Consider the following 57,671-nt stretch of genomic DNA (forward strand, 5'->3'; position numbering starts at 1 on the left):
GTAATGGCCAGAGTGAGAATGCCTAGGATATAAATAATCACTGGAATTTTCAAATCACCTAAATTCTCATGTAAAATTACATAAAGGGTAGTGCCATAAACAAGGAGCAATCCAGAAACTATAAGTAATTCCTTAATAATTAATTCTTTACATTGCGTATAGAAGGCAAAGGCATAAGCGATATGCGCCAAAAGAAATGCTATTAAACCTAGTATGAAATACAAGGCAGAAAGATGATCATATAGTAAAAAAATATCTCCCAATAAGGAAAAACAGAGCGCCAATAGTGTATAGTGATAAATCTTTTTGGAAAAGCCTTTTCCTTTAATCCCAAAAAAGAATATTAAAGATATTAGTATAAGCGGTTTGGTAAACTGTCTCAATTCCTGAAAGTGCATAGATCCCGTGACCAGATCCAAGAGCACCAAAAGAATAAATAAGCCTAAAAATGTATTTGACTTCAATATCATTTTAATTAATAATGAGGGAGTTAAGTTTGGGAAGGATATATTTTTCTTTTTCTAATCACAATAAAGCAAAGGAGCAATTGTATTACTACGGCAATGGCATTGGTTAGCCAAAGGGCTACTGTATTAAACCGAATTCCGTAGAAGCACCAAAAAAGATAAATAAATACCCAGCCAAAAATAAAGCCGTTGGAGAGGCTACTTGGACCTTTGTAACGGAATTCCTTATATACCTGTATAGCAATTACCAAACAGGCGCTAAGACCAGCGGCAATTCCAATGCTTTCAAAAATGTTTTCTGGGATACTGTGTATAATATTCATGTATTTAGAGCTTAATTCCAATTTATATCAATGTTGGAGATGCTACCTTATTACAAGGTTATTCCGTTCTATATTTGATCATAATATCTTTGAACAATTCACTTGTAGATGGTGGGGTATAAGAAATAGCGTTGGCACCCGCTTCTATTGTTTTCAAAATATCCTCCTCCTTATGACCACCAGTAGCCAATATGGCAATGTCAGGGTCTATATCCCTGATGCGCTTAACGATATCGGCAGTTTTGCCGGCCCCTGAAACATTAAAAATGTCCACTCCTGCGGCAATCCGGCCTTTAATATCATCTTTTTCGGAGACAATGGTAATGGTAACAGGGATATCAATTTTAGCTTTAAGTCGAACTATTAATTCATTGGGTGTGGGCTTGTTCAGGACAACGCCCAATGCGCCTTGAAATTCGGCATGTAATGCCAGTTCCACCGATCTTTTTCCAGTGGTAATTCCACCACCAACCCCGCAAAATATAGGTTTGTCAGCGGCCAGAATTAATGAATGGGAAATTAAGGGTTGGGGTGTAAATGGATATACGGCAATGATGGCATTGGCATTGGTATTTCTTATAATGGCAACATCCGTACTAAACAAAAATGATTTTAATAATTGGCCAAAAACTCTTATGCCAGAACAACTGTTGATTATTTCCGGTACCTCCACGATATTCTTTCTCAGCTTACTACCAAAAGAGGGTACCTTTATCATAACGCATCATAGAATTTGGTTCAACAGAAATAGCAAGGAAGATGGATAATATTCCTTTGTTTTGCCCAAATTAAAGATAGTCTTTTTTTCAATCGGTTAGGAGGGGAGAAGTATGCCCCCTGTAAATTAATTCGTGCCAATTGACACTACAATTTTATTCCTCTTGTTGTAAAGGAGATTCCTTGTTGTCCCGTAGTTGATATCATAACGGCTTCAAAAATAGGCTCGTGATTGTCGGCTTTTACTGCCCAATCGAAAACAAAGTTCGCTCCCGTGCCACCATATTTGTCATCTTGATCTATAACTATCTCTATAGTTTCCAAAGGCTTTAGAAAAATAGGTTTGTTAAAATAGGTGCGTATAAGGTCGCCTTTGGTATTGTAATATTCAGCTTTAAGTATATAAATAGTATCCGTATTGCTTACATTCCTCATACTTGCCGTTGCCGTTAAATGATGTAAGGTTTTTTCGGTGCCATCATAAATGGAAGAATATATGGAAAGATACGAACTACCTTTAATAAGGCTCTCATTGGACGGGAGTGCCATGAATTTCCTTTCCCAATTAATGGGGTCCAAATGACTTAATTTCTTTTCTTCGGTACAACTAAGAACCAACACAAGGGCAAACAAAGCAATGCCTATTTTATTTACTGTAAAAAGTAAACTGTAGCGAAATATATTAGTCATTTTTATGCTTCTTTTTGCACATTACTTTTTTAAAAATGGAACATTTGTCCTTTATTGTTGATGGAGAATTCCATAGCTCCGCATAAATATACTCTATAAATAGCTAATCATACATTTAAATGAAGTCACTAACTAAACTTTTTAACTTTCGTTGTTCATGTAAAATGTTAGCGCCCCAGACGGGCATTTTAATATCTGGGATTTCAATTCTTCAGTGGAGGCGTTTTCTGGCTTTATCCATGGTTTTCCTTTGGGGTCATAAACTTGTGGTAAGGTTTTGACACAAACACCGGAATGAACACATTTTGAAGGCTTCCAGACTACCGTAATTTCACCATTGGTGTATTCCTTAAAATTATCTTTTCGTTCCATAATTATACAATATTAATTCCTTTTAATACTAATTTTTTCCACTCTGGATGCCGTTTAATGTAAGCAGCGACAAAGGGACACATTGGGACTAGGGTCAATCCCTTCGTTTCTACATCCTCCAAGACCCGCTTTACCAAGGAGGAGGCGACACCCTTGCCTTCCAACTTCTTGGGAACCTCGGTATGTGTGAGATAAATTTTATCTTTTGCCTTTATATATTCAATTTTTGCAATAACCCCATCAATATGATATTCATATTGCTTGGCCTCCGTATTATCTATCAATTTGTAGTCCATTAGTATCTTGATTAATGGTTAGGTATATTTTAATAATTCTACTTCCAATATAAACATTACTCCTCCAAATAGCCAAATTTGCCCAGGTTGTAATCTTTGATGGCTTGTGCTATTTCTTCACGCGTATTCATTACAAATGGACCTTGAGCGGCAATGGGTTCGTTAAGGGGTTCTCCACTTAAAATCAGTATTGTTGATTTTTTTGAGGCTTCAATGATAAAATCCTCACCTTTATTTTCGAAGAGTACAAAATGATTTTCTGCCACGGTCTGTGACCCATTTACATTAATTTCCCCATCTACCACCAATAATGCAGTATTGTAGGTACTTGGAAAAGAAAATTCCGCTTTGGAATCTGCTTCAAGCCTAGCATTAAACATGTTTACCGGTGAAAAAGTAGATGCTGCGCCTTTAACACCTTTATAGTTCCCTGCTATGACCTCAACAACACTTTTTCTATCGGCCAATTGATATTTATTTATTTGAGAATTTGTAATTCCCTGATATTTTGGGGCAGTCATTTTGTCCTTGGCCGGAAGGTTTACCCAAAGTTGCGCCATTTGAAAATAGCCACCTTCCTTGCTAAAATTTTCTTCATGGTACTCTTTATGAAGTATCCCTGAGGCGGCAGTCATCCATTGTACATCACCAACACCAATAACACCACTGTTGCCAGAACTGTCGTGATGGGCCACCTTTCCTTGGTACGCTATTGTAACCGTTTCAAAACCCCTGTGAGGATGAACACTTACCCCCCTTGGTTTATCGGTGGGTGGAAAGTAAAAAGGGGAATTGTAATCCAATAGAATAAAGGGGTCCATTCTTTCCATATCCAACCTATATCCGCTTGGGATAAAATTATGCACTCTAAATCCGTCACCAACGTAGTGGGGCTCTCTTGGAGCTACCACTATTTCTATATTTTTTGTTTTCATTTATATCTATACATTAATTTCTTTACAATTATACAAGAACCTTGGTTCCTGTACATTGATGTATGATAAGAACGGAGTTAATTTGGCTTAAAATTTTTATGCGCCAATTCTTTACGTACCCTGCTTAAACTTTCAGGGGTAATGCCCAAATAGGAAGCTATCATCCATTGGGGGACCCTTAGGGTTAGATCGGGGTATAAGGTTATAAAACTCATATATCTGATTTCGGCACTGGCACTTAATAAAAGGTTGATTCTTTTTTGTTGATGTCGAATATGGTTCTGAAGAGCAATTTGATTAAAGCTTCTAAAGGAGGAACTTATTTCGCTGGCTTCATTTATAAATTTTGAACTTATTAAAACTACCTGGGTATCCTCAATGGCCTCTATGAACAAATCTGAAGGTTCATTAAAAAAGGCGCTACTCCGGTCAGAAACAATCCAATTTTCGGAACCAAATTGTATAATATGCTCTTTGCCGGAATTGTCCACCGTATAGGAACGCAAGAGACCCTTTTCAACAAAAAACGAATGGCGACATACTTCTCCCGGACGTAGTAAAATTTCTCCTTTTTCGATAGTTTTTGTTTCTACTTTCTTAATTAACAGTTGAAATTCCGGTTCCGCTATGTTCGCCTTGGCCTTTAAATACTTGGTGAAATTTTGCATGTATAAATCTATTGAGAATTTTTATTCTTATAATGTAAGTAAGATGATTTTATCAATTGGGATAGAATATCCATATCAATTTCTTTCAATCTCTTTATGTACAGACAGGACTTACCTATTTTATGTGGCCCTAATTGTTCCAAAAGTTGTTGTTGTTTGGAGAAGCCCGACATGATATAAATTGAAAAATTGAGTTTTCTAGGGGAAAAACCGGTCATGGGCATATCTCCCTCCCTACCTGAATCATATTTATAATGATAATTACCGAAGCCAATAATACTATCGCCCCACATCACTGCTGCTTCCTTGGTTATTTTTTTGAATAATTCCAATAAAGTGTGTGCGTCTTCGCGTTTTTCCTCACTTCCAATGGAGTTTAAATAAGAATTAACGGATTTGTTATTAGGCACGGTTTTGTTTTCTGACATCTCCTTGGAATTAACGCTTTTTAAATTTACTAAAAAAAGAAGTAAATCTAGGTTGGGTACCCTTCATTATTTATTTCTCGGATTTTATGATTTACTTGTACCAATATAGATATATGACTTCCAGATTAGTCTTTTAATATGTAAATTAGCATTTAAATAATAAACACGTATTAACATGAAAAAAATAACATTTTTAGTATTAATGATTGCTGTTTCTTTTGGGATACAGGCACAGATCAACACACCGCAACCGAGTCCGTCATCGACATTGATTCAAAAGGTTGGATTAACCGATGTTACCGTTGAATATTCACGGCCATCAATGCGGGGAAGAACTATATTTGGTAATTTGGTTCCTTATGATAAATTATGGAGAACAGGGGCAAATGCAAGAACCAAAATAACCTTTAGTGAAAATGTAATGATAGGCAACCAGGAACTTAAAGCTGGTTCATATGCCATTTTCACAAAGCCGGGAGCAACCTCCTGGGAAGTTATCTTTTATGATGAAGCCAATGCCGGCGGAATACCAGCTAATTTGGACGAGAGCAAAGTTGCTGCTAAAGCAATGGCTCAAGTGCAAAATCTACCATTTCAGGTTGAAACTTTTACGATTTCTATAGACGGCCTTTCTGATAATAATGCCACTTTAGGCATGTATTGGTCAGATGTATATGTAGGGGTAAAGTTTGATGTACTTACGGATAAAGCCGTTTCAAGTGCCATAGAAAAGGTAATGAAAGGTCCGGATGCCAATGATTATTATGCAGCTGCTGTATATTATATGAATTCTGGTAAGGATATCAATAAAGCCAAGGAATGGATGGATAAAGCCATGAGCATGACTGAGAAACCGGCTTTTTGGCAGTTGAGACAACAATCGCTTATATACGCCAAGGCAGGTGACAAAAAACAGGCTATTGAAACTGCTAAAAAATCTTTGGCAGAGGCCGAAGCTGCAGGTAATGCAGATTATATAAAAATGAACAAGGACTCCCTAAAAGAGTGGGGGGCTAAGTAGTATTCAAATTCAATATTGAAAAAGCTCACTGAAAAGTGAGCTTTTTTTGCTTTATTCTTTAAGTTTAATCCTATAATTATTCCTACTTGCGATTCAATTATTATTGGACCGTCTATTGTATCAAATACGATTTTGCGTAGAGAATCAATATTTGCTAACTGCTTCCATTATTTTCCAATTGGAATTATTCAATCCCTTTTGGTTCTTAATTTCCAGTTGTGAAGCTGAATCATTGTGGTATAATGCCAATATCAACTTGGCAATAGTATTATCACTGATATTGAAATTTGAAATTTGACGTATTAAAGATTCCAATTCTTCCTTCTTACCTAATTTCTTAAGTGACAAAAGTTCAAATAAATCATTTGGGGATACAGTAGTTTTTTTGCTCGAATTTGAATAGGCAATAACATTGGTTAAATATTCTTTACTGCGCTCAGAATCATTGAGTGATGCATAACTATGGGCCAGCAGATAATCCTGTAATCTTTCATCAGGATTGAAAGGTTTTCCAACTCCAAGATTTTCGGGCCATTCTTTTGAAGAATCCAAAAGAGATATCGCTTTTTTATATTTTTTGGCTTTAATATTTTCCAAAGCCAAAAAGATATGGGCCTGGTTATAAATGTGTTTGCTTTCTGAGGCATGTTCAAAGGGTAAAATATGAATGTCTTTTAAGACTTCAACCGTTTTTCCATATTGGCCGGTCAACAAGGAAGCCTTGGCATAAATTAGGCCTATATTGGCATTTTTTGGGTATTTGGAAAACGATTTTTTTGCCAAATTATAGGCCTGCTCATTATTATCACCATTTAAGTAAAATTGAACCAATTCTTCCCTAAGTTTCCAATCGGAATCATTTAATTGCAGCGCCCTTAAATAATCTTTTTCACTACTCTGAAAGTCATCATTTTCAAACATTCTTGCCCTGAACCGATAAAATATGTCCGAATTTGGTTCATTTCCACAATCTTTTAAAAGTTTTAATCCTAAATCTTTTTGGCCAATGGCCATGTAATTCTGTGCCAGGAAATACTTTAATTTCCAATTCCCATTTTTAGCAATAGCCCATTGCAATACCGTTATGGTTTCGGTTCTATAAGGGAAAACAAAATTAATTGGTGATTCTAAAGTTTTTGACAAGACCCTATTGCTTAAATCGATATTTATATCCTTATTTAAGTAGGCTTCCCATAGATTTGTTTTTACATTGTTTTTGGATAGTTTTAATACCTCCCTTGCTTCCAGGTCCAATCCCAAATTGTTATAATATATGGCCAGTTCCAATAAAGATTCGTCAGGGAATTCATTATTAATATGACCGGGTACTTCAAGAGGATTGTTACCAATTGCAAACTCAGATTCAATTTGGGCAAAATGATTTAATGGATCAATTTGTAATAACTTGGCATACTCATTTTCAAATTCATTGGTCCTATTATTTTTCCTCTGCACCAGTAATTTAATTTTTCTAGCGTTTAGGTTATAGGTATTGTAGTCCATTGCTTTATTGGCATATTGTTCTGCCTCATCCAACTTTCCCAGCCCAACATAGATCTCTGCCATTTGAGCAAAGGAAACTGATCTATATTCCATGCTTCTTGCAGCCCAACCAAGAGATTCCAAGGCGTTTATATAATCCTTTTGTGAACGATATATGATTCCACCCAAGTAATTGGCTTCCGGGGTATAGGTGTCCTGCTTTAATACCCTATTCACATATTGCAATGCAAGGCCATAATTGGTTTTGCGGTACTCCAATTCCGCTAATTTTAGCAAACCTTCCTTATGGGAGGGGTCAAGGCCCACCAATTCATTTAATTTTTGGGCAGCAAGATCATAATTCCTAAACTTTAGGGCCTCCCAACCTTCCTGATATAATTTTTGGCCTTCAGGAACCACTAGCTTTTCATCATCAATAAAAGGCCGTTTTATTAAAGTGCCTTCACCTGAGGAGGTGTAATAAAGTGTCTTACCTCCTAAATTAACCGTTATTTCCCCTGACTCGGTTACGGGAAGTTCCACTGAAAATACTTCCATTGGCTTTAAACTAAGGTCATTCGAAAAAACCTCTTTACCATCGATTGATACTAGTAATTTCTCTTTTAAGAATTGCAGTGCATTAATTCCTATGTAAATCCCATTATCCAGTTCCTTAACATTAAGCACTCCGTACTCATTGGCATCTACCATTCCTCCAATTTCCTTAAAGGGAAACCATATTTCCCTCCAACGGTCCATAACATAAGGTTCAAAATTGGCTTGGGAAATGGGATTGGTTTCTCCAGGCGAATATTGATTGAAAAGTCGCCCAGCCTGAAATTCCATATACTGCCCATCGGTATCTGTAAGTAGATCCTCCCAAATGCCCCCAGATCTTGCCATGGACCATAACCAGAGTTTTTGTCCGGGCATTTCTTCATATGGTGACCAATGTCCAAAACCAAATTTGCTGTTGTGGTAATACCCTCCAAAAAAGTCCTTATAATCGCCAACAACATGTTCGGAAATATCCTTGTCAAAATTATTGTTTTTATAAAGTGAAAGATCGCGGCCATCTGTATCTATAGGCCATGGCTTGGCAGCCCCTCCATGTTCCAAAAATTGATTACCGGGATAGATGAATTGTAAGTCGTCCGTGACCACAGCCGCAGCCGTCATCCAGTTGTAATATGATTGATTAATAGGGGAGCCATTATACCATGAGGCATTGGTCTCGAAATATGCTTTGTCTTTCTCGAGTCTAATTTCCACTCTCCAATCGGTACGGGAGGGAAGGTCCGAGTTACCCACAACGCAACTTACACTGCCATCTTTATTTGTTTTTATCACATAATCTACAGGAGTGGCTGTAGACGGATGATGACCAATGATGCCGAAATTAAATTCAATTCCTCCAGAAGTCCAAGGTCCACGCATTGAAATATTCCGGAATTTGACCACTTCATTTTTATAAAGAAATTCTTCCCCAGTACTTTTCTCTATAGCTCCCCAAACTTTCCCGCCAATTTCAGGTAGTACAAAGACTTTGATAAAATCATTCTCCAGAGTTACTACTTTCCAATCTTTCTTCTTGGCAGTCTGTTCATAGCTTTCAAACTTGAAATAGGGAAAAATTTTAGCATTATCCGTCAGAATAGGGACGGGATTTGGATGACTGAAGTTATAGGTGTCCAAGGACTTTATTTCTTCCTTGATGGTAACGGACCCCGATTGGCCATACATTCCGAGACATAATCCCAGAGCAATTATTAGGCTGATATTCTTTGGTTTCACTATTCTATTTTTTAGATGATTCAATTCTAAATGTTGCAATGCCATCATTATTTCTTACGAACAAAACTAATTCGGTTCTATCTGCCAATATTATTTTGGTGATGTCCCGTATTTCTCCTTCAATATTTAAGCCACTCTCCGTAACGCTTGCCGGTCTAAAACTACCTTTTCCATCTCCAAATAAGACGATGCCCTTGTTGGCGTCATACCTGCCAAATTTAACTCTGGTTCCAAAGAAATTGCCACCGACAAGTATATCTTCATTGCCATCCTTATTAATATCATCCGTTAGAATCCCATAAATGGGTGAAAATTGTGTCTGTACGGGTAACGGTACTAGTTTAAATTTACCATTCCCCAAATTTTCCATATAGCTGGTGTCAAAGTTTTTAGCTTTTAAAACCATTGCACCCTTTAATTCCTCAGTACTAAAAACATCCGTAATTTTTGCTGAGGCATAATCCGAATAATTTAAATATTTCCCTTTAAGCGCACTTAATTGACCCACCATATCGTCTTTTGAAAAAACAGGAAATTCTTCACCCAAATTAAAGGATGTCATTATGGGGTCTAAGGAACCATTGCTATCAAAATCTCTGGTATACAATCCAACCGGCTCAGCTATTGACGTTTTTAATTGAGAATTTCTTCCGAAGTTTCCAATAATATAATCCATATCACCGTCCTTGTCAAAATCCCCTTGTTCTATACTGTTCCACCAACCTTGGGAATCGATAAGGCCATTGTTTTCCGATAGCTCCACTAATTTACCATCTACATTTTTGAATGTTCTTATTCCCATCCATTCACCAACAATAATAAGGTCGTTAATTCTATCATTGTCAAAATCGGTCCATAAAGCATCTGTAACCATTCCAGGATATTCAAGGTCTGGATTTACTGTAGTGGTAATATCCTTAAAAATCCCATTTCCATTATTCTCCAAAATATAGCTTCTAGGTGATGTAGGGTATTTACCAGGCACCAATCTACCTCCTACAAAGAGATCTAAGTCCCCATCACCGTCAATATCAGAGGCCTTTACACTAGATCCGCTTGAAAGCATCTTAGGCAATGCAACAGTCTTTCTGACAAAATTGCCCCTACCATCGTTAATGTATAGTCTATCTTGTAATTCTATAGAGTCTTCATTGTAATCATTGCCTCCACTTACAACATATAGATCCATATCCTTATCGTTGTCCGCATCAAATAAGAGACATCCTATGTCCTCTGAATCTTTATCTGTTTTAAATATTTTTTCATTTACTGACAAAAATTTTCCTGATGGCGTTTGTAGGAACATTTTGCCTTCACTACCCTTTGCACCTCCAACAAATATATCTTCCAAACCATCATTATTTATGTCAGCTTTTGTAATATTTGGACCTTGGGTAGATAATTTATGCGGTAACAACTGTTCCCTTTTAAAATCGTTATAATCATTTTCCAAATGCCGGTAGGGGATAAGGCTGTCCACTGTTATATTAGTAAAATAGGTATTCCCGACTATTGCTTCGGAATTATCCTCCAATACAGCGGCATCTTTTTGGTTTAAGGTAATTGTTTGATTGGCCTTTACATTGGTCATAACCTGAACCTTGCCATCCGGCCAGATAATTTTCATCTTGTCCACTACTTCAACTGCCCCAAGGCCAAAAATCAAATTAAAATCTACGGAAGATTGAAATCCCCTAGTAGGAATCGATTCCTGCATAAGTATTTCGTTCCCAATAGTTAACATGACTTTTGATCCAATTCCAAATGTGTTTTTTCCCTCTCCTTTAAAATTTATCTTCAAATGATGGTTGGTGTTATGTAAATCACTATTGTTTCTGTAAACAAAGGGATATTCATCAATATTATTGACCACAAGGTCTAGATCACCATCGTTATCCAAATCAGCGTAAACAGCACCGTTGGAGAGCGATTTCTGATTTAGTCCCCATTGGTCATTGACTTTGGAAAAAGTAAGGTCGCCGTTGTTATGATAAGTGTAATTTTCTTCAATGGTAGCCGGCATGTTCTCCAATAATTCGGTAATGGCCGTCTCAACGCCTGTTTTATTTTGATTGATTCTATCCTGTACTGCATAATTTAGAAAATCCATGTTGGTGTAATCCCGCTTAACACCATTGGTTATGAACAAATCCTTAAAACCATCATTGTCCAAATCTGTAAATAGGGAGGCCCAACTCCAGTCTGTGTTAGATACGCCTGCGAATTGACCAATTTCTGAAAAGGACTGCCCCTGATTGTTTAAATGCATCATATTTCTCATAGTCTGATAATAAAATCCAGATTCTTCCAAGAAAGTGTTTTTATCATAATTGTCGGGACCGGAGACCATTTTTAAACGGTAGTTGTTTTCTGGAAGCATGTCCAAGGTCATAATTTCTGGATAACCGTCATTATTGATATCGGCTACATCGGATCCCATTGAAAAATGGGAGGTGTGCCCAATATATTTTTCTAGACTTTCCGTAAAAGTGCCATCGTGGTTATTGATATATAAATAATCCTGTTCCTTAAAATCATTCGAAATATAAATATCTGGCCAGTTGTCATTATTTACATCCGATACCGCAATACCGAGACCAAATCCTAAAACATTGGAAACCAGCCCGGCCGAATCGCTTACATTTGTAAATTTACCATTATCGTTCCTATAAAGTCGGTCTTCATAGGCGGGATTTCTTTGCTGCTTTAGGCTATTGGATATCTGTCTAAAACTGGAATATTCCTGTGAGGAATGATTCACCACATATAAATCAAGATCTCCGTCCCTGTCATAATCAAAAAAAGCGCCTTGTGTGGAATAACCCGCATCGTCAATTCCGTATTCCGCCGCCTTTTCAGTGAAAGTTAAGTCACCATTATTTATAAAAAGTAAGTTTTTTCTTTTAAAATCGTCCATGGCAGCTGATCTACACACATAAATATCCAAATATCCATCTCCGTTAACATCGGCCATGGTAGTGCCTGTGTTCCATAAACCTTCTGCGAATACTCCAGCTTTTTCAGCAATTTCTTCAAATTTGAAATTGCCTTTATTTATGTATAACCTACTACCAACCATACTTGCCGTAAAGTAGAGGTCGGGCAGTCCGTCATTATTAAGGTCCCCCACAGATACCCCTCCGCCATTGTAGATATAGCCATAGGTTAAAATATTAAATTCATCGGTTTCCTTTAAAATAGGTTTAAATGTGATTCCAGTTTTATTACTGGGCATTAGTGAGAACATTTTACTTTCATCTACCTGCTGACAAGAAAAGAATACTGTTGTTAGGAGAATCAGGTATATTTTGGAGATTGTATTACTCATATGAATAAGGAATTTAGCTAAGATGGCTAGATTTCATGTGTTAGTTATAAGAGGTAAAAACTTAAGGCAACCGGGCCAAATTATGGAAGGTAAGTTAAGCAATTAAGGGGACTCACCAATATAAATGAATATTTTTAAAATGGAATTTTAGGGCTTTGTCCAAATTTTTTCTGTACGACAAAAATTATTATGCAATAAAAAAACCTGTGATTTTGAAATCACAGGTTTTAAATTTGTTTACTTAAATATTAATTATCAAAAGTTTGGTCCGCCTGTATCCCACCATAACCTTGTGGCTATGTTGTCGGGTCCACCTAATTTAGCTGTTGCGTCTGCAACACCGGCAGCGTTACCTTCACGTTCGGCATTTACAAAAGGCATTCTTTTTATGGCCTCACCTGGAGGTATTACACCCCAATCTGCATTACTGCTATTTTGGTATACTGGGGGTAATTTTGGATACCCAGTTCTCCTATAATCTACCCATGCTTCCATTTCATTGGTATAGGCAGCAATCCATTTTTGGGTAATTATTTTTTCCAATTTCACCTCATTACTTGCCGCTTCGTCCCAAGCTACAGTAGTGGTAATCTGATTCACAAAATCGTTAACTGAACCAGCAGCTTTTGGATCGTTGTAGTCTATTGGCAAACTAGTGTTGTCCGCCAAATACGCGTCTACGCCACCTGCTCCCCATAATTCGAAGGAAGCTCTAACTCCGGCTTCATAATGTGCCTGTGCTGAACCTGGTCCACCAGCACCAGTCCAATTACGCAAAGCGGCTTCAGCCTTAATAAAATGTACTTCATCAGCACTCATTACTTTCCGCTTGGTAACTTTGGCCGGATCATTGAAAGAAATGTCGATAGTAGAAAAGCTCAGTCGATCATCCTTGGCCACCAATTCAGCTCCGTTACGGATACCTTTATAAGGCATATCTGGGTGATCGGTAACCAAAGACATATCGGTTACGGGATCAAAGAAAGGTGCAATTCGGTTATCTTTATAACCTATCAAAATAGATTCCATGGTCGCACTCATTCGAGTATCTCCCCATTCAAAGCAAATTTGAGCTGGGTGAAATTTTCCACCGTATAACGAAATATTAAAGTTATCGGCGTTGGTCTCAATTAGTCCAACAGGATCCGCCATTGCCTTTTCACCTTGAGCTTTCGCCATGGCAGGAGCTACTTTGGAAATACGCATTGCCAATTGTAATCTTAATGAATTTGCATATCTAGCCCATTTACTAACATCGCCACCATAACTGGCATCAAAGTTAGTTAAACCAACATATTCTGTATTGGCGCTAAAATTCGCAATTATTCTGTCCAAATCACTGAAGAAAGCGGTATACAATGTTTCCTCACTATCGTATAAGGCACTTCCTGTGGAACCATAATTGGTATAAAGAATAGGGCCATAATAGGTAGTAACCCGTGACATGGAAACAATTCTGATCAAATTGGCCCATTCCACAAATACGTCATAACCGTCAGCTGCAGCAATATCAATAACCTGTTTGGCTGGTGCCATAACATTGTTGTACTCCCTAGCCCAATAGCCATTCCAACGTATGTAATAGGTAGTGTTGTTAACACCACCAACAAATGGGGTAGGAGTGGCCAAGTGTTGCGCAAAGGTAACATTGGTTAAATTATGATCCACCTGGTTACCAAATATTTGGCCAAGCATGGAAGAATAAAACGCACCCACATGGTTAAAATCCTGCTTTAATGATTCACCGGAAATTTGATATGGATTTGTATTTGTTTCTTCAAAATCGTTGGTACATGCACTAAAGGCAATTACCATTGTAATTAGATATATTAACTTTTTCATCTTTTATAAATTAGAATGTTACTTTTAGATTAAATCCATAAGTCCCTGTAGAAGGGAGATTAAAGTTATCCAATCCCTGAGCATTTTGATTGGTACTCATTGCCAATTCTGGGTCAAATGGTGCATCCTTGCTAATAAAGAATAAGTTGTTCCCAATAAAAGATAATGAGGCTGCTGATATGGGCAGTCCTAATTTGGACACGTCAATGTTATAACCCAATGAAAGTTGACTCAACCTAATATTGGTACGGTCATAAACATAAGCCTCTCCAACTCCGTTTCTATCACCAATGGCCCTAAACCAGGTTTCAGCAGCAACCGTAGTAATGGCAGCTCCAGAAGTCTGGTCTACACCGTTAACAGTCACACCACCAGCATCCCTGGCATCAGCAGTTCTTTGTGAAACCCCAGCACCATCCAACATGGATTCTGTTTGGCTAAATACTTTACCCCCAAATTTACCATTTATTTGCATACCTAGGTTAAATCTCTTGTAACTAATATTGTTGTTCCAACCTAAAGTCCAATCAGGATCCAAATTACCCATAAGCTCTGTTGTAGGTGTTCTTAGTGGTTTTCCTGCATCAAAAAGGATACGTCCTTGAGCGTCCCTTAAAAATTTAAGTACATAAAGATCATTAAATGCTCCACCTTCAACCAGTTTGGATTGATAACCTTCAGAAGAACCTAGGTTAATTACCTTGTCATCATCTGGTCCTATATCAACAATTTCGTTAGTGTTTTTCGTGAAATTGAAGGCTGTTACCCACTGTAGATCTTCAGTTTTAACCGGAGTTGCACTAAGTGTTATTTCGACACCTTTATTGGTGATTTCTCCAGCATTGATAAATTTTGTAGTAAAACCTCCTTCAGATTCTGACTGCAATAACGGCACCTCAATAAATTGATCTGTACTGGTTAGGCTATAATACGTAAAGTCCAATCCTAAACGATTTTGAAAAAATCTCCAATCGGCACCAAACTCCAAACTGGTAATGATTTCAGGTTTGGCATCAAAAAATGGCTTAACCGTATTTCTATCTACACCACCATTTGAACTAATTCTGTTTTGTGGATTTATTCTATTGAAGGGTACTTCATTACCTACTTGGGTATAGGAAGCCCTTAATTTTCCAAAGCTTACTACCTCTGGCATAGTGAACATTTCACTTAATAAAGCGGTAACACCTACTGAAGGGTAAAAATAGGAATCATTTCCTGTAAGTGCCAAAGTGGAAGCCCAGTCATTTCTTCCAGAAAGGTCTAAGAACAGCATGTCCTTATATCCGAACTGGAGGTTTGCAAATGCCCCTTGTTTTATTACAGAACCGTCGTAGGTAGAGTTTACCTGTACATTTGTTGGCAAGTTTTGAAATTTAAATTCATTGGGGTAAAGTAAGCCCACAGTTCCCGTTCCTACACTAACACCATCACCATATACAGTTTTTTGATAACTTGCACCCAATACACCATTTAAGCTAAAACTATCGCTCAAATCAGTGTCATAGCTTAGAATTGCATCGGTATAGACCAATTGATCATCATACTTTCTGTAATCCCAAGCACCTTTAGGGTGAACGTTGGTCGAATTGGATGTAGCCGCATGCTGTTGTTCGAATTCTTTTACAGAATAGTCATAGTTACCCCTAACCTGTAGTTTAAGTTTTTCGGTAATTTCATATTCAACATTTAAACTACCGATAACCCTTTTGTTTTCATCCGTTTTTGGTTCTTTGTTTATTATCCAAAAAGGATTGGACTGGTGGTGATCCACAACAAACCAGTTTTGAGAATATAAGTTTCTGTCGGTGTCGAAGGTTTCATAGTTGTTCTGAAAGTCATAGAAATTCCTATTTCTCGGGAACATATACAGTCCTGTCAAAGGATTTAAGTAATATCCTGCTGGCAACCTGTTCTTTGTTTCCTCCAAAGCCATAATTACACTTGAGGTTACAGTCACTTTATCATTAAACATCTTGGTAGATTGCTTAAATGTAAAGTTGTTTTTCTGATACTTGTTTTTTGGTGTAATTCCGGAAGCCGTTATGTTGGCATAGGAAAAATAGGCAGTGGTCTTATCTGTACCACCACTTATAGTCACCGAATTGTTAAAGTTATGTCCTGTTTGGAAAAATTCCTCTACGTATTCACTGGCATAATCACCAGCTGTTGTAGACCAACTTTCCTTAGCATTACCAATGGCGCCATATTTAAATTGTAAATCGGGCAATTCCTGAAAATGCTCAAAAGTATAGCCAGAATTTAAGCTCACCGTAGTTTTGCCTGAAGTACCCTGTTTGGTAGTAATTACAACCACCCCGTTGGCACCTTGGCTACCATACAATACAGCCGCGTTGGAACCTTTTAAGATACTGATACTCTCAATATCATCAGGGTTTATAGCCGAAAGACCGTCACCGGCATCAACTCCACCCCACATTCCAGGTTGACCTCCTTTGTTGTTGGCCATCGGAATACCATCAATTACGAACAATGGTGAACTATCACCACTTAAGGATTTGTTACCCCTTAGTACAATCTTGGTAGAACCACCTGCACCCGAGCTACTTTTCTTAATTTCAACCCCTGCAGCCTTACCTGAAATACTATTCATAAAGTTGGGATCTCTTGTCGCAGTCAACTCATCCGCCCTTACAGTTTGCTGGGCATAGGTCAATGTTTTTTCTTCCCTTTTAATACCCAAAGCCGTTACAACAACTTCACCAAGTTGTTCGGCATCTTCTTGCATAGATACATTTATAGTATTAGAAGCACCTACTGTAACCGATTGGGACTTCATTCCAAGAAATGAAAACACCAATACATTGCCGCTTGCCGCTTCAATGGAGAAATTTCCATCAAAATCCGTCTGAGAGCCCGTTGTAGTTCCTTGTACCAATACGTTTACTCCTGGTAATGGGGAACCATCCGTAGCATCGGTGACCGTACCTGTCACCGTTTTGCTTTGTGCCAATAAAGGGTAAGTCCCCAATACCAGTACAAAAAATAATAGCAATTTTTTGATCATAATAAAGTTGTTTGAGTTAATAAATGAGTTGTTTGTTAATAATAAGTTAAATGTGAAATTAAACTATTTTTTTAATAAAACAAATAGAATTTGTGTTAATGTGTTCGAACACATTAAATAAAACCTTAATTTTTCTAAGGTTTGTGGAACAAATAACTTGCTTAGGTATAATACTTAGCATTTTCAGATGTTATAATATCTATTGGCAGGAATTCCTGTGCGGGTAAGTCTTTTCCAAAAAGGAAATGCTCAGCCAAGTAACTAACACTTAGATAGGCCTGTCTTTTGGGCTTTTGGTGAATTAAGAAATTTATTGCTCCATCTTGGAGATATTTGATGTTTGGTTTTAATAAATCGTACCCGATTACAATCCTTTCCCTATAAGTAATTTTTTCAAAAGCCTCGACCAGCATATAAGCTTTTGAATTGGTAACAAAGAAGGCACTAATGTTGGGATTACTTTCTAAGAATAGACCTACATCTTGGTTAAAAGAGTTCTTTTCTACGGAATTAAAATCTTTGGAAATTATGGAGTGGATACCATTGGTCTTTTCCATGAAAAACTCTTTGAACCCATTTTCCTTTAGTTGCATATGGGGTTCCTTGTTGATATGTATAATTGCAATTTCTTTATTCTCTCCAATGATTTTATCCATTAAACTTGCGGCTACCCTTCCACTTTGTTTTAGGTCCTGACCTATAAAAATTTGTTCTTTGAAGGTATTTATATGGTTGTTGAACAAAACCACTGAAATTTTATTTTCGCAACATTTCCTTAAAACTGTATGGGATTCGTTCTCAAAGATGGGAGCCATTAGTAATACATCGGGCTGTAATAGGATTGCTTGTTCTGATTGATTCAAAAAAGAAGATTTATTATTGGGGTCATAAAAGAACTTTCTTACCTGTACGCCAAATGGAGTAAATTGATTGGAGGCTTCATTTATCCCTTCATGGGCAGGAACCCAATATGGATCCTGACGTGGGTCAGGAAGTAAAACATGTATATTATAGGTTTTATTTATTTTTAGGTTTCTGGCTATGGGATTGGGTTTATAATCAATTTCCTTGAGAACTTTATCTACCTTCTCGAATGACTCTTTTGAAACCTTGCCCCTTTTATGCAAAACCCTATCTACTGTTCCCTTGGAAACACCTGCCATATGGGCAATGTCCTTTATGGTGTATTTTTCTTTGATCATTATAATAGATAAAAGGAGGGAAGGATATTTAACATTACAAGTGGACTTTAACTATTTGTTAACATTAAATATAGAAATAATCTCATTAATCTACCTATAATTTTTGTACAGTTGCATAAATTTAAGTTTAAGATTCCTTTTTAAATCAATTCGAAAAAAAAATCAAGTATAACTATATTATCGATTTGTAGTAGCGGGATAGGGCGCGTGGTACTAATTAGAACGGAGTAATTATGCCTCTATAGGGGGGTTCTTTAGTAGACGATCAAAACCTTCCAAAATTGTTGCCAAAACTATTATCAAGCAACATCCGAAGGCATTCAACCATAAATACGACATCCAGTCATAGCTCCAACCTATAATTACAATACATTGGGTAATTAAGGCCGCCACAAAAACTGCATTACCCTTTATAAATTTGAAAAAGAATGCAATCAGAAAGATACCGAGAACGTTTCCATAGAATATAGAACCAATAATATTTACTAATTGGATTAGATTATCAAAAAGGTTCGCCACACAGGCTATAGAAATGGCTATTACCCCCCACAACAAGGTAAACAACTTTGAAACCTTGACATAGTGTGCCTGGGTAAATTCTCCTTTCTTGTTTCTTTTATATAGATCCAGGGAAGTAACGGTTCCTAGGGCATTTAATTCCGAGGCGGTGGAGGACATTGCAGCTGACAAAATTACAGCCAATAAAAGACCAATAAGTCCTTTTGGTAGAAAATTTAATATAAAATGGATAAACACATAATCTTTGTCATTGGTCTCTACACTGTCATTTGCCATAGAAATTAAAGCCTGGGCTGCCTTTCTGTTTTCTTTGTCCTTATTATTAATACTAACAATATTTTGCTTCGCATCTTCAATGGCATCGTACTCCTTAAGATCTAGGGCTCCTGAAAATTTATTTTGAGCCATTCTTTTTTCGCTTTCCAATACTAAGTGCTCTTCTTCCAATATCTTGTAATCTTCCGAATATGAAGATTCCATTATAGCATTAGTGGCGGCCGGATTGAAGTTTAATGGTGCATGGTTGAACTGAAAAAATATAAATACCATTACACCGACCAATAAAATAAAGAACTGCATAGGTATTTTTAACAATCCATTAAAAATTAGTCCTAATTGACTTTCCCTCACTGTTTTACCTGAAAGATATCTTTGTACCTGACTTTGGTCCGTTCCAAAATAGGCCAGCGCAAGAAATAGTCCACCGGTTATTCCGCTCCAAAAGGTGTAACGGCTGGTAGTGTTGACACTGAAATCCAAAATATTCAATTTATCACTGGCGCCAGCTATTTTAAGAGCTTTGCTGAAAGTAATGTCTTCCGGCAAGTAGCCAAGAATAAAGAAGAATGCGATGAACATTCCTGTCATTATAATAAACATTTGCTGTTTATGGGTAACACTTACGGCTTTTGTCCCACCAGAAACTGTATAAATTATTACAAGAATACCTATTAAAATATTTAGCGTTCTCAAGTCCCAGCCCAATACGGCGGATAGAATAATAGAGGGTGCGAAAATGGTAATTCCTGCAGCAAGTCCGCGTTGGGTCAAAAATAAGAGGGCTGCAAGAGTTCTGGTTTTTAAATCGAATCGGTTTTCCAAGAACTCATATGCCGTGTAAACCTTTAGTCTGTGGTAAATAGGTACAAATACTATACATATGATAATCATGGCCAAGGGAAGTCCAAAATAAAATTGTACAAATCCCATTCCATCATGAAAAGCCTGACCAGGTGTGGATAAAAAAGTAATGGCACTCGCCTGTGTGGCCATAACAGAGAGGCCTATGGTCCACCATTTGGCATCGTGGCCACCAAGGACATAATCCTTAACATCTTTACTTCCCTTAGTTTTCCAAACGCCGTAGCCAACAATGAATAAAAGGGTTCCACTAAGTATGATCCAATCTATTGTAGCCATATTAACGGTTTCCGGTCATTATTAAATAAAAAACAATAATGTAGATAATATTAAGTGCTAATACTACTGTATATTCCTTTTTCCATTCAAATTTTTCGAACATAAATATTCTTGTTATTTGTTTTTTATTTCTGGCTTTCCTGTCTCAAGGATAGCAAATTGGCAAAAAGTCTATATGCACCCGTTACTCCGGCAGGTAACTCCCTAAAAAAACTTAATCCTGTATAAATATAGTTTCCCTTACCGTACGGTGCAACTAAAAGACTGCCATTTAATACCGTTTCCCCCTCATCGTTCATAGAAAGTATAGGCGTGAATTCTTTGGACCATTGATCCGGGAAATAAAGCCCACGTTCCTGAACCCACCCATTAAAATCATTTTGGGTTATTTTATTTGGATAATTGACAACTGTATGGTTATTGGCCAGGATTTTTACGTAGGACGATTCATCGGTTACCCGATCGCGGGAAAGGGACAAGGGGTATGGTGCAAGGTTCTCCATGTCCAACCCATTTCTTCCTGCCGTATTGTACTGAATAATTAAATTACCACCTTCCTTAACATAATCCAACAAATACCGTTGCTTAAACTTTAATTCCTCCACTACGTTGTACGCTCTTATACCAACAACAATAGCATCAAATTTGGTCAAGGAACCAGCTTGTATGGTAATGGGATCAATCTTTACCACCTTATATCCTATTTGTTCCAAACTTTCTGGAATTTCGTCTCCAGCGCCAACTATATAACCTATGTTTTCACCAGTCTTGTTGATATTAAGTCGAACCACTTTGGTTTCGGATGGCAATAGCACAGATTGTTTTGGAATATGGTCGTAGCTAATTTCGATCAGCTCTTTGGAGATTTCTTTGCCATTTATCTTAATTATTGGCGAAATGTAATTTTCATCTTCATAAGAAGGTGGAGTTACTAGAAATTGTAGCGTTTGTTGATCTCCATTTTTATTTATTTCGAAGGTCTTAATTTCTTGATCTACCTTCCAGCCGTTACCAAAACACAATTGCAATTCCCCTTTAACATTGTCTTTTAATGCCTTTATCGTTACCGGAATTTGTTTGGGTTCTGAAGTGGCAAAAATGACGACTTTGTCCTTAAAGCCAGCTGTGGCCTCTGGCAAAATCTCAAAAGGCTGATATATTTCTCCTTTTTCCGGTTTGGAATATTTGTATACAACAGGTTTATTAATTTCAATGGAAAATCCGTTGAATTCTATTTCCATGGTAACTTCAAAGGCGTAAGGCGTCACAGGTTTGCCTATTAAACTCTGGTCCGTTACTTTATACATCCCCATTGTTCCCTTGGTATTTAACCAATAAGGACTTGTGTAATCGGTATTTGCCGGAACATCTAGTTCAATTCTTATCAATTCCTTTTTATTTTCCTTGAGCAGTACATTATTGACTAACAGATTATCATCCGTAATTGAAACTGACTTAAGGTTGATGTTGGCGGCGCTTCTATTTAGTGCTTCAATATCTACGAGTATATGACTTCCTGGATAAGTGTGCGATTCTGTTGCGGTGGCTTCCAAATAGAGGCCACAAACGGATTGGATAATGTTTTCCAGTTCCTTTTTCTTAATGGCCTTCCAATGCTCATCATTTATCTTCAACAAGGCATTATAAGCTTCAATAAGCTTGGACAAATGATTAGATGGTTGGGTAAAGTCAAAATTTTTCTCAATCTCAAGCAATATTCTACCAACTGCTTCACCTCCCTCGACTCTGGACCAGGTGGTATTTATTCCGTCGAAAATATTGGATTTGTCATTGGGAAGGTCGCCCTTTAATAACTCTATATATTCATTTTCACTACCACGAGCGGTTAGTCTTCCAAAGCCTTGGCACAAATGCTGACTACTGGCTAGTGATGCAATTTCGTTATTTGAAACACCCCGCAAAGGGTAATACACCCCAACATCTAGATCCATCATTTTGGATTTGTCCGCCTCTTTAAATTTGTCCTCACTTCCATAAAACCACCAAGATGTATTAAAGAAAAGTCTTTTAGGCTGCCATATATTGGTGTATTTTAGTTGTTCTGGATAAATACTGGGATCGTTGGCCAAATCGAAAGCCTCATAACTTAGCATGGCAGAGGAGGTGTGATGGCCATGGGTAGAACCCGGAGATCTATGGTCAAATCTATTAATAATGACGTCTGGTTTATAATTGCGTATAATCCATATAACGTCGCTTAATACAGCCTCCTTGTTCCAGATTTTAAGGGTTTCGTTAGGGTGTTTGGAGTACCCGAAATCATTCGCCCGGGTAAAAAATTGTTCACCTCCATCTATGCGCCTGGCGGCCAATAATTCCTGTGTCCGTAAAACTCCCAACAATTCCCTTAATTCGGACCCTATCAAATTTTGTCCGCCGTCACCACGTGTTAGTGATAGATAAGCAGTTTTGGCTTTGACCTCATTGGAAAGATATGAAATGAGCCTTGTATTTTCATCATCGGGATGTGCCGCTATATAAAGGGCTGTGCCCAAAAAATTTAATTTTTGTATGGCATGATAAATGTCCGAAGAAGTATTTTTTCTAGGTGCTTGTGCAAAAATAAGTTTAGAGGAAAGTAGTATTCCAAAAAAGAATACCCAAATAAGGCGCATATAGTTTTGTTTTAGTTGGTCCTCAAATATAAAAAGATATAATCCGCAACCGTAATTTTTACAACTACTTTAACACCCTATAAAGCATCGCTACCCTCAAAGGAATCTTCATAGGTTTCCGCTAGGACTATAGCTTTCTGAAGCATCATATTGTTGGGGTAGGTTAATAACTCGCCATTGTTCTTTCTAAGATGGACATGAAATGCCCTGATATCCTCTATTAAATATACCTCCTCCGGCAATTCAATCTCCTTGTCCATTATTTTTATTTTATCCCCTATCCTAAAAGGAAATGAGAAAAATAGTATAACCCCGGCTGTAATATTGCTCAATATGGACCACTGTGCGAAAAGGGCAACACCTATTACCGCAAAAGCCGAGGAAAAAACCAGGCCAATATCCTTCATCTCTACTCCCCAAATCAAGATTAAGGCAACTATTCCAAAAGAGGTTAGGCCTGCGGTGGCGTATTTTATGATCAATCGCGTACGGACCTTGTTTATATCGCTAATTTTCCCAACTTTCCTTATAGTTTTTGCACCTAGATATTTTAATATCAGAAAGACCAACAAACATATGCCCGTGCCAACCAGTTCATCTCGGTAATCTAAAAAAAATGTATCCATAAATATTATAATCCTAAACTGTCGCGCAAAAATACATCACTATTTTTGTTTTCCTGCCAATAAGCCCTTTTTAATGTTTTTATTTTAACGGCCTTGGTAGTTAGTGTTTGGGAATTGGGACCAAACCCGCTTTTGTAGCTTTCGGACCAATTCTCTATCCCATAGGGGAAGGATTTTGAAAAGGTAATGGACAATGTTCTGTCCAATTCCGGATAGGTGAGTTTATAGGTATAGAGGTTTCCTTCCACAATTAGTTCCGCATTGGCAGAATAGGCCTTTAATTCTTTGTGACCCAAACGTAAATATTCCAGTGAAGGAATTATTGTAATGTTGCCTTGAAGCAGGTTGCTGGGATTTATCCTTATTTTATTCCAAATTTCATTTTCTAAATCTGTTTTGTTCAGTGTTATGCTTTGGTCCCCTTCGCTCTCAAAATATGAAAAGGAGTTCACCTCAAATTTATCCCTATTGTTCAACTGGGTAAATACCTGGCCACACCATTCCTGAACGGAGGTGGATAGTTTAATGGCATGTTGGTTATCGGACACAGGATAAAAACTACTGTTCATGATGGAGTATGGGTAAATTCCAGTTAAGAACGTTTTGGTGCTATTCAGTTTTAGGACGGATACATTCCCTGGATGTGATTTATCTGCCTTTACCTGCTTGTCCTCCAAAAAAGGTTCTGTAACGTATATTAAAACGGCATTCCCGTCCCTTAGTTCACCATAACGGGCCTGTTCCAATTTAAAGGATGTGATTTCCGATTTTCCGGCGTACCAGTAACTTTTAAACTCTTCCGATAACTGATTTTTTATCGGTTTTGTATTGGACATTTTTAGGTCGTTGGCTATAAGCGAAATGTTTTCGCTATTTTTTGAATTTTCCTTACAGGCATTAAAAACAACCAATAGAAATAGCAAGGGTAAAAAATGGAATTTTAAAGGACGATGCATAATACTTAAATTTTCATAAAATTATTCAAAATAACCTAGGCCACCATGGCCATTAACGTTTTGTACACCAATTGAGTGGGCAAACCTACCACATTGGTATAGGATCCTTGAATTTCTTCAATTCCAATAAGCCCTATCCAATCCTGAATGCCATAGCCGCCAGCCTTATCAAAGGGGTTATAATTTTTTACATAGTACCAAATTTCTTGCTCGGTCAATTTCCTGAATTTCACCCGGGTGCAGTGGTTCACAGTTTGTTGCCGTACCTTGGTGGTAAAGCAAACGGAGGTAATTACTTCGTGCCAGTCGTTGGAAAGTGTTTTCAACATCCTAAAGGCTTCATCTTCGTCTGCTGGTTTTGCCAAGGATTTATGGTTATGCCATACCACGGTATCCGAAGTTATAAGGATATCCTTGTTTCCTAACTTACTGCTGTATCCCGTAGCCTTCAATTCTGCCAGATAATCTGAAATTTGAACACCCTCTAAATGGTTGGGATAAGTTTCCTCAATATCAATTATATGAACCTTAAAATCTATTCCCATTTCCCTAAAGAACTGTTGTCTTCTAGGTGAAGCTGAGGCCAATATTATCTGGTATTGGTTTAGTCTGTTTTGAGGCATGGCTTTAATCGTTCTTGGCGCTGAAGTTTTCTGCCCAGTGTCCCCTAACTTTCAGTACCTGTTCAATAACATCCCTAACACAACCATCCCCACCGAGTTTGTGGGAGATGTATTTGGATATTGCCTTAACCTCTGGAACGGCATTTTGAGGACAACACGGTATGCCGGCCAATCTCATTGGAGGAATATCAGGGATGTCATCGCCCATATAAAGTACATGCTGTGGATCTATATTGTAAATATCCAAATATTCATCAAAAGGATCTATTTTATGGTGGGCACCCATGTGGATATCGGTAACACCCAATCCTCTTAAACGCAATCTAACCCCTTCGTTGGTTCCGCCCGAAATGATACATACATTGTAGCCCTGTTGAACGGCAACCTTTACGGCATAACCATCTTGAACGTTCATAGTTCTCAACATTTCACCTTCAGTAGTAATAATAATTTTGCCATCCGTAAATACCCCGTCTACATCAAATACAAAGGTGGTAATGTCTTGTAGCAGTTCCTTATAGCTTCTGTCCATGTTTTTCTTTTATCGATTTGCTTAACATGCTGTAAATATCCTGATAATTTTTATTTTTAAGTTGATTTATATGGGATTCCATGGTCTTTACATCACTTCTTATGGCCGGTCCGGTTTGCGCTTCGATCGGGGCTAAATATTTCAATTTTTCTACAGTTTCTTTTATCAAAGGAGTTAAAATACTAAAAGGCAAATCATTGTCAGTACAAATTTCACTGGCAATGGTAAAAAGATGGTTGGTGAAATTATTGGCAAAAACAGCCGCCAAATGAATAGATTTTCTTTGATCGGATGATATTTCATGAACCTGTAAAGAGACCAATTGTGCCAACTCTTGCAATAGTTTCAAGTCCACTTTGTTTTCGGCTTCAATACATATGGGTACCTTTTTAAGATTTATTGGTTTTCCCTCACTAAAACTTTGAAGTGGATAGAATACCCCTTTTCTTGATTCATTGCCAAGAGCCGCAATAGGTACGCCTCCAGAAGTATGCGCTACCAATCCTTTTTTGCCGTTCAGAAATTGTGCTACTTCGGCTACCGCATCATCACTCACCGCTATGAGGAATATATCGGCATTATCAATATTTGAAAAATCCGTACTCGTGGCGACCTTTTCCTTAAAATAGGCAAGTTTTTTCTTTTTCCGACCAAGTACCTGTAGCACATTTATTTCTTCAATATCCCAAAAGACATCGAATAAATGTTTGGCAACATTGCCAGTTCCCAATATTACAACTGATATCATAGTCAAAAGTAAATATTATATCAAAATTTTAGGGCTAAGGGCGATAAGTTTTTTGAAGGTCGTACTTTTAAAAAACCCATACGAGCTCGTCAAAACCATTCTATTTATACGATTATCAACACAATGGGACTAGTCAAGTGTATTGTAAAATTGCTGTTTTTTCCTATAACCGGTTATAAGTTTAATCCTATAATTCCTTCTAATAATGAAATCATTAGAAATGATTTGTAACACAATCACCCAGTATAGCCGTTTAGTTTAAACGGCAGGTGCCTAAGCTAAGCTTAAGCAATAAATTTCATCCCTATAACAGTTGAAAACGAAATGTTGCTTCTTTTTTGTGCAACGCTCAAATGCCCTGCTGTAGGTAGCCTGTATGAATAGACTATATTTTCAACAATTATTATAAATGGAATCACTCAATTAACAAAAGATTTAATATTTAAACCCTTATAAAAATGTATTTTTGCATGTTTAAATCAAACCTTTCTTGCCAAAATGATTGAAATTCTTAAAAAGATATTTTTTTCCACCCGTTTAACCGCCGTCTTATTTATTGTTTTTGCCACCGCTATGGCCTTCGGTACTTTTATTGAAAGCTGGTATAGTACCGAAACCGCAAGAATCTGGATATACAATGCCACTTGGTTCGAGGCAATTATGGTATTTTTTGTTATCAACTTTATTGGTAATATTTCACGTTATAAGTTATTAAGAAAGGAAAAATGGGCGGTATTAATGCTACACCTTTCTTGGATTTTGATCATCCTTGGTGCCTTTGTAACAAGATATATAAGTTTTGAAGGCATGATGCCTATTCGTGAAGGAAGCACGGAAAACGTCTTTTATTCGGACAAAACTTATTTGACCGTTTATGTAGACGGGGAAATAGACAACGAACCAAAACGCAAAATTCTGGAAGATGATATCTTGGTTACCTCTGAAGCCATAAAATCCAATTTACCTTGGAATTCCGATTTTAATGGACAACCATTTACCATATCCTATGTGGGATTTATTGATGGGGCAAAAGAAGGATTGATCGAAGATGAAAACGGGAAGGAATATCTAAAAATAGTTGAAGCGGGAGATGGTCAACGTCACGACCATTATTTGGCAAGTGGAGAAGTAACCAGTATTCATAATGTGCTGTTTTCCTTGAACAAAATGACCGAGGGGGCCATAAATATTATTGAAGCGGATGGTGAATATCAAATAGAATCCCCTTTCGAAGGTCAATTTTTGAGAATGGCCGATCAGTTTCAGGGCACTCTGGCAAAGGATAGCCTTCAAACTTTTCAATTAAGATCCCTGTATACCACTGCAGGAATGCAATTTGTTGTTCCAGAACCAGTTATCAAGGGATCCTATGGTGTAATTCCTATTTCGGAAAACGAAAAAACACAGAATGATCAAGATGCATTGATTGTGGATATTACAACTAATGGGGAAACGGTGCGTAAAAAATTACTGGGAGCTAAGGGCATATCCAATTTTTCAGGAGAGTTTAATGTGGGTGGGCTAGCCTTTAATTTATCCTATGGTTCTAAAGTGTATACCTTGCCTTTTGGAATTAAACTAAATGATTTTATTGCCGAAAAGCATCCGGGTACAGAGAATAGCTACGCCTCCTTTATGAGCAAGGTTTCCATAGAGGACGACCGCCCATTTGATTATGACATATATATGAACCATATTTTGGACCACAAGGGATATCGTTTTTTTCAGGCTAGTTTTCATCCAGACGAAAAAGGCACCGTATTATCCGTAAACCACGATTTTTGGGGTACATGGATAACCTATATTGGATATTTCCTTTTGTATTCCGGTCTTATGGGAATTATGTTTTTTGGCAAGACGAGATTTAAGGATTTGGGCGCTTCCCTGGAAAAGCTAAAAAACAAAAGATCTAAGTTGGCAGTGCTATTTATTCTTGGTACAAGTTTAAATATGATGGCACAGGAAAATGTAGAGGCAGAAAGCCATGCACATGATAATACCCCAACTGCCAAGCAGGTGGATTCATTATTGCACGCTATTACTCCTTCCAAGGACCATGCTGCAAATTTTGGAAAGTTGGTGATTCAGGATGCCGGAGGGCGTATGAAACCTATAAATACATTTTCCTCTGAATTATTGAGAAAACTTAGTCTCAAGGAGAAGTTTACGGATTTTAATTCTGACCAAGTATTTCTATCCATGATGTTGAATCCAACAGCCTGGTATTATGCCGAATTTATTGCTCTGGATAAAAAAGGACAAAATGATAGTATTCGCAAGATCATTGGCCTTGAACATGGCAAGGAATTTGCCAAGGCTACAGATTTTTTTGATGAAAAAGGTCAGTACAAATTAACGGCCTATCTTCAAGAGGCCTATGCTACCAATACCCCAAACCAATTCCAAAAGGACTTTAAGAGTTTGGATGAACGTTTGGTACTATTGAATAGGGCGCTGGGAGGTGAAATAGTTAAAATTTTCCCCTTGCTAAATGATGAAAATAACAAATGGATCTCAGCCGTTGAGTATAGGGGGGGACAATTCCAGGTGTCGGATTCCCTATATGCCAATTTTATTAAGAATGCAGTTCCCTTCTACTTAATGAGCTTGGAGAAAGCGGTGAAGACCGGCGATTATTCCGAAGCCGATAAATTGTTGGCCGCCTTTAAAAAGAATCAAGAAAATCACGGTAGTGAGGTGTTGCCTTCTGAAAATAAAATTAAAGCGGAAGTGTTCTATAATAAGGCAGATATATATAATAAACTTTACAAATATTATGCCCTTGTAGGTCTATTGATGTTTGTTCTCCTTGTTTTTCAAATTATCAAGGACAGGAAAGCACTTCGATTTAGTATAGCTGGTATAAAGACCATAATTTATGTGTTCTTTATTCTGCATACCCTTGGATTGATAATGCGATGGTATATTTCCGGACATGCGCCTTGGAGCGATGCCTATGAAAGTATACTTTACGTTTCCTGGGCCACTCTTGGTATGGGGCTCCTTTTCAGCAAGAAAAGCGATATGACCGTAGCGGCAGCTACTTTTGTGACTGCTATGTTATTATGGATTGCCCATCAGAGTTGGGTAGACCCCTCCATCGCAAATCTTGTGCCAGTGTTGGATAGTTATTGGTTGATGATCCATGTGGCGGTAATCGTTGGTAGTTATGGGCCATTGACTGTGGGAATGATCTTAGGGGTAGTGAGTCTATTGTTGATTATTATGACAACCGAAAAGAACAAGAAAAAAATGGAACATAACATTAAGGAGCTTACTATAATTAATGAGTTATCCTTAACGGTAGGGTTGGTAATGCTGACCATTGGAAACTTCTTGGGCGGTCAATGGGCCAATGAAAGTTGGGGTCGATATTGGGGATGGGATCCAAAGGAAACTTGGGCCCTGATTTCCATAATGATTTATGCTTTCGTGATCCACACAAGATTGATTCCTGGATTACGTGGAAAATGGTTGTTCAATTTGTTGAGTGTCGTTGCTTTTGGTAGTATTATGATGACTTATTTCGGTGTTAATTTTTATCTGGTTGGTTTACATAGTTATGCCAGTGGGGCACAGGTTATTACCCCTACATTTATTTATTATACGATATTGGCTGTCGTGATTTTGGGAGCTGTGAGTTATTGGCGAAATAAAACGTATTATACCAAGTAATTTTGTAAAATTTAAAAAATAGTGCATATTTGTGCCATTATGAAGTAAAGGAATTATGTTTTTTATAGATGTAAGATCAATGACTTGCGAATTCTAATTATTGGATTTCCGGTTATTGATTGCGTTTATTTTCTTCGTTTAACATAATTTTCTTTACGTATGGGAAATCCAAACAAGCTTACACTACCTAAATTATATAAGTATTTTATTATCGCCGTAACTGGCAAGGAATCCGAATTTACCACAGGAAGTATTCGAAGGGCCATTTTTATGCTGTCCATTCCAATGATTTTGGAAATGTTGATGGAGTCTATTTTTGCCTTGGTCGATATTGCATATGTAGCAAGGGTTAGTGTCAATGCTGTAGCTACAATAGGACTTACAGAATCTGTGATTACCTTGATTTATGCCGTAGCAATAGGATTAAGTATGGCGGCAACTGCCATTGTGGCGAGAAGGGTAGGGGAAAAGAATATAAAAGGTGCCAGGGAATCTGCGGTCCAGGCAATTTTATTGGGTATCGCAGTGGCACTTGTCACAGGTATCATAGGGGCTTTCTATGCAGAGGAGATCCTAAGCCTAATGGGTGGGAGCCAGGAACTTATTGCTGAAGGCAAGGGGTATACCAGCTTAATGTTAGGTGGCAATATTACCATATTACTTTTATTCTTGATAAATGCGATCTTCAGGGGTGCCGGGGATGCCTCTATTGCTATGTGGACCTTGGTTCTTTCCAACGGCCTAAATATTATACTTGATCCCATCTTTATTTTTGGATGGGGACCAATTCCTGAATATGGGGTTATGGGTGCAGCCATTGCCACCAACATAGGCAGGGGTTCTGCCGTTCTATTTCAATTGGCAATTTTGTTCTTTGGCTGGAGCAGAATTAAATTACAGTTGTCCGATTTGGTCATTAGATTTAAGGTTATGACGAACCTTATATATGTTTCGCTTGGGGGGATTGCCCAATTCTTGATCGGTACCTCCAGCTGGATATTTCTAATGCGAATAATGTCAGAATTCGGCAGTGAAGTCCTGGCTGGCTATACCATTGCCATCAGGGTAATAATGTTTTCCCTTATGCCCTCATGGGGTATGAGCAATGCCGCCGCCACCTTGGTGGGTCAAAATTTAGGCGCGAAACAACCGTACAGAGCCGAAATATCCGTTTGGAAAACAGGAAAGTATAATGCCATTTTTATGTTTTTAATATCATTAATATACCTCTGCTTTGCCAGAGACATAATTATGTTCTTTAATACAACCCCAGATGTTGTTGAATATGGTACCTTATGTCTACAAATAATTGCTGCAGGATATGTGTTCTATGCATATGGTATGGTATTAACACAGGCATTTAATGGAGCGGGGGATACCAGGACCCCAACCAAAATTAATTTTTGGATATTTTGGGTATTTCAACTTCCTATGGCATATCTCATAGCAATAACCTTTAATTATGGGGCAATTGGAGTTTTTATCGCCATTGCCGCGGCCGAGATTTTACTGACTATAATAAGCTACATACTGTTTAAACAAGGTAAGTGGAAAGAATTTCAGGTATGACCTATTTTTGTAACTTTGTGCAGCATCATTCATTATCAATTTAAATAGATATAATGAAACAACAAAATAAAGGCCTTAATACCATCTGCACCCATGTTGGTCAGTTGGAGGACAAGGAATTCAAGGGGGCCATATCCCCATTGTATATGGGTACCGCATATGCCTTTGAAGATATAGACGTAAAACGCTACCCTAGATATTTCAACACACCCAATCAGGTTGCATTGGCCAAGAAGATTGCAGCTTTGGAACATGCAGAAACGGCTTTGATTTTTGGAAGTGGCATGGCTGCCATCAGCACCTCGCTACTGGCATTTTTGAAGGCAGGTGATCATATAGTGTTGCAAAAGATTATTTATGGAGGCACTTATAATCTGGTAGTCGAGGAATTTGAAAAGTTTGGGATATCGTACTCTTTTACCGATGGTTTTAGTGCCAAGGATTTTGAGGCAAAAATACAGGAAAACACCAAAGTTATTTATATAGAGACCCCTTCGAATCCCTTATTGAACATCACGGATTTAAAGGCAGTGGGGGATATTTCTAAAAAACTTGGCCTCATATCCATGATCGATAATACATTTGCCAGCCCCGTGAATCAAAACCCGATTGATTTTGGTATAGATGTGGTAATCCATAGCGCTACAAAATATATGGGCGGACATTCCGATATATGTGCGGGTGCTGTTGCTTCAACGGAAGAGTATATGCAGCGTATTTTCCACTTGGCTAAAAATCTCGGTGGTAGTCTTAGCGATTACACGGTTTGGTTATTGGAAAGAAGTATTAAAACCATGGGAATAAGGGTCAAGGCCCAAAATGGGAATGCACAACGCATGGCAGATTATCTATATGATCACAACGATATTTCGGCCGTATATTATCCCGGCTTGCCCTCGCATCCGGGCCATGAGATTGCCAAGAAGCAGATGAAAGGTTTTGGAGGCATGTTGTCTTTTGAGTTAAATGCAGATTTTAACGCCTCTAAATTTCAAAAGTCCTTAAAATTGATTAAACCAGCCATGAGTTTGGCGGGAGTAGAAAGTACAGTGCTTTCGCCAACCTTAACTTCACATTCCCTTTTGAGCGCTGAAGAACGTAAACGACAAGGTATTGCTGATGGCTTAATACGTTTTTCTGCTGGAATAGAAGAAACAGAGGATTTAATTACCGATATTGAGCAGGCTTTGGAAAAGGTACGGAAGGAAAGAAAATTGTCCGTTTAGATCCCCATTCGTACTAATACTTAGTGATAACTTAGAATTAATAAAAGAGAAGTTTTATGGGAGATATTTTGAAAGCTTCGAAGAACAAAGTAGACATACCTTAAATGAAATTAGACATTTTAGTATTTGGTGCGCATCCTGATGATGCTGAATTAGGAGCTGGGGCAACTATAGCAAAGGAAGTTGCCAACGGCAAAAAAGTAGGGATAGTGGATTTAACCCGTGGTGAATTGGGCACACGCGGTTCTGCCGAAATTAGGGATAGGGAAGCAGCTGAGGCAGCTGATATATTAGGGGTGGTGGTCCGTGAAAATTTGGAATTTGCCGATGGATTTTTTACCAACGACAGGAAGCATCAAATGGAGATAATAAAAATGATCAGAAAATATAGGCCAGAAACGGTCTTATGTAATGCAATAGAGGATAGGCATATTGATCATGCCAAAGGCAGTAAACTGGTAAGTGACGCATGCTTTTTAAGTGGACTTGTAAAAATTGACACTAAAATTGATGGGGAGGAAATTTGGCAGGAGGCTTGGAGACCGAAACTCGTATATCATTATATACAATGGAAAAACCTTGAGCCCGATTTTGTGGTGGATGTATCCGAATTTATTGATACAAAGGTTAAGGCCATTATGGCCTATAGCTCTCAATTTTACGACCCGAAAAGTAAGGAGCCGGAAACACCTATCAGCAGCAAAAACTTTATAGATAGTGTTGTTTATAGATCAAGGGACTTGGGTAGAATGGTAGGGATATCTTATGCGGAAGGGTTTACTACCGAGCGATTTGTAGCTGTTAAGAACCTTGACAGTCTTATTTAGGCCGATTTTTGAAAGTGCTTTTTACCCTTGGGAACGGTAAAATAAAAGGTTGAGCCAACATTAAGTTCACTTTTGATCCAAAGGTTGCCCCCGTTTTTGATGACCATTTCACTGCATAGGGAAAGGCCTAGACCTGTTCCTTTTTCATTGTTGGTACCGTAAGTGGTAATATTGGTGTTTTTTGAAAGTATTTGATCCTGAACGGCCTCGTCTATACCAATACCCGTATCCTTGACAAAAACCTCTAAAAATTCATGTCTGTCTACATAGCCAATTGTAATGTGCCCGTTGTTAGGTGTAAATTTAAGGGCATTGCTCAAAAGATTTCTAATAACAATATCAATTTGATTTTCATCGGACCAAATTATGGCCTTATTGACAATTAAATTGTCCATCGTGATCATTTTGGTGTAAGCCAATTCACTAAGTAGATTAATATTGTTTTCTACAAGGGAGTTTAGATCTACATTGGTAGGGTCCGTGGTGGCTTCACGCATTTGCGACTGTCCCCAAGTAAGAAGGTTGTTCAATGTAAAGGAAATACTGTTGACGTCGTTCTTTAATTTGGGAATAAACTCCTTGAATTCCGATTCTTTAATATCACCACTGTTAAGTAATTTCAATAAACCCTCCATAGCTCCAATAGGACCACGAAGATCATGTGCAATGATGGAAAAAAGTTTGTTTTTAGTGTTATTGGACTCCCATAGCTCTCCCTCCCTTTGTTCCAGGTCCAGTTTTTGACATTCGAGTTCCTTGTTCAGTTTTTTTAGGATTTTTTGTCCTCTGATCACTAAAAAAGCTATTGCACCCATAATTATAACAAATAGTATTGCTATATAAATATAGAGGCGCTGTTTGGCCAAGGCTTTTTCATTTTTAATTACCAATGCTTCTTGCTGATTCTTATGGCTGATTTCTGTTTTCAACATCGTCATGCTCATCTTGTTCTCATCCCTAGACAAGGTATCTGATATATGTCTAAAAATTTCATGATATTTTAGGGCTGAAGCATAATTCTCCTGGTTCTTATATACTTTATAAAGTGTATTGGAACATTTTTTAATACCCTCCATTGATTTTATAGTGGAGGAGATTTCAAAGGCCATTAATGCGTAATTGTGCGAAATACTGTCTTTTTCCAGTCCAAAATGAGCTTCCGCCATACCATTGTACAGGTCAATAATTCCACGGTCGTCCTGAAGGTTTTCATGTAATTCCCGACTTTTATCATACCAATACAAAGCCCTTGTATATTGCTTCTGTTTTAAATACACTTTACCCTTTACTTCATATGCGAAGGCAAGCCAATCCCATACCTCTCCATTTTCGAAAATATTGATACTGCGGTTTAGTTTAAACAAGGCATTTTGAAAATCACCGGTTTCAGCATATATGGAGGCCACATTGCTCATGGTTTGGGCTGAATTTACGTCATTTCCGATTAGATTATTTATTTTTTCTACCTTATTGTAAAAATAAAGGGCTTGTTCATAATCCTTTTGAGTAGCATATAAATCAGCTACATTTTCATAAAGGATCGACTCCATTTTCTTATTGTCGTGGGCCTGTGCAAGTTTTATATTCTCCAAATAGCCCAACAAGGCAGTTGAGTAGTTGCCAATATATACGTTTTCATTTGCCAATTCGTTGCCAATTCTTAAGGATAAGTTGGGATCATTATCCTTTTTGGCACTTGCCAAAGCCATTTCATAATTTTCTATTGCAGTGGTATGTTCACCTATATCCGAATAATAAGTACCCATGTTGAAAAGGGCACCACTTACTCCTTTGTAATAATCTATGTTGCTACTTAATTTTTGCGCTTCGCTGGAAAGCAATAAAAGACTATCAGGATTTAAGAATCTAAGCTTAGCGCCAAGATCTATCAATAATCCAATGTATATGGTATCTTTAATGACCTGTTTATTCTGACTTCGTAAAGTTGTTATTTTTTGTTTCAATTCGCCAGTGGAGGTTTCCTGTGCGGAGTTTATCCCGCAAAAGAAAAGGAGAATCCAGAACACGGTTAATTTTGCTTTAATCGCCCGTGAGCTTGTATTTAATGCTTTAAAAGACATTTATCCAAATTTATCTGGCGATAAAAATATCTTTCAATTAAAAAATAAGCTAATAAATGTTGTGAAAACGCCGATTCTTGTGTGTTTTATCCAATAAAACGTGTATTTGGTCGGTAGAAGGGGTAGGGATAATGGCTATAATTCTATTGTTGAGCCTTTTACATAATGTTATAAAATAAGCTCAAATTTATTTTGCACGATAGAACTAAAGATTTATCTTTGCCACCGTTTACAAATGGTGGTTGTAGCTCAGCTGGTTAGAGCATCGGTTTGTGGTACCGAGGGTCGCCGGTTCGAACCCGGTCTTCCACCCAAAAACAATACCCTGTCAGAAATGACAGGGTTTTTTTGTGCTTTTAATCCAAAGTTGAGTGGTATTTAGAAATCCGGTGGAATATCAAGTTTCTTGGAATCAATCTCAAAAGTTGAAGTTTAAATATATACGTCTCTAAAACATTTCGGATCTATTATATTTACGAAATATAGTGTTTTGATTAATTGTTGTAAATGATTGGGTATAATTAATTGGATAATTTTTATGTCATATAGATTAGCGTTTCTTTTTTTAGTTCTAACCAATTTGCTGTACTCCCAGGAGAATAGGATTGATTGGGCTCCTGGTTATACATTTGATGTTGAAGATTTTCAGGGGTCAAAAACGGCAATTAGTGTGGATATAGACAAAGTGTTTGTTCAATCGGGTGTTATGCTGGATTTTGCCTTTCAAATGTCCAATATTGAATTTATGTTCACAAAGAACTTCAACTCCAAGGTGAGTTGTACCTTTCAGAAGGATGCAGCAGTAATAATGGCAGCAGACAGTTTGGAGGCGGAAAGATTGATAGCTCTTGTTGAATTTGACTTTGATCTCTCAGAGCTTTATGCCAGAAAGATTAGAAAGGAACTATTTGAAAACAAAAAAACCTTTTCAGACGCAACATTTTTTCAACCCTATTTTGATAAAATGATTGCTGAACGAAACAAAACTAGCTCAAGGGTCTATTTAGAAACTGATTTTGGCAACAAGTCAGAAATATTGGATAAGGAACATGAGGTGGTAAAAAGGGAGATTCTGGCATTTTCAGATTTCTGCAAGGAATGCAAGCCTCCAAAAATCCGTAATAAAACTAATTGATAAATCACAACAGCTACTCCTAACTTATATAATTCCAAATATTTTTATATTTCACCAATTGTGTATAGGCATTAAGGATAATGGGATGCTTCTGCAAACTTATATCTTCCTTTAAAATTTTAAGGGCATGGTATCTCGCAGTTTTTAGAATATCATTGTCCCTTATAATATCCGCTATCTTTAGATTTAGCACTCCACTTTGTTGGGTTCCCATTAAATCGCCAGGTCCCCTAAGCTTTAAATCCACCTCGGCAATTTGAAATCCATCATTGGTGCCCACCATGGTTTCCAGCCTAGTTTTTGAATCGGAAGAGAGTTTGTGCCCGGTCATTAGAATACAAAAACTTTGATCTGCTCCACGACCTACCCTTCCACGTAATTGGTGTAATTGCGATAATCCAAACCGTTCGGCGCTTTCAATGATCATTACAGAGGCGTTGGGTACATTAACTCCAACCTCAATTACAGTTGTGGCCACCATAATATGAGTTTCTCCCTTAACAAATCGCTCCATTTCATAGTCCTTATCCGCGGGTTTCATTTTACCGTGTACAATGGAAATCTGAAAATCGGGCAGCGGAAAATCCCTAGCTATACTCTCATAACCATCCATTAGGTCCTTATAGTCCAAAGCTTCGGATTCCTGAATTAGTGGATAGACCACGTAGACTTGCCGACCCTTTTTGATTTCATCCCTTATAAATTGAAATACTTTTAAGCGGTTGGAATCGAATCGGTGCACAGTTTTTATGGGTTTTCTTCCCGGAGGTAACTCATCAATTGTGGAAATATCCAAATCTCCGTATAAACTCATGGCCAAAGTCCTGGGGATAGGAGTGGCGGTCATTACCAAAATATGGGGAGGAATATCGTTCTTATGCCATAGCTTTGAGCGCTGAGCTACACCAAATCTATGTTGCTCATCCACAATGGCCAGGCCTAAATTTTGATAAGCAACCTTATCTTCCAATAGGGCATGGGTACCAATTAAAATGTTTAGCTCTCCATTTTCCAATTGCTCATGGATTATCTTGCGGGCCGATTTTTTTACCGATCCGGTAAGAAGGGCTATATTAACTCCTATATCTCCAAGAAGTTCTTTAATACCCATAAAATGTTGGTTGGCCAGAATTTCGGTAGGGGCCATTAGACAGGCTTGGTAACCATTGTCTATGGCCAATAGCATTGTCATAAGTGCCACAATAGTTTTGCCCGATCCTACATCCCCCTGAAGTAGCCTATTCATTTGGGCATTACTTCCCAAATCGGCCCTAATCTCCTTTATTACCCTTTTCTGGGCATTGGTAAGTTCAAAGGGCAAATGATGTTCATAAAATGTATTGAAAAGGTTTCCAACCTTATCAAAATTGTACCCCTTTATTTTTTGCTTATGTAACAAATTCTTCGATATAAGCTGCAATTGTATGTAAAACAATTCTTCAAACTTAAGTCGAAACTGTGCCTTGGCCAAAAGCGTTTGATTTTTCGGGAAATGAATATTAAACAGTGCTTCACTTTTAGTGATTAGCTTTAACTCACTGATCAGGCCAGGGGACAAGGTTTCCCCAAATCTGCCCTTGGTCTCCATGAATAATTGCTGAATAAGTTTGTTGGTTACTCTATTGGTAATACCCTTGTTGGCCAATTTTTCAGTTGAAGGGTAGACGGGTTGCATACTAATTTTTAACCCTTTTTCATGTTCTTCCAATAATTCCATTTCTGGATGGGGCATGGAATAGGTACCATTGAACCAATTCACCTTTCCAAAAATGACATAGGGAGTATTTAACTTTAGATTTTCCCTAATCCATTTTTGGCCACGAAACCAAACCAGTTCCATTTCGCCAGTATCATCCATAAATTTGGCTACTAACCGTTTTCCTCTTTTTTGTTCAACTGTTTTAATATTGACAATCTTCCCGATAATTTGAACATCCGAACTGGTTCTTTGCAGTTGGTTAATTTTATAGTATTGAGTTTTATCTATATAGCGATTGGGAAAAAGATTTATTAAGTCCTGGTAAGTGTGTATTCCAAGCTCCGATTGAAGGGTTTCTCCACGGTTGGGACCAACGCCTTTTAGGTAAGCAATTGGTGTCTGTAGTACATTGGAATTCATTGGAAAACACTTAATTTTTATTAGAAGTCCTATGATTAATTGCTATTTATTAACTAGGAACGACTGGATCTGATGATGGTTTTTTTGAATAGACTAAAATAGGAGTTCCGCCATACAACTGCAAGTGTGCCATTATTATTATCATTCACTTTGGGAAAAGAGTGGAATGCAGCCATTCATTTTCTTCAAAAAGGAGGTTCTTAAAAAAATTGGTTTTATTTCTTCCTTTTGCTCAGAAGAATTATTAAAACACCTAGAAACAGCATTGAAGCACCCCACCACCATAAGGAATTATTGGACTTTTCATTTGAATCAATGGCTCCGTAATACGCAAAACCATTCCAATAGTATGGGGATTTTTTAGCATTTGGGACAGATTTATCCTTTAGGTACGACAGCTTGGCCCTATGATTGGATTCGAATACAGAACCGTTTGATTTAAAGGATTCATAAAATCGGGACATAATGGAGGCTGTGCTTTGATCGTTTACTTTCCAAAGTGAAAATAGTACAGATGAGGCTCCGGCATACTGAAAACCACGTGCCACACTAATGGCACCTTCTCCTTTTTGGAGTTTTCCAATCCCAGTTTCACAGGCACTTAAAATGATCGTCTTGCCGTTCATGTCCAAACTATGTAGTTCAGGCAGATACAGTATATCATCATAGAATTGTATATGTGCCGGAACTACGTAATCGCCACTGGCCGCATGGGTGGATAGATGAATGAGGTCATGGTTTTTTGCCATGTCGATAAAATTGTTTTTGGTCGCCCGGGACTCTAATACCAATTCTGCCGACATAATATCCCCAAGGGCCTTTGCCTCATCTTCGGAATATGATAATTCGTCAGAACTTCCTTTAAAAATGGGAAAAATTCCTAAAACTGATTTTATTTTGGCATTATATTTTGCTTCGAGATATCGCTTCGCGTTAACAGCATATGTTACTTTTTGGGATGCCACCAAAAAGGGCATTTTAGTAAACGACATTCCATTTGTTGGTTGGGTCAATAGCGACTCAAAGGGGAGAAAATTAAGCAGTCCATCGGGAATTAACACCAAATTCTTTTTATTAAGTCCGTGATTCAAATGTAAAACCTCAAACATCTTATAAGCGGTTTTCGTAAAATTGGCCACATCATTATTTATGGCCTCGGGACCATCAAATAGGCGTATGTATTTTATAATTAAAGGGGTTAGTTCTTCGGTATCAGGAAGGCGAAGCATTCGTATTCCTGAATCGTTAATTGTGAATTGATAGTTGCTTGTGGTGCCTGAAAAATAGGATTGCATTACTGCTGCGTCCGTTTTTAACTTCAGTTGCAGATTGGTTAGATTGAGTTCTGTTCGAAGCGGTATAAGCTGATTGGCTTGGGCAATCTTTATCTGTCGGTCAATGTCAGCCAGTTCTGAAGTAAAAGTTTCCAATATAGCATCACTCAAGTTTTTGAATTGGGCACGTAGCAATTGGTCGGTTAGCTTATCACGATTTCTTATAAGGCTTTTCAACTCAAAGCCATTGCTGTCCAGGTGTTTTTCATTTTGACCATTGATAACATTTCTTTCCATTAACACTGAAGCCTTGCCCTGTTCCACATATTTAAAGGCTTTTTCGGCCCAAATCTGTTCACTGGTATCGGAATACCGCTTCCAAAGTAGGTCGATACATTTTTCCGTACGATGTTTAACCTCTGCCCGGTGTATAATTTTGGTTTCTTGGGAGATATAGTCCTGTTGCAGCAAATTGGACACATAAAAAGCCAGGTCATATGCCTCCAAGGCTTCCTCTAAAGTTGTTGCCGTTGCGGCGTAGGCATCAAAAATGCGTAGAAAATTACGATCAGGAAATATTATGGATCTCTCAGGAAACCCTTTGCCGGAATAGGAGGGGAGTAGTACTGACAAAGCGCTTTGCAATATGTTTTGTGCTTTTGGCACATTACCTATTTCCAGAAGTAATTCCGCTTCTTCAACCTGCAGGTTCACCCATTCACGGGCAGATACGTTTTCATCCTTTATCAGTGCGATTTTCGCTTTTTCAAAATATTCTACGGCCAGTTCTACTTGCCCTTCCTTTAGCCCTATTAATGCGAGACTTTTATAGGCATTCACATGATTAACACCGGTTAATCCTATTATCTCTGATAGCAACTGTTTTGCTTTGTCGAAGTTTCCAAGACGAAAATAAGCAGTGCCAAGGTTATTTTTCAAAGAGGCAATAGCCTGCAGTGGAATATCCTTATTCTTCAAAGTTTCGTTTATCATTAGGTACGACATTTCATATCTGGAAGTAGAATTATATAGTGCCGATAAGGATAATACGGTATTGAACAAAAGAGAATTATTTGCGGTGTTTTTCGCATGGAAAATACACTTCCTTAACAGTTCTTCGGCCTTTAAATAGTCCCCCTGTCGGGTATATAAAGCAGCCAAAGGAACAGCTGCATTTTCATAAATATCGTAATCTGATAAATGGTTGGACTCGAAACGATGATAGGCATCTTCATAGTTTTCGACGCTTTTGGTTAAGTCTCCGTTTTTTTCGAAATAGTAGCCTAGATTACATCGTGTAATGACCAGGGTTAGTTGTTCATCAGGCGAGTTGGCAGTTTCACTGAAGGCAAGGGCAGAATTTTCGAGACCCTGGAGATTTTCAATTGTTGGCCTGGCCACTAGACTGTCCAACATCTTATATAGTTCATCCATAGTAAGCTGGGCTGAACTCCAGAATGGGAGCACCCAAAAAACCAAGACGATTATTTTATTCAGATTTTTCAATTAGAAGCGCCATAAGGCATAAAGTTGCCAATAATTAAAATCCGTTTTATTGTTCATTACATAGCGCGCACCCATACTTGGTCCCAATCGGGAAAAGCCTGCGGTGACATCGAATAAAATACCCGTTCTCAAGTTGGTAAAGGAATCCTTCAGTGAATTTGAGTCGGTATTTGAATCAATTAGAAACTGGTCCGAATCGCCTTCGTAATTTTCAACAGTTACACTATTATTGGCGGTAGTACTCATATTGATATTTGCCTGAATTCCCGTACCAATACCAATGTAATTGTTGAGATTATATCGAAGTAAAACTGGCACCTCCCAATTTACACTTTTTTCTTCCGTCTTTGTAATGGTTCGTTGCAACCCTTTGCCACCGGTTCTGGGGTCGTCAATGTTCTGGTCCACACTAGTTCCACTTGTGCTTGAGTTGAAACTATTGCTGAATTCCGCCTGTCCATACAAGCGATATGGTTTGTAGGGTGAGACTACGGCACTCATAAAATAGCTTTTAGCGTTTTCTACATTGGGATAATAATTATACCCGGCTTTGACTCCAATGGAAATCCCAGGACTAAAACGTGTTGTGGCGTAGTTGGTAATAATAGGTTCGTTATTATCGAAAATGATGGCGGTACGGCTTTTCGTCTTTTTCTTATGGAAGTCCTTTGCAAAGCGGATGCTATATTTTACATACCCTTTGGTGGAATCCTTTTCCTGTACATTTTTCTGTTGCGTTCCCGGGAGGTAGATATTCTTAAAGGTAAATATGGCCTTATTTTTAAGAAAAGTTGTATCCAAACAACTGTAACGTACTGGTTCTTTTGGACAAATGGGACAAGCAGGATATTGGTCTTCCAATTTTAGTGTAGCCATATCCAACATTTCTGGAATATCCGTTTCCAGCCGGATTGTGCGTGCCGGCCCTTCACCGTTATTCTGGAATTTAATTTTGTATTTCAATGTCTTAAAGCGTACCAAACGGTAGTTCATCAATACCCCATTGGAAGACATTTTATTGGGGTCGTGGGAAGTTACGATTTCCATTTCCATATCCTTTACAGTGTGGTCACTGTAGTTATTATCTGGCACGTAAATACCTCGAACGGAAATAATGGCACTTGTATCCTTTATCATCTCCGGTGCTGTGCGCATGGTTAAAAATATATTTCGTTCTTCCCCTGGCTGCATATTGTCAAATGAAATTGATTTTTTGGAGCGATAGGCCATTTTTGCTTCATCCAAACTTAGCGGCAAGTTGGTTTTTTTTGTGGAATCTTGTTGTTGGGTACTATAAGAAATCAGTTCATTTTCAATGGATGCCAAGAATGATTGGGTGGGGTTACTAGTTGAATTACTGACAATCATATCCGTAGGTATCAGACTTTCACCATGATGCATCCTAATTTGGGGGTCTAAGAAGTTATCGCTCTTGAACACCATTTCGTTATAGAACAGATGAATATTACCCGAGGATGTATAGTTGTTCGGATTCTTATAGCTCACGATCATGACCATTTCTTCATTGATCATCGGCTCGCGATTGCGTTTAAGCATGAAATCATCGGACATACTTGCTACATCGTCCGCTGTATTAGTAATTTCGTTGATGACCACTTTTTTAGGTCGAGTGGCAGGTGGCTTCCCGGTATCGTAATTGTTGGTGGCCCAGAGTTTTGCCTCGTAGCTTCCTGTTTTTTTATAGGTGTGTTTAGGGTCTTTCTCTGTGCTAAAGGTCCCATCGCCAAATTCCCAATAATAGCTATAAAAGGCCTTTGGCGCTCCAGCTATTTGCTGTAATGGTGGAGTATCCGAAAGAAAGGATACCTCATTGCCATTGGCATCATAACCAATGTTGGCGTATCGCTGGACAGTATCCTTGACAATTGACTCTTGGGCTTGTACAGCATACCCGAATAAGAACAAGATAAGAAATAAGAAATTATTTTGCATTGGAGCGAAATTGGGTTTACGATTAAAACTCCCTAGTACCTAACGTTTTGAGTAGCTCTTTGGTATATGTTAAAATACTTTTGAAACTTCTAACAATCAAAGACTGGTGGCTGGTATACCGGCCACCAGTCCTGTAGTTAAATCCAAATATATGAATAATGTAGGCCTTTTATTATGGTAGATTGTTTATTAAGGATTTAAGCTGGGCATCCGATGCTGTGGCAGTTTCCGATAAATCAAAACTTATTGTTCCGTCGGCCACAATAGTTACGGCCTTTATGGCATATAACCAGTTACCGTTATCTTCACTTACGAAAATGACATGAGCCTCCAAACCGATAGGTATTTGACCATAATGCTCGGTAAATAATTCAAGATCTTCATCGTATTTGTCCAAAAAAGCGAGGGCATTTGGTTCACCGTCGTATGAGATATAGACTGCACTATTTTCCTCGTTAAATCCTTCTGGAACGTCAACTAAAAGTCCCGTTTTTGGTCTTGGGTCTCCTGCAAAACGGTCCACATTGGTCCATCCAAATTCTTGGAAAAAGGTATAATAGGCGTCACCTTGGGTAATGCCTTTACCTATTTCGATACCAGGCATATTTCCCTCTTCATCTCTAATTTCATCCCAAATAATATCATCGCATGCAATTGTAGAATCACAATCTTCGCCAATGGTTCCTTTCCATAATGACATTAGGTTGTCAGCACCTCCCGTTAAATCTACAGGAATTATTACTTGCATATTGCAGCCTAGGACCAATTGATTTCCACCTTGTGTTGCATTGATGTAAAATTCCCCACCGGAAATCATAATAGCTTTCCCACCATCATTCATTCTACCCATTGTGGTTTTGTTGGTCAACAACATATTACCTCTATCATATAGTTCTACAATCTCAACAGCTACCTGCCCAGTAACGGCATTCCCGTTATTGGTTAGACAAGCACCATTAATACTGATTTGGGTTCCGTTTTCGGTGGTAAAAACTCCGATTTCTGACGCATCGAACTGAAAATCTTGAACTAAATCTTCTAAGGCATCTGATTTCAAACTTGCAAATTCCTGAGGTGTTGCAGCTTGGAACAGTACTCCAGGTTCGAAAATCTGATCTTTTTCTTCCAATGAACAACTGGCCAATGTTAATGCGCTAAGGGTTAGCATTCCGAATAATTTTCTTGTGTTTTTCATAATGAGTTATTTTAAAATTTGTATTATTTATTTCTTTACATCCTTAAATCAACAGGACTTAATTTTTGTTACCCTGTATTCAGCATTTTTATCTTAAAACTTAATCTCCTCTAGATTTTGGATACCGTTTTATTTGAAGATTATATCAATATAGGGTACGCCAAAATCTATAGCGGGACCCCCATTTTGATGAAAATTTGAACTTGTAATGGTCGTTGTTCCATTTGTGAATGGAAAACTCATAGTATTATTAGTTGCCATTCGGCCAATAGTATTTCCAATACTCGCTCCCCAATTGGTTTGAATTCGTTTTATGGTATATGAGGCTCCTGCTTGTAAACTAATAGTAGCTGTGGGTGTTACATATGAAGTTGCCGTAGCGGAGAAGGTGTGGGAACCCGAGTAAATAATGGTTGTTGTACTGTTGTCCACTATTTCTATTACATAGGGTGTGGTTGCTATCCCTGGTTGACTTTGATAGCCTATTTCACAAACTTCTTCTGTTGTGGATAGTACAAAAGTATATTCATGTATTTCCGTGTCATAAGTTACTGTGTCCGTATGACCAGAAGTAATCATATTTTGATAAAGAGTTTGAAATTCTGAAGTTGAATTATCACAGTCTAAATCTGGGACATTGGTATCATCAGGACTACAGGAAATAATTCCGAAAACTAAAATTAAGATCAATTTTTTCATAATAAGTTATTTTAAGGTTTGTATCATTTTTTGTATTACATCCTTATATCAAGTGGTTCTTATTTTTGTTACCCTTTTTAAATTTTATTTAAGTTTCTTTTTGGATTCTAAAAATAGAAGGATGGACTCCTAAGAAGCCCTCCTTCCATTATAATAACCCTAGTGTTATGGCAAAGCGTTTATCATAGTAATCAGCTGGCCTTCAGTTGTAGTGGCCAGGTCGCTTTCTGAAATTACAATGGTGCCATCGGCAACAATTGTAACAGGGTTGATAGCATATAACCAACTACCGTTGTCTTCACTAACAAAGATTACATGACATTCAAGACCAATAGGAATTATTCCGGTATGCTCAGAAAATAATCCAGTCTCGGGATCATAAGCGTCCAAGTTGGCGAGTGAGCCTGCTTCGCCATTATAAGAAAGATATAGTGCGCAGTTCTCATTGTTAAAACCTTCCGGTACTTCTGCCAATAAGTTGGTTTTTGGTCTAGGGTCGCTCCAAAAACGATCCACGTTGGTCCAACCAAAGTTGTTAAAGAAGGCCATATAAGATGACTGTCCTGCTGCACCCTGACCAATGTCTAAATTTTGGTTCTGTCCATCACGTTTTTGCTCAACCCAGGTAACATCATCACAGCCGGTTTCAACTTCACAGTCCATACCAATAATTCCGTCCCATAGGGTCATATCGTTATCGTCCCCACCAGTAAGCGCCGTTGGAACAATTACCTGTATAGGACATAAAAGTTGTAAAACGGCACCATTTTGTGTAGCTTCAATAAAGAATTCCCCTCCTGTTACTAAAAGGGCTTTATCTCCTGTAGGGGTAAGTCCCATAGTCGTCTTATTGGTGGCGAGCATCCTTCCTCTATCAAAAAGTTCTATTACCTCCACATCTACCATCCCTGAAACCGAGTTGCCATTGTTGGCCAAACAAGATCCATCCATGGTTATCTCCACGCCGTTTTCAGTAGTGAAAGTAGCTGAACCATCAACATCGATTTGAAATGTTTGTTTTAGATTTTCCAAGGCGGAAGCCTTTAAATCCGTAAAATCTTGGGCAGTGGCCCTTAGGGTTACTATATCTTCTAAATCGCTATCTCCGTTTGAATCCTTTTGGCAACTTGTTAGCAAGGTAGCTGTCATTAAAAAAAGACCTAAAATTTGTTTTGAATTTTTCATAATCTTTATTTTTAAATTAAAATGATTTTTTATTGTTCTCCCTTATATCAAAACAGTTTCAATTTTGTTACCCTATTATTTTGAAATGTTTTTCTTTTCTTAGGTTTTAAGGGGGATACACTTGTTGATTTTAATAAGCGCCATGAGGTTTTTTTAAAATAATGGACATCTTTTTCTTGGGATAACCTTGGACATTACGGGGAAACAGGAAGCCATTAAACTATGAATGAATAAGTGGCCTCCATATCAGGTAGCTTTGCAGGGTTGATATTCACAGACCTAAATTGTTTTACAAAAAAGAATTCATAGTTTTCTTACTTTAGGGAAAATTTTTAGTGAATGGCTGAATCAAATGTCCATCCGGATCAGAAATATATAGAGGGTTTATTGATGAACAGTCCTTTGGTGATTAAAAGTATCTATGACCGTTTTGTGCCAAAAGTGGTCGGATATATTAAAAAAAATAACGGTAATGAAGATGCCGCCAAGGATGTTGTGCAAGAAGTACTGGTTGCCATTTACAACCAAGCCAAACACAAAAAATTACAATTGACCTGTCCGTTCGACGCCTATTTTTTCTTGCTTTGTAAACGACGGTGGCTGAATGAAATCAAAAAAAGTTCTTTAAAAGAGGTAACAATAAACGAAGAGGTGGTATCTATGAATGACGATGCATTGCAGCTCGCAGATGAATTTGCGATAGAACAACAAAAGAAATTGGTGTTCGATCGCATGTTTCAAAAATTAGGAGACGCTTGCAAAGACCTTTTGAAAACAACTTTCGAAATAAAATCAATGGAAGAAGTGGCTCAAAAATTGGGAGTTACTTATGCATATGCACGAAAAAAGAAATCATTGTGTATTGGTAAATTGACTCGAATGGTGCAGGAATCGTCGGAATATAAAAACCTAAAAGCCTAATATCATGAACGAACTGGATTTAGAATTATACGATGCATATCTCGATGGTGCCCTTGATTCCAAAGCCCGAATGGACTTCGAGGCCCGTTTGGTCAATGACAGATCTTTTAAGGCATCTTTTGAAGCCTATAAGGAAACTTCAACCTACCTATCTGAAAAATTCAGTGACCTGGATGACCTTACCGCTTTAGAACATAACCTTGAAACTTTGGGGAAAGATCATTTTGACCAAAAAAGCCCTGGGAAACTCAAGACTGAAATTTGGAAGTATGCAGCGGCAATTTTACTATTGATTTCCATTGGAGGTTATTTTCTAATGAATAATAATCAGCCACAGTATAATGATTTTGCTGCCCTACCAACTATTTCTTTGGTTCAGAGAGGTGATGGAGATTCTTTGGCCAAAAAGGTTGAGAATGCCTTTAATAACAGGTCTTATAAGGAGGCCACTGATTATTTGAATGAATTAATACGCAATAATTCCAACAATCAGGAATTGTTATTGTATAGAGGTATTGCCCAAATTGAAACCGGGGCCTATGGGAACGCCTATAAGGATTTGGATGAAGTTGCCTCTGGCACCTCTGTTTATAAAAACGAAGCCCTGTGGTATAAGGCATTGGGCCTATTAAAACAAAAGGAATATGATGCGTGTAAGATGGTTTTGGTTGAAATTCCACCAACGGCCGATGAATACAATAGGGCACAGGATTTGCTTGACAAATTATAGTCCATTTTCCTTAATTAATTGAACATGTCAATACCAAGGGCTTTATATTTGTAAAATGAAATATCCCCTTTTCATTTATCTTTTTTTACTAACTGTTGGGATTTATGCCCAACATCAGGACAAGGTAGATTTCCTTCAAGCCAAGGTGGATATAAGCCTTGACCCCAAGCAAGAAACTATTGCCGGAAAAGTAACCTATGACTTGAAGGCCCTACAAAAAGTGGATTCCATTTTTTTGGATGCCCAAAATCTGCAATTAATTGGGACTCGGCTCAATAACAAAAAGGTCAAAACTACCAATAGTGGCAAACATATTATCATTCATAAAACATTAAAAGCCCATAAACCTTATACCCTAGAAATTAAGTACGTAGCCAAACCTAAACAAACGGTTTATTTTTTGGGATGGAATGATGGGATACTAGGCAATGAGCAAGTCTGGACACAAGGTCAAGGTAAATATACTAGCCACTGGCTTCCCAGTTTCGACGATATGACCGAAAAGGTAGAGTTTGACCTGGATATTTCCGTTGATAGGAACTATGTGGTAATTGCAAATGGAAACTTATTAGGGATCAAAGACTTGGGGGGATTAAAAAAATGGAGTTTTAATATGGATAGGCCTATGAGTAGTTATTTATTGGCTTTTTCTATAGGTGACTACCATAAAAAACAGATGTTATCCAATAGGGGAGTACCCATAGACCTATATCATTACCCCAGTGATAGCTCTTTGGTAGAACCAACTTACAGATTTACCAAAGAGATATTTGACTTCTTGGAAAAGGAAATTGGGGTCGATTATCCTTGGTCAAACTATAAGCAGATTCCTGTTCGCGATTTTCTTTACGCGGGTATGGAAAATACCGGGACTACAATTTTTTCAGACACCTACCTAATGGATTCCATATCCTTTAAGGATAGGAATTTTGTAAACGTAAATGCCCATGAAATGGCGCATCAGTGGTTTGGTAATTTGGTTACCGAGGTTGATGGATCCAGTCATTGGCTTCATGAAGGTTTTGCATCCTATTACGCCCTGTTGGCCGAGAAAGCGCTTTTTGGTAAAGATTATTATTCTTGGAAATTATACGAATCGGCAATCCAATTAAAGGAATTGACCGAAAAGAATCTGGGGGAAGCCCTCATTGATTCAAATGCCGGTAGCCTTACTTTTTATGAAAAGGGAGCATGGGCATTGCATATGTTGAAGGAACAATTGGGGGAGGAAAATTTTAAGAAAGGGATTCAGGAGTATTTAAAAAAGTACGGATATAAAAATGCAACTGTCAATGACTTTATTAAGGAAATGGAGTTGGCAAGTAGTCGTGATTTAAGTCCATTCAGGAATCGATGGTTGATCGATAAAGAATTTCCATTTACCGAAGCAAAGACAAGTTTGATTAGGGAATCGGAGGATTTGAGGGTTTTTTTTAGTCTGCAAAAGGAGGTAATGACAAGGAGTATTGACAATGAATCCATTATAAAAAAGTATTGGGGAAGCACAAATTCCGACAAATTAAAATCCCAAATAATCAAAACCTATTTTAAATCCCTGTCCGAAGATTTTCTGGGTGAGGCCCTAGTGAGCAATAATGTTATGGTCCGTCAAGCCATAGCACTTTCAGTAGGGCAAATTCCCTTGGAACTGAAATCTAAGTTTGAATCCCTTTTGGAAGATGATAGTTATATTACCAAAGAGGCGATGCTGTACAAACTATGGATAAACTATCCGGCAAATAGGGACAATTATTTGGACAAGGTCAAAAACATTGAAGGCTTTTCAAATAAAAACATTCGATTATTATGGCTCACCCTGGCCTTGCTCACCAAGGATTATGAACCCAATAATACCAATAGTTATTACTTGGAACTTAGCAGATATACCTCACCGGTGTATACCTATGAAATTAGGCAGGTGGCATTTCAGTTTTTGGAAGAATTAATAGGCTTCTCTGATAAGAATTTGTTGGATTTAATTAACGGAACCCAACACCATACGTGGCAATTTAGAAAGTACTCATGTACATTATTGGACCGACTTTTGGAACAAAAAGAGTATAGAGATCGAATTGAAGGGTTGAAAGTAAAATTAAATGGAGTGGAATTGCGTTATATTAGCAACAAACTGATTTCGGAATGAGAGCATTGGTTATTTCTGGTGGTGGTAGTAAGGGGGCATTTGCTGGTGGCGTGGCCCAATACTTGATGCAAGAAATGAATCATAAATACGACATATTTTTGGGTACTTCCACAGGTAGTCTTTTAATATCCCACCTTGCGCTACAAAAAATAGAAAAAATCAGAGAGGTATATACCTCTGTAAGTCAAAATGATATTTTTAGTAATTGCCCGTTTGTGATAAAAAAGAAATATGGAATAGAAACCATTGGCATCCATCATATCAATGTGATGAAAAACTTCTTTAGGGGTAGTAAAACTTTTGGGGAAAGCCATAATTTACTGGAATTGATAAAGAATACCATTTCCGTAGCCGAATTTGAGCATTTGAAAAAGGGACCTTTGGATATTGTGGTAACCGTATCAAATTTATCCCTAAACCAAGTTGAATATAAATCCATAAACAATTGTACCTATGAAGAGTTTTGTGAATGGATTTGGATTTCCTGTAATTACACCCCATTTATGACCTTGGTAAAGAAAAATGGATGCGAATATGCCGACGGGGGCCTGGGCAGTATGGTACCCATTGAGGAAGCCATTAGAAGAGGGGCAACGGTAGTGGATGCCATTATATTGCAAACTGAGGTTACACAATTAAATAGAATGCCTAGTAAAAATGTATTTTCATTACTTACAAGTATGTTTGCTTTTATGCTTGATAGAATAGAACAACAAAATATAAGGATTGGTAAGTATGTGGCCACCCATAATAATGCCATCATTAATTTCTACTACACACCAACGGTACTCACCACTAACTCCCTTATATTTGAAAAGGAAAAAATGACAGTATGGTGGGAAAGTGGATTTAATTTCGCCAAACATAAAAATTCTGAGACCAACCCAATAGAGACTGCAATTATATGAAAGCATTGGTGATTAGTGGGGGTGGTAGCAAGGGTGCCTTTGCAGGGGGAGTGGCCCAATACCTAATGGAAGTTGAAAAACGGGAATATGACATACTGGTGGGTACTTCCACAGGAAGTCTTTTAATTCCTCAATTGGCCTTGAATAAGATTGGTAAACTATATGATATTTACACAAATGTAAACCAACGCTCTATATTTAGCCTTAACCCCTTTGTAGTTCGAAAAAAGGGCGATAGGGAATATGTCTCCATAAATTTCTTGACCACCTTTCTCCAATTTGTTAAGAGCAGGCGTACCTTTGGGGAGAGTAAGGCCTTACGAAGGACCATAAAAAAAAATTTTACGGTTAAGGAATTCCAGAGTATAAAAGAAAGCAAGAAAGATGTGGTGGTAACGGTTTCCAACCTTTCTAAAAACAGAATTGAGTATAAATCCATTAAAGATTTTTCTTATGATGAATTCTGTGATTGGATTTGGATTTCCTGTAACTATATTCCTTTTATGTCTTTGGTTAAAAGGGATGGATTTGAATATGGCGACGGGGGCTTGGGTTGCGTGGTTCCTATTAGGGAAGCAATAAGAAGGGGCGCAACGGAGATTGATGCCATTATTTTGGAATCTGAAAATATGGACCATAATAGGGTCCTCGGTAAAAATCCATTTTCCTTAATGTTGAGTATTTATGGGTTTGTCTTGGACCAGATAGAATACCATGATATTTCGGAAGGAGTATTGGCCGCAAAACATAAAGGAGTGCAATTAAATTTATATTACACTCCAACTAAACTTACAGAAAACTCCTTGATTTTTAATAAAAAACTTATGTCGCAATGGTGGCAACAGGGATATAGTTATGCACAGGAAAAATTTTCCAGTGTTACCTAATTCAACTTTCATTTACCAAAGTTCCCCAATTTCCTTTTTAACATAGGACAACGCTGTAGCGGATGGTGAATGTTTTTCCATGGTTTCATTTAAAACGTCCTCACGAAGTTTGTCAGCCGAATCGGATTCGCTCATACCCGCTTTCCTGATCATTTGGATGGTAGCACTTTTAGCCGCCTTAATTATATTCCAACATTCATCGGTCATATAGATTTGCTGGGATAAGTTATGCTCAAATTCGGTTTCAATACTCTTGATCAACAAATTTTCGTAATCGTTTTTGTTGTTATTTTTTGGCCCTACTCGTACCACCAAACTTGGAATGGCAATTCGTTCCAAAAACAAGGCCATTCTTTCATAGGCCTGTAGTCTAATGGGCAAGGTATCTTTTTGACTGTCTTTGTGCAATAGGTATCGTCTTCTTCCTTCTTCGTTCCTGGTGTGTAACCTGAAAAAATAAAAGGCAACCATTCCGGTTACAACCGCTGGTAATAAATAGGCAAAAAGTTTAAAAATTTCCTCTCCGTTCATTTTGTTTTGGTATTTTTTGGTTTGTAGAATGTTAAACGGCTTATTCCTTTAAAAATTATGAAGGGTTTTAAATTTTTGCCCTATACATTTATATGGAGGTGATTCTAACATGGCCGAAAAAAAAAGCGCTTGATAGCGCTTTTTAAATTCTGATGACTATTTCATACTCTCTTTAACCAATTTATAGAATTCATAAAATTTTGGTTGTACTATAATCTCTGTAGATGTTTCAATACTGTAAAGCCCTAATTCCGATATTCCGGTGGCAACGATTCGTTTGGGCTCTATTTGATACTTACTTTCCAAAATTCTAGCTATGGCTGCAGCCTGTTGTGTGCCAATCTCCCAATTGTTTGCCTTGTTATCCTTGGATTCTACCAAATTACTGTTACTAACAACTTGAATATCCATGGTAGGATTCGCTTTTAAAACAGCACCAATGTTTGCAATAATAGCCTCTGCCTTCTCCTGTACTTTAAAATTCTTGGCGTTTTCACCAAATATATAACTATTGTCCAATACAACGGCTACAGCTCCCTTGCTCACTGTTATCTTGGGATCACTGCCCAAAGTTTGTTTAAATTGTGTAAAAACGGCTAGGGTAATAGAATCACGGCTGCTTAGTTCATCATTGATCACCCTTAATTGCGCTTCCTTTTTAACTAAACTTTCCAGCGTACTGTTAATATGATCGGACCTTTTATTGGAAGCTTCCGTAAAACTATTTAAGTTTTTTAATAGGTTGGCATTGGTTTCTTTAAGTTCATTTACCTGTGCCTCGTAAGATTCAACTTTGGCGGATGCAATCCTTTCCTCTCTTTTCATTTCTGACAGTCCAGTTTCAGCTTCCCTAACTCGAGTCCTAAGATTATCCACTTCCTGAATAAGATCCTTTTTGCTTTGTGCTTGGGTAATGGTAATGAAAATTAATAAAACTAGGGTTGTAAAAATTCTTCTTCTCATGGATAAAATTTGTTTATTTGAATGTTTGGTATTTTTGAACTAATTGATTTTTTGCAAGGTCATGAAATTTGATTTCGCGGGCAAATTTAAGATTTATATTGATTAGGTACCCTCTTATTTCCCATATAATCCTTTCCTCCCAAATATTGGCAGTTATACAAATCTTCAAGGCCCGAAAATGGTACCATCACCTTATTATAACCGAATGTAGAAGATGAGGATATGTTTAAGGCAATGCCATCAACATTAAACTGTATGTTATCCATTGTAAATTGACATTGATGTCCTTAATCGGCGGCTTTGTTCTCAACTCTTGGTGGAGGTTATTCTGACAATCATCTTAATGTATTTACCGGTTCAGGAAATCCAAACTCATTTCTGTGAGTACCTTAACCCCTAGAATCAATCCACTTTCATCGATACTAAAATCGGGGGTATGATGTGGAAAGGGTGTTGTGATATCAGGTGTCATACCACCTAAAAAGAAAAAGAAGCCAGGCACTTTTTCTTGAAAAAAGCTGAAATCTTCACCTCCAGTTATTGCTTTTATTAATTTTACATGCTCATTACCCGCCACTTTTTGCAAAGTGGGTAGCATTTCTTCGGTTAGTTTTATATCATTATAGGTAATGGCTGTTTTATTTTCAAATTCTATCGTTGCAGACCCGCCATAAGTTTTAGCAAGACCTTCAGTCATTTCAGTCATACGGCGAATAATCAGGGCTTTCATATCGGCATCCAGTGTACGTACTGTTCCGATCATTTCGGCACTTTCTGGAATAATATTAAAGCGAACTCCCGAAGTTATTTTTCCTACGGTAATTACCGCAGGTTCAACGATTAAATTTGATTCTCTACTTATTATTGATTGATACCCATCTATAATTTTTGCCGAAATATAGATTGGATCAACCCCTCCCCAGGGTTCTGAACCATGGGTCTGCTTACCTTTTACCTTAACTACAAAGCGTTCTACCGCAGCCATAGTACCACCAGGTTTATAGGCAATGGTTCCCACAGGTATACCACTATCGATATGTAATCCAAAAATTGCATCTACATCGGGATTATTGAGTACACCTTCCTTGATCATCAAGAGTGCACCGCCCTCTTCACCCGGTGGTGGTCCTTCTTCCGCAGGTTGGAAAATAAACTTTACCGTTCCCTTAATTTTGTCTTTGTTGGTAGCCAGGATTTCCGCAACACCCATAAGTATGGCAGTGTGGGTGTCATGGCCACATGCATGCATAACGCCTGTCTCTTGTCCAAGAAATTCGGAAGTTACTGTAGATTTAAAAGTAAGGTCGTTTCTTTCTGTAACGGGAAGTGCATCAATATCTGCCCTTAATGCAATTACCTTACCCTTTTTATTTCCTTTTAGGATACCTACCACCCCAGTTTTAGCCACACCACTTTGGACCTCCATTCCCAATGATTGTAAATGCGCTGCTATTTTTTCGGCCGTTTTAAACTCTCTGTTCGATAATTCTGGATTTTGATGAAAATCCCTCCTCCAATCAATTACCTTTTGTTCAATACCCTCAAATTCCTTTTCAAGATGATATTTTTGGGCCGAGGAATTTATACACCATAATAGTAGGGGGAGAATTAAGTAATATTTCATAACGTTAAATTGGATTTAAGATTTTATAGGTCAAGGTCAAATTAAAGCAACCATTGATTAGAGTATTTAATTGTTCTATTATTTTGTGGTTAGAGATGGCCTTATTGAAATACTGCACAAAAAAAATATTCTTTTTTTAAATGTGGATTTAAGGATAAATATATTCAAAATAGAACAAATTGTAGGATTCATTCATCATAAATATTAAGGTTGATTTTTTGATAAGGCTAATTATGGCTAAATTCACCGATCATAACGACCTTAATATCAATACACATTTTGGAGAAGTATATCAATGAATTAAATGAGGCTCAGAAGGCTCCTGTTTTACACAAGGACGGCCCTTTAATGGTGATTGCCGGGGCAGGTTCCGGTAAAACTAGGGTATTGACCTATCGTATTGCCTATTTGATGAGCCTAGGAGTTGATTCCTTTAATATTTTGGCGTTAACATTTACCAACAAGGCAGCAAGGGAAATGAAGAAACGTATTTCGGATATTGTTGGTACCACTGAAGCCAAGAATCTTTGGATGGGAACCTTTCATTCGGTTTTTGCCAAGCTTTTGAGGTTTGACGGTGATAAATTAGGGTATCCGTCCAATTTCACTATATATGACACCCAAGATTCCCAACGTCTTATCTCCGCAATCATAAAGGAGATGGGATTGGATAAGGATATCTATAAATATAAGCAGGTACAAAATAGAATATCCTCTTATAAGAACAGTCTAATTACCGTTAAGGCATATTATAACAATTCAGATTTGGTAGAGGCCGATGCCATGGCAAAGCGGCCAAGGATGGGTGAAATATATCAGAATTATGTAGATCGGTGTTTTAAGGCCGGGGCGATGGATTTTGATGATTTATTGTTGAGGACCAATGAACTTTTGACACGTTTTCCAGAAGTTTTGGCCAAATATCAGGACAGGTTTAGATATATCCTTGTGGATGAGTACCAAGATACCAACCATTCACAGTATTTAATTGTAAAAGCACTTTCGGATAGATTTCAGAATATCTGTGTAGTAGGGGACGATGCCCAGAGTATATATTCCTTTAGGGGAGCAAACATTAGCAATATCCTTAACTTCCAAAAGGATTATGACAATGTGGGCATGTACCGTTTGGAACAGAATTATAGGTCAACCAAGAATATTGTGAACGCTGCCAACTCCATTATTGCCAAGAATACAAATCAATTGGAAAAGGTGGTATGGACTTCTAATGACGATGGGCCTTTGATTAAGGTACATAGAAGTCCAACGGATGCAGAAGAAGGACGGTTTGTATCCGGGACTATTTTTGAAGAAAAAATGCAAAACCAAATGCCCAATGGTAATTTTGCGGTATTGTATAGGACCAACTCCCAATCAAGGGCCATCGAGGATGCCCTAAGAAAACGCGATATACCATATCGTATATATGGCGGACTTTCCTTTTATCAAAGGAAGGAAATAAAAGACGTTCTATCTTATTTGAGATTGGTTATCAATCCTAAAGATGAAGAGGCGCTAAAGCGCATCATCAATTTTCCTACAAGAGGAATAGGGCAGAGCACTTTGGACAAACTTACCGTTGCAGCCAACCACTATAACCGATCTATTTTTGAAGTTATGGACAACCTGGACAGAATAGATTTAAAGATAAATTCTGGTACTAAAAGAAAATTGGGCGACTTTGTGGCCATGATCAAGAGCTTTCAGATCATGAATGAAAGTGCCGATGCCTTTACTTTGGCAGAATATGTGGCCAAAAAATCCGGAGTGTTGTTGGAATTTAAAAAAGATGGTACTCCGGAGGGAATTGGGAAGATGGAGAATATTGAGGAGCTGTTGAACGGTATTAAGGATTTTGTAGAAGGGCA

Annotated in this window: 43 protein-coding genes and 1 tRNA gene (2 of these 44 cut by a window edge); 13 read left to right on the top strand and 31 right to left on the bottom strand. The window is 37.8% G+C overall.

The window, feature by feature from the left end:
* From CWD91_RS15455 to CWD91_RS15495, 9 genes are all read right to left on the bottom strand, one after another.
* A protein-coding gene (locus CWD91_RS15455) for a lysoplasmalogenase (RefSeq protein ID WP_157943815.1) crosses the window boundary here: on the bottom strand, nt 1-464 show its 5' portion. Its footprint begins 202 nt before the window's first position; 464 of the gene's 666 nt are visible here — the first part of the coding sequence; it begins with the start codon at nt 462-464; its stop codon lies off the left edge, out of view.
* A gap of 26 nt (nt 465-490) precedes the next feature.
* Nucleotides 491-790 carry a hypothetical protein gene (locus CWD91_RS15460; RefSeq protein ID WP_103441872.1) on the bottom strand — a complete coding sequence of 100 codons (300 nt, stop codon included), beginning with the start codon at nt 788-790 and terminating at the stop codon, nt 491-493.
* A 58-nt stretch (nt 791-848) separates the two neighbouring features.
* On the bottom strand, nt 849-1,508 hold the full coding sequence (locus CWD91_RS15465) for a beta/alpha barrel domain-containing protein (protein ID WP_103441873.1): 660 nt from the start codon (nt 1,506-1,508) through the stop codon (nt 849-851).
* Between the two features lie 146 nt (nt 1,509-1,654).
* Nucleotides 1,655-2,197: a DUF3124 domain-containing protein gene (locus tag CWD91_RS15470; protein ID WP_103441874.1), complete on the bottom strand. Its 543-nt coding sequence runs from the start codon at nt 2,195-2,197 to the stop codon at nt 1,655-1,657.
* Nucleotides 2,198-2,338: 141 nt separating this feature from the next.
* The gene (locus CWD91_RS15475) at nt 2,339-2,569 is read right to left on the bottom strand and encodes a (4Fe-4S)-binding protein (protein WP_103441875.1); all 231 of its coding nucleotides are present in this window, start codon (nt 2,567-2,569) and stop codon (nt 2,339-2,341) included.
* Nucleotides 2,570-2,571: 2 nt separating this feature from the next.
* On the bottom strand, nt 2,572-2,865 hold the full coding sequence (locus CWD91_RS15480; protein ID WP_103441876.1) for a GNAT family N-acetyltransferase: 294 nt from the start codon (nt 2,863-2,865) through the stop codon (nt 2,572-2,574).
* 56 nt (nt 2,866-2,921) lie between these two features.
* The gene (locus CWD91_RS15485) at nt 2,922-3,800 is read right to left on the bottom strand and encodes a pirin family protein (RefSeq protein WP_103441877.1); all 879 of its coding nucleotides are present in this window, start codon (nt 3,798-3,800) and stop codon (nt 2,922-2,924) included.
* A 77-nt stretch (nt 3,801-3,877) separates the two neighbouring features.
* Nucleotides 3,878-4,468, bottom strand: coding sequence for a Crp/Fnr family transcriptional regulator (locus CWD91_RS15490; protein ID WP_103441878.1), 591 nt, complete (start codon nt 4,466-4,468; stop codon nt 3,878-3,880).
* Between the two features lie 8 nt (nt 4,469-4,476).
* A complete protein-coding gene (locus CWD91_RS15495; protein WP_103441879.1) occupies nt 4,477-4,896 on the bottom strand; it encodes a DUF1801 domain-containing protein in 420 nt (139 codons plus the stop codon).
* A gap of 175 nt (nt 4,897-5,071) precedes the next feature.
* On the opposite strand from CWD91_RS15495, the gene CWD91_RS15500 reads away from it, so the two are divergent.
* Nucleotides 5,072-5,917, top strand: coding sequence for a DUF2911 domain-containing protein (locus tag CWD91_RS15500; protein WP_103441880.1), 846 nt, complete (start codon nt 5,072-5,074; stop codon nt 5,915-5,917).
* 144 nt (nt 5,918-6,061) lie between these two features.
* Here the strand turns inward: CWD91_RS15500 and CWD91_RS15505 are convergent, their stop codons facing one another.
* The 12 genes from CWD91_RS15505 to CWD91_RS15560 form a co-directional block, all read right to left on the bottom strand.
* Nucleotides 6,062-9,193 carry a DUF5107 domain-containing protein gene (locus tag CWD91_RS15505; RefSeq protein ID WP_157943816.1) on the bottom strand — a complete coding sequence of 1,044 codons (3,132 nt, stop codon included), beginning with the start codon at nt 9,191-9,193 and terminating at the stop codon, nt 6,062-6,064.
* A gap of 4 nt (nt 9,194-9,197) precedes the next feature.
* Nucleotides 9,198-12,521 carry a VCBS repeat-containing protein gene (locus CWD91_RS15510; protein WP_103441882.1) on the bottom strand — a complete coding sequence of 1,108 codons (3,324 nt, stop codon included), beginning with the start codon at nt 12,519-12,521 and terminating at the stop codon, nt 9,198-9,200.
* A gap of 255 nt (nt 12,522-12,776) precedes the next feature.
* Complete coding sequence (locus CWD91_RS15515; protein WP_103441883.1) at nt 12,777-14,363, bottom strand: SusD/RagB family nutrient-binding outer membrane lipoprotein; 1,587 nt, start codon at nt 14,361-14,363, stop codon at nt 12,777-12,779.
* A 10-nt stretch (nt 14,364-14,373) separates the two neighbouring features.
* Nucleotides 14,374-17,391, bottom strand: a complete 3,018-nt coding sequence (locus CWD91_RS15520; RefSeq protein ID WP_103441884.1) for a SusC/RagA family TonB-linked outer membrane protein — start codon at nt 17,389-17,391, stop codon at nt 14,374-14,376.
* Between the two features lie 161 nt (nt 17,392-17,552).
* The gene (locus CWD91_RS15525; RefSeq protein ID WP_103441885.1) at nt 17,553-18,593 is read right to left on the bottom strand and encodes a LacI family DNA-binding transcriptional regulator; all 1,041 of its coding nucleotides are present in this window, start codon (nt 18,591-18,593) and stop codon (nt 17,553-17,555) included.
* 231 nt (nt 18,594-18,824) lie between these two features.
* Complete coding sequence (locus tag CWD91_RS15530) at nt 18,825-20,531, bottom strand: sodium:solute symporter (protein WP_103441886.1); 1,707 nt, start codon at nt 20,529-20,531, stop codon at nt 18,825-18,827.
* Between the two features lie 125 nt (nt 20,532-20,656).
* Nucleotides 20,657-23,167, bottom strand: a complete 2,511-nt coding sequence (locus CWD91_RS15535) for a PIG-L family deacetylase (RefSeq protein WP_103441887.1) — start codon at nt 23,165-23,167, stop codon at nt 20,657-20,659.
* A 77-nt stretch (nt 23,168-23,244) separates the two neighbouring features.
* Entirely contained in the window at nt 23,245-23,793 is a 549-nt protein-coding gene (locus CWD91_RS15540) for a mechanosensitive ion channel domain-containing protein (protein ID WP_103441888.1), read from the bottom strand.
* Between the two features lie 5 nt (nt 23,794-23,798).
* The gene (locus CWD91_RS15545) at nt 23,799-24,749 is read right to left on the bottom strand and encodes a septum formation inhibitor Maf (RefSeq protein ID WP_103441889.1); all 951 of its coding nucleotides are present in this window, start codon (nt 24,747-24,749) and stop codon (nt 23,799-23,801) included.
* A gap of 35 nt (nt 24,750-24,784) precedes the next feature.
* A complete protein-coding gene (locus CWD91_RS15550; protein ID WP_103441890.1) occupies nt 24,785-25,372 on the bottom strand; it encodes a Maf-like protein in 588 nt (195 codons plus the stop codon).
* Nucleotides 25,373-25,376: 4 nt separating this feature from the next.
* Nucleotides 25,377-25,904, bottom strand: coding sequence for a KdsC family phosphatase (locus CWD91_RS15555; RefSeq protein ID WP_103441891.1), 528 nt, complete (start codon nt 25,902-25,904; stop codon nt 25,377-25,379).
* Nucleotides 25,888-26,652: a Rossmann-like and DUF2520 domain-containing protein gene (locus tag CWD91_RS15560; protein ID WP_103441892.1), complete on the bottom strand. Its 765-nt coding sequence runs from the start codon at nt 26,650-26,652 to the stop codon at nt 25,888-25,890. The genes CWD91_RS15555 and CWD91_RS15560 overlap by 17 nt, the downstream gene beginning before the upstream one ends.
* A gap of 498 nt (nt 26,653-27,150) precedes the next feature.
* Between CWD91_RS15560 and ccsA the strand changes: the two genes are divergently transcribed.
* The 4 genes from ccsA (at nt 27,151) to bshB1 (ending at nt 33,949) form a co-directional block, all read left to right on the top strand.
* Complete coding sequence (gene ccsA / locus CWD91_RS15565; protein WP_103441893.1) at nt 27,151-30,327, top strand: cytochrome c biogenesis protein CcsA; 3,177 nt, start codon at nt 27,151-27,153, stop codon at nt 30,325-30,327.
* Nucleotides 30,328-30,486: 159 nt separating this feature from the next.
* Nucleotides 30,487-31,896 (top strand): MATE family efflux transporter, encoded by a 1,410-nt coding sequence (locus tag CWD91_RS15570; RefSeq protein WP_103441894.1) that lies wholly within the window; start codon nt 30,487-30,489, stop codon nt 31,894-31,896.
* A 53-nt stretch (nt 31,897-31,949) separates the two neighbouring features.
* Nucleotides 31,950-33,122 carry a trans-sulfuration enzyme family protein gene (locus tag CWD91_RS15575; protein WP_103441895.1) on the top strand — a complete coding sequence of 391 codons (1,173 nt, stop codon included), beginning with the start codon at nt 31,950-31,952 and terminating at the stop codon, nt 33,120-33,122.
* A gap of 104 nt (nt 33,123-33,226) precedes the next feature.
* A complete protein-coding gene (bshB1, locus tag CWD91_RS15580) occupies nt 33,227-33,949 on the top strand; it encodes a bacillithiol biosynthesis deacetylase BshB1 (protein ID WP_103441896.1) in 723 nt (240 codons plus the stop codon).
* On the opposite strand, the gene CWD91_RS15585 is transcribed toward bshB1, so the two are convergent.
* Nucleotides 33,946-36,030 (bottom strand): tetratricopeptide repeat-containing sensor histidine kinase, encoded by a 2,085-nt coding sequence (locus CWD91_RS15585; protein ID WP_103441897.1) that lies wholly within the window; start codon nt 36,028-36,030, stop codon nt 33,946-33,948. The two genes, bshB1 and CWD91_RS15585, sit on opposite strands and share 4 nt — an antisense overlap.
* Nucleotides 36,031-36,267: 237 nt before the next feature.
* Here CWD91_RS15585 and CWD91_RS15590 point away from each other — a divergent pair.
* Nucleotides 36,268-36,343, top strand: a tRNA-His gene (locus tag CWD91_RS15590).
* A gap of 225 nt (nt 36,344-36,568) precedes the next feature.
* Nucleotides 36,569-37,165, top strand: coding sequence for a hypothetical protein (locus CWD91_RS15595; RefSeq protein WP_103441898.1), 597 nt, complete (start codon nt 36,569-36,571; stop codon nt 37,163-37,165).
* A 19-nt stretch (nt 37,166-37,184) separates the two neighbouring features.
* Here CWD91_RS15595 and recG read toward each other — a convergent pair whose 3' ends face one another.
* The 6 genes from recG to CWD91_RS15625 form a co-directional block, all read right to left on the bottom strand.
* Complete coding sequence (recG, locus tag CWD91_RS15600) at nt 37,185-39,284, bottom strand: ATP-dependent DNA helicase RecG (RefSeq protein WP_103441899.1); 2,100 nt, start codon at nt 39,282-39,284, stop codon at nt 37,185-37,187.
* 215 nt (nt 39,285-39,499) lie between these two features.
* A complete protein-coding gene (locus CWD91_RS15605; protein WP_103441900.1) occupies nt 39,500-41,992 on the bottom strand; it encodes a CHAT domain-containing protein in 2,493 nt (830 codons plus the stop codon).
* Between the two features lie 72 nt (nt 41,993-42,064).
* The gene (locus CWD91_RS15610; RefSeq protein ID WP_103441901.1) at nt 42,065-44,017 is read right to left on the bottom strand and encodes a PKD domain-containing protein; all 1,953 of its coding nucleotides are present in this window, start codon (nt 44,015-44,017) and stop codon (nt 42,065-42,067) included.
* Between the two features lie 172 nt (nt 44,018-44,189).
* On the bottom strand, nt 44,190-45,212 hold the full coding sequence (locus CWD91_RS15615) for a hypothetical protein (RefSeq protein ID WP_103441902.1): 1,023 nt from the start codon (nt 45,210-45,212) through the stop codon (nt 44,190-44,192).
* Between the two features lie 129 nt (nt 45,213-45,341).
* Nucleotides 45,342-45,911 (bottom strand): hypothetical protein, encoded by a 570-nt coding sequence (locus tag CWD91_RS15620; RefSeq protein WP_103441903.1) that lies wholly within the window; start codon nt 45,909-45,911, stop codon nt 45,342-45,344.
* Between the two features lie 165 nt (nt 45,912-46,076).
* Nucleotides 46,077-47,096, bottom strand: coding sequence for a hypothetical protein (locus CWD91_RS15625; RefSeq protein ID WP_103441904.1), 1,020 nt, complete (start codon nt 47,094-47,096; stop codon nt 46,077-46,079).
* A gap of 339 nt (nt 47,097-47,435) precedes the next feature.
* Here CWD91_RS15625 and CWD91_RS15630 point away from each other — a divergent pair, with 339 nt between their 5' ends.
* The 5 genes from CWD91_RS15630 to CWD91_RS15650 are packed head-to-tail and all read left to right on the top strand — an operon-like array spanning nt 47,436 to nt 52,685.
* The gene (locus CWD91_RS15630; protein WP_103441905.1) at nt 47,436-48,017 is read left to right on the top strand and encodes an RNA polymerase sigma factor; all 582 of its coding nucleotides are present in this window, start codon (nt 47,436-47,438) and stop codon (nt 48,015-48,017) included.
* 4 nt (nt 48,018-48,021) lie between these two features.
* Entirely contained in the window at nt 48,022-48,747 is a 726-nt protein-coding gene (locus tag CWD91_RS15635) for a hypothetical protein (protein WP_103441906.1), read from the top strand.
* 55 nt (nt 48,748-48,802) lie between these two features.
* A complete protein-coding gene (locus CWD91_RS15640) occupies nt 48,803-50,890 on the top strand; it encodes a M1 family metallopeptidase (protein ID WP_103441907.1) in 2,088 nt (695 codons plus the stop codon).
* A complete protein-coding gene (locus CWD91_RS15645) occupies nt 50,887-51,798 on the top strand; it encodes a patatin-like phospholipase family protein (protein WP_103441908.1) in 912 nt (303 codons plus the stop codon). Before CWD91_RS15640 ends, CWD91_RS15645 begins: the two co-directional genes overlap by 4 nt.
* Entirely contained in the window at nt 51,795-52,685 is an 891-nt protein-coding gene (locus tag CWD91_RS15650) for a patatin-like phospholipase family protein (protein WP_103441909.1), read from the top strand. The genes CWD91_RS15645 and CWD91_RS15650 overlap by 4 nt, the downstream gene beginning before the upstream one ends.
* Nucleotides 52,686-52,697: 12 nt before the next feature.
* Here the strand turns inward: CWD91_RS15650 and CWD91_RS15655 are convergent, their stop codons facing one another.
* From CWD91_RS15655 to CWD91_RS15670, 3 genes are all read right to left on the bottom strand, one after another.
* Complete coding sequence (locus CWD91_RS15655; RefSeq protein ID WP_103441910.1) at nt 52,698-53,216, bottom strand: DUF7935 family protein; 519 nt, start codon at nt 53,214-53,216, stop codon at nt 52,698-52,700.
* A 156-nt stretch (nt 53,217-53,372) separates the two neighbouring features.
* Complete coding sequence (locus tag CWD91_RS15660; RefSeq protein ID WP_103441911.1) at nt 53,373-54,179, bottom strand: OmpA family protein; 807 nt, start codon at nt 54,177-54,179, stop codon at nt 53,373-53,375.
* Between the two features lie 349 nt (nt 54,180-54,528).
* Nucleotides 54,529-55,803, bottom strand: a complete 1,275-nt coding sequence (locus CWD91_RS15670; protein WP_103441913.1) for an amidohydrolase — start codon at nt 55,801-55,803, stop codon at nt 54,529-54,531.
* A gap of 279 nt (nt 55,804-56,082) precedes the next feature.
* Between CWD91_RS15670 and CWD91_RS15675 the strand changes: the two genes are divergently transcribed.
* Nucleotides 56,083-57,671: the 5' portion of an ATP-dependent helicase gene (locus CWD91_RS15675; RefSeq protein ID WP_103441914.1), read on the top strand. Its footprint extends 733 nt past the window's final position; the window shows 1,589 of its 2,322 coding nt (coding positions 1-1,589); it begins with the start codon at nt 56,083-56,085; its stop codon lies beyond the right edge, outside the window.

The sequence above is a fragment of the Arenibacter hampyeongensis genome (genome assembly GCF_002909255.1).
In the GTDB taxonomy this organism is placed as follows: Bacteria; Bacteroidota; Bacteroidia; order Flavobacteriales; family Flavobacteriaceae; genus Arenibacter; species Arenibacter hampyeongensis.

Coding starts and splice junctions, on each gene's coding strand:
- CWD91_RS15460 (WP_103441872.1), bottom strand. CDS start 790: ATGAATATTATACACAGTATCCCAGAAAACATTTTTGAAAGCATTGGA.
- CWD91_RS15465 (WP_103441873.1), bottom strand. CDS start 1,508: ATGATAAAGGTACCCTCTTTTGGTAGTAAGCTGAGAAAGAATATCGTG.
- CWD91_RS15470 (WP_103441874.1), bottom strand. CDS start 2,197: ATGACTAATATATTTCGCTACAGTTTACTTTTTACAGTAAATAAAATA.
- CWD91_RS15475 (WP_103441875.1), bottom strand. CDS start 2,569: ATGGAACGAAAAGATAATTTTAAGGAATACACCAATGGTGAAATTACG.
- CWD91_RS15480 (WP_103441876.1), bottom strand. CDS start 2,865: ATGGACTACAAATTGATAGATAATACGGAGGCCAAGCAATATGAATAT.
- CWD91_RS15485 (WP_103441877.1), bottom strand. CDS start 3,800: ATGAAAACAAAAAATATAGAAATAGTGGTAGCTCCAAGAGAGCCCCAC.
- CWD91_RS15490 (WP_103441878.1), bottom strand. CDS start 4,468: ATGCAAAATTTCACCAAGTATTTAAAGGCCAAGGCGAACATAGCGGAA.
- CWD91_RS15495 (WP_103441879.1), bottom strand. CDS start 4,896: ATGTCAGAAAACAAAACCGTGCCTAATAACAAATCCGTTAATTCTTAT.
- CWD91_RS15500 (WP_103441880.1), top strand. CDS start 5,072: ATGAAAAAAATAACATTTTTAGTATTAATGATTGCTGTTTCTTTTGGG.
- CWD91_RS15510 (WP_103441882.1), bottom strand. CDS start 12,521: ATGAGTAATACAATCTCCAAAATATACCTGATTCTCCTAACAACAGTA.
- CWD91_RS15515 (WP_103441883.1), bottom strand. CDS start 14,363: ATGAAAAAGTTAATATATCTAATTACAATGGTAATTGCCTTTAGTGCA.
- CWD91_RS15520 (WP_103441884.1), bottom strand. CDS start 17,391: ATGATCAAAAAATTGCTATTATTTTTTGTACTGGTATTGGGGACTTAC.
- CWD91_RS15525 (WP_103441885.1), bottom strand. CDS start 18,593: ATGATCAAAGAAAAATACACCATAAAGGACATTGCCCATATGGCAGGT.
- CWD91_RS15530 (WP_103441886.1), bottom strand. CDS start 20,531: ATGGCTACAATAGATTGGATCATACTTAGTGGAACCCTTTTATTCATT.
- CWD91_RS15535 (WP_103441887.1), bottom strand. CDS start 23,167: ATGCGCCTTATTTGGGTATTCTTTTTTGGAATACTACTTTCCTCTAAA.
- CWD91_RS15540 (WP_103441888.1), bottom strand. CDS start 23,793: ATGGATACATTTTTTTTAGATTACCGAGATGAACTGGTTGGCACGGGC.
- CWD91_RS15545 (WP_103441889.1), bottom strand. CDS start 24,749: ATGCATCGTCCTTTAAAATTCCATTTTTTACCCTTGCTATTTCTATTG.
- CWD91_RS15550 (WP_103441890.1), bottom strand. CDS start 25,372: ATGCCTCAAAACAGACTAAACCAATACCAGATAATATTGGCCTCAGCT.
- CWD91_RS15555 (WP_103441891.1), bottom strand. CDS start 25,904: ATGGACAGAAGCTATAAGGAACTGCTACAAGACATTACCACCTTTGTA.
- CWD91_RS15560 (WP_103441892.1), bottom strand. CDS start 26,652: ATGATATCAGTTGTAATATTGGGAACTGGCAATGTTGCCAAACATTTA.
- ccsA (WP_103441893.1), top strand. CDS start 27,151: ATGATTGAAATTCTTAAAAAGATATTTTTTTCCACCCGTTTAACCGCC.
- CWD91_RS15570 (WP_103441894.1), top strand. CDS start 30,487: ATGGGAAATCCAAACAAGCTTACACTACCTAAATTATATAAGTATTTT.
- CWD91_RS15575 (WP_103441895.1), top strand. CDS start 31,950: ATGAAACAACAAAATAAAGGCCTTAATACCATCTGCACCCATGTTGGT.
- bshB1 (WP_103441896.1), top strand. CDS start 33,227: ATGAAATTAGACATTTTAGTATTTGGTGCGCATCCTGATGATGCTGAA.
- CWD91_RS15585 (WP_103441897.1), bottom strand. CDS start 36,030: ATGTCTTTTAAAGCATTAAATACAAGCTCACGGGCGATTAAAGCAAAA.
- CWD91_RS15595 (WP_103441898.1), top strand. CDS start 36,569: ATGTCATATAGATTAGCGTTTCTTTTTTTAGTTCTAACCAATTTGCTG.
- recG (WP_103441899.1), bottom strand. CDS start 39,284: ATGAATTCCAATGTACTACAGACACCAATTGCTTACCTAAAAGGCGTT.
- CWD91_RS15605 (WP_103441900.1), bottom strand. CDS start 41,992: ATGGATGAACTATATAAGATGTTGGACAGTCTAGTGGCCAGGCCAACA.
- CWD91_RS15610 (WP_103441901.1), bottom strand. CDS start 44,017: ATGCAAAATAATTTCTTATTTCTTATCTTGTTCTTATTCGGGTATGCT.
- CWD91_RS15615 (WP_103441902.1), bottom strand. CDS start 45,212: ATGAAAAACACAAGAAAATTATTCGGAATGCTAACCCTTAGCGCATTA.
- CWD91_RS15620 (WP_103441903.1), bottom strand. CDS start 45,911: ATGAAAAAATTGATCTTAATTTTAGTTTTCGGAATTATTTCCTGTAGT.
- CWD91_RS15625 (WP_103441904.1), bottom strand. CDS start 47,096: ATGAAAAATTCAAAACAAATTTTAGGTCTTTTTTTAATGACAGCTACC.
- CWD91_RS15630 (WP_103441905.1), top strand. CDS start 47,436: ATGGCTGAATCAAATGTCCATCCGGATCAGAAATATATAGAGGGTTTA.
- CWD91_RS15635 (WP_103441906.1), top strand. CDS start 48,022: ATGAACGAACTGGATTTAGAATTATACGATGCATATCTCGATGGTGCC.
- CWD91_RS15640 (WP_103441907.1), top strand. CDS start 48,803: ATGAAATATCCCCTTTTCATTTATCTTTTTTTACTAACTGTTGGGATT.
- CWD91_RS15645 (WP_103441908.1), top strand. CDS start 50,887: ATGAGAGCATTGGTTATTTCTGGTGGTGGTAGTAAGGGGGCATTTGCT.
- CWD91_RS15650 (WP_103441909.1), top strand. CDS start 51,795: ATGAAAGCATTGGTGATTAGTGGGGGTGGTAGCAAGGGTGCCTTTGCA.
- CWD91_RS15655 (WP_103441910.1), bottom strand. CDS start 53,216: ATGAACGGAGAGGAAATTTTTAAACTTTTTGCCTATTTATTACCAGCG.
- CWD91_RS15660 (WP_103441911.1), bottom strand. CDS start 54,179: ATGAGAAGAAGAATTTTTACAACCCTAGTTTTATTAATTTTCATTACC.
- CWD91_RS15670 (WP_103441913.1), bottom strand. CDS start 55,803: ATGAAATATTACTTAATTCTCCCCCTACTATTATGGTGTATAAATTCC.